The sequence below is a fragment of the Corynebacterium sp. TAE3-ERU30 genome (assembly GCF_019209925.1).
GTDB classification, from domain to species: Bacteria; Actinomycetota; Actinomycetes; order Mycobacteriales; family Mycobacteriaceae; genus Corynebacterium; species Corynebacterium megadyptis.
Window position 1 is genome coordinate 1 of sequence record NZ_JAHUTO010000002.1, and the last position, 57671, is coordinate 57671.

General features: G+C 62.2%; 44 protein-coding genes, 1 tRNA gene and 2 rRNA genes (1 of these 47 running past the window's edge). 12 read left to right on the plus strand and 35 right to left on the minus strand.

Annotated elements, in window-relative coordinates:
• From KR227_RS03075 to infC, 19 genes are all read right to left on the minus strand, one after another.
• Nucleotides 1-1273: ribosomal RNA gene (locus KR227_RS03075) — 23S ribosomal RNA — on the minus strand; the annotation flags it as partial.
• A gap of 320 nt (nt 1274-1593) precedes the next feature.
• A 16S ribosomal RNA gene (locus KR227_RS03080) occupies nt 1594-3124 on the minus strand.
• A 764-nt stretch (nt 3125-3888) separates the two neighbouring features.
• Entirely contained in the window at nt 3889-5172 is a 1284-nt protein-coding gene (gene tyrS / locus KR227_RS03085; protein ID WP_218363688.1) for a tyrosine--tRNA ligase, read from the minus strand.
• 25 nt (nt 5173-5197) lie between these two features.
• A complete protein-coding gene (locus tag KR227_RS03090; RefSeq protein WP_151530246.1) occupies nt 5198-5374 on the minus strand; it encodes a Trm112 family protein in 177 nt (58 codons plus the stop codon).
• A gap of 11 nt (nt 5375-5385) precedes the next feature.
• Nucleotides 5386-6822, minus strand: a complete 1437-nt coding sequence (argH, locus tag KR227_RS03095; RefSeq protein ID WP_218363689.1) for an argininosuccinate lyase — start codon at nt 6820-6822, stop codon at nt 5386-5388.
• 88 nt (nt 6823-6910) lie between these two features.
• A complete protein-coding gene (locus tag KR227_RS03100) occupies nt 6911-8107 on the minus strand; it encodes an argininosuccinate synthase (RefSeq protein ID WP_218363690.1) in 1197 nt (398 codons plus the stop codon).
• A 148-nt stretch (nt 8108-8255) separates the two neighbouring features.
• Nucleotides 8256-8747, minus strand: coding sequence for an arginine repressor (locus tag KR227_RS03105; protein ID WP_151550165.1), 492 nt, complete (start codon nt 8745-8747; stop codon nt 8256-8258).
• A complete protein-coding gene (gene argF, locus KR227_RS03110; RefSeq protein WP_218363691.1) occupies nt 8744-9703 on the minus strand; it encodes an ornithine carbamoyltransferase in 960 nt (319 codons plus the stop codon). The genes KR227_RS03105 and argF overlap by 4 nt, the downstream gene beginning before the upstream one ends.
• Nucleotides 9700-10896 carry an acetylornithine transaminase gene (locus tag KR227_RS03115; protein ID WP_218363692.1) on the minus strand — a complete coding sequence of 399 codons (1197 nt, stop codon included), beginning with the start codon at nt 10894-10896 and terminating at the stop codon, nt 9700-9702. Before KR227_RS03115 ends, argF begins: the two co-directional genes overlap by 4 nt.
• Nucleotides 10897-10903: 7 nt before the next feature.
• Complete coding sequence (argB, locus tag KR227_RS03120; protein WP_151530252.1) at nt 10904-11845, minus strand: acetylglutamate kinase; 942 nt, start codon at nt 11843-11845, stop codon at nt 10904-10906.
• Nucleotides 11846-11935: 90 nt separating this feature from the next.
• The gene (gene argJ, locus KR227_RS03125) at nt 11936-13096 is read right to left on the minus strand and encodes a bifunctional glutamate N-acetyltransferase/amino-acid acetyltransferase ArgJ (protein WP_151550161.1); all 1161 of its coding nucleotides are present in this window, start codon (nt 13094-13096) and stop codon (nt 11936-11938) included.
• A gap of 85 nt (nt 13097-13181) precedes the next feature.
• On the minus strand, nt 13182-14225 hold the full coding sequence (gene argC, locus KR227_RS03130) for an N-acetyl-gamma-glutamyl-phosphate reductase (protein WP_218363693.1): 1044 nt from the start codon (nt 14223-14225) through the stop codon (nt 13182-13184).
• A 199-nt stretch (nt 14226-14424) separates the two neighbouring features.
• Nucleotides 14425-16938 carry a phenylalanine--tRNA ligase subunit beta gene (pheT, locus tag KR227_RS03135; RefSeq protein WP_218363694.1) on the minus strand — a complete coding sequence of 838 codons (2514 nt, stop codon included), beginning with the start codon at nt 16936-16938 and terminating at the stop codon, nt 14425-14427.
• 79 nt (nt 16939-17017) lie between these two features.
• Complete coding sequence (gene pheS / locus KR227_RS03140; protein ID WP_192796224.1) at nt 17018-18094, minus strand: phenylalanine--tRNA ligase subunit alpha; 1077 nt, start codon at nt 18092-18094, stop codon at nt 17018-17020.
• Between the two features lie 153 nt (nt 18095-18247).
• Complete coding sequence (locus KR227_RS03145; RefSeq protein WP_218363695.1) at nt 18248-19060, minus strand: RNA methyltransferase; 813 nt, start codon at nt 19058-19060, stop codon at nt 18248-18250.
• Nucleotides 19061-19100: 40 nt separating this feature from the next.
• On the minus strand, nt 19101-19589 hold the full coding sequence (locus tag KR227_RS10760) for a TM2 domain-containing protein (RefSeq protein WP_255549084.1): 489 nt from the start codon (nt 19587-19589) through the stop codon (nt 19101-19103).
• Between the two features lie 455 nt (nt 19590-20044).
• Nucleotides 20045-20431, minus strand: a complete 387-nt coding sequence (gene rplT, locus KR227_RS03155) for a 50S ribosomal protein L20 (protein WP_151530259.1) — start codon at nt 20429-20431, stop codon at nt 20045-20047.
• A gap of 67 nt (nt 20432-20498) precedes the next feature.
• Nucleotides 20499-20693 (minus strand): 50S ribosomal protein L35, encoded by a 195-nt coding sequence (gene rpmI, locus KR227_RS03160; RefSeq protein WP_018019889.1) that lies wholly within the window; start codon nt 20691-20693, stop codon nt 20499-20501.
• 41 nt (nt 20694-20734) lie between these two features.
• Nucleotides 20735-21256 (minus strand): translation initiation factor IF-3, encoded by a 522-nt coding sequence (infC, locus tag KR227_RS03165; RefSeq protein ID WP_151530260.1) that lies wholly within the window; start codon nt 21254-21256, stop codon nt 20735-20737.
• Between the two features lie 742 nt (nt 21257-21998).
• On the opposite strand from infC, the gene KR227_RS03170 reads away from it, so the two are divergent.
• Nucleotides 21999-24218 (plus strand): DUF2339 domain-containing protein, encoded by a 2220-nt coding sequence (locus tag KR227_RS03170; protein WP_218363696.1) that lies wholly within the window; start codon nt 21999-22001, stop codon nt 24216-24218.
• Between the two features lie 33 nt (nt 24219-24251).
• Here KR227_RS03170 and uvrA read toward each other — a convergent pair whose 3' ends face one another.
• Nucleotides 24252-27110 (minus strand): excinuclease ABC subunit UvrA, encoded by a 2859-nt coding sequence (uvrA, locus tag KR227_RS03175; protein ID WP_218363697.1) that lies wholly within the window; start codon nt 27108-27110, stop codon nt 24252-24254.
• A gap of 191 nt (nt 27111-27301) precedes the next feature.
• Here uvrA and KR227_RS03180 point away from each other — a divergent pair, with 191 nt between their 5' ends.
• The 3 genes from KR227_RS03180 (at nt 27302) to KR227_RS03190 (ending at nt 31564) form a co-directional block, all read left to right on the plus strand.
• A complete protein-coding gene (locus KR227_RS03180; protein ID WP_218363698.1) occupies nt 27302-27904 on the plus strand; it encodes an MBL fold metallo-hydrolase in 603 nt (200 codons plus the stop codon).
• A gap of 172 nt (nt 27905-28076) precedes the next feature.
• Complete coding sequence (locus KR227_RS03185; RefSeq protein WP_218363699.1) at nt 28077-28901, plus strand: DoxX family protein; 825 nt, start codon at nt 28077-28079, stop codon at nt 28899-28901.
• Between the two features lie 290 nt (nt 28902-29191).
• A complete protein-coding gene (locus KR227_RS03190; protein ID WP_218363700.1) occupies nt 29192-31564 on the plus strand; it encodes an AAA family ATPase in 2373 nt (790 codons plus the stop codon).
• Nucleotides 31565-31622: 58 nt separating this feature from the next.
• Here KR227_RS03190 and KR227_RS03195 read toward each other — a convergent pair whose 3' ends face one another.
• The 3 genes from KR227_RS03195 to coaE all read right to left on the minus strand — a co-directional run bounded on the left by KR227_RS03195 (nt 31623) and on the right by coaE (nt 34979).
• A complete protein-coding gene (locus KR227_RS03195) occupies nt 31623-32066 on the minus strand; it encodes a universal stress protein (RefSeq protein ID WP_151530266.1) in 444 nt (147 codons plus the stop codon).
• A 200-nt stretch (nt 32067-32266) separates the two neighbouring features.
• Nucleotides 32267-34369, minus strand: a complete 2103-nt coding sequence (gene uvrB, locus KR227_RS03200; RefSeq protein ID WP_218363701.1) for an excinuclease ABC subunit UvrB — start codon at nt 34367-34369, stop codon at nt 32267-32269.
• Between the two features lie 10 nt (nt 34370-34379).
• Entirely contained in the window at nt 34380-34979 is a 600-nt protein-coding gene (gene coaE, locus KR227_RS03205) for a dephospho-CoA kinase (RefSeq protein ID WP_218363702.1), read from the minus strand.
• Nucleotides 34980-35050: 71 nt separating this feature from the next.
• On the opposite strand from coaE, the gene KR227_RS03210 reads away from it, so the two are divergent.
• The gene (locus KR227_RS03210; RefSeq protein WP_218363703.1) at nt 35051-36016 is read left to right on the plus strand and encodes an L-lactate dehydrogenase; all 966 of its coding nucleotides are present in this window, start codon (nt 35051-35053) and stop codon (nt 36014-36016) included.
• A 153-nt stretch (nt 36017-36169) separates the two neighbouring features.
• On the opposite strand, the gene KR227_RS03215 is transcribed toward KR227_RS03210, so the two are convergent.
• The gene (locus KR227_RS03215; RefSeq protein ID WP_218363704.1) at nt 36170-38236 is read right to left on the minus strand and encodes a glucose PTS transporter subunit IIA; all 2067 of its coding nucleotides are present in this window, start codon (nt 38234-38236) and stop codon (nt 36170-36172) included.
• Between the two features lie 554 nt (nt 38237-38790).
• Nucleotides 38791-40254 (minus strand): 30S ribosomal protein S1, encoded by a 1464-nt coding sequence (gene rpsA, locus KR227_RS03220; RefSeq protein WP_151550145.1) that lies wholly within the window; start codon nt 40252-40254, stop codon nt 38791-38793.
• Between the two features lie 224 nt (nt 40255-40478).
• On the opposite strand from rpsA, the gene KR227_RS03225 reads away from it, so the two are divergent.
• Together KR227_RS03225 and KR227_RS03230 are read left to right on the plus strand one after the other, a co-directional pair.
• Nucleotides 40479-41243, plus strand: a complete 765-nt coding sequence (locus tag KR227_RS03225; RefSeq protein WP_218363705.1) for a class I SAM-dependent methyltransferase — start codon at nt 40479-40481, stop codon at nt 41241-41243.
• A 50-nt stretch (nt 41244-41293) separates the two neighbouring features.
• Entirely contained in the window at nt 41294-42202 is a 909-nt protein-coding gene (locus KR227_RS03230) for an AEC family transporter (protein ID WP_218363706.1), read from the plus strand.
• 23 nt (nt 42203-42225) lie between these two features.
• Here the strand turns inward: KR227_RS03230 and polA are convergent, their stop codons facing one another.
• Together polA and KR227_RS03240 are read right to left on the minus strand one after the other, a co-directional pair.
• Nucleotides 42226-44895 carry a DNA polymerase I gene (polA, locus tag KR227_RS03235; RefSeq protein ID WP_218363707.1) on the minus strand — a complete coding sequence of 890 codons (2670 nt, stop codon included), beginning with the start codon at nt 44893-44895 and terminating at the stop codon, nt 42226-42228.
• A 123-nt stretch (nt 44896-45018) separates the two neighbouring features.
• Nucleotides 45019-45092 (minus strand) — tRNA-Leu (locus KR227_RS03240).
• A gap of 217 nt (nt 45093-45309) precedes the next feature.
• On the opposite strand from KR227_RS03240, the gene KR227_RS03245 reads away from it, so the two are divergent.
• The 4 genes from KR227_RS03245 to KR227_RS03260 all read left to right on the plus strand — a co-directional run bounded on the left by KR227_RS03245 (nt 45310) and on the right by KR227_RS03260 (nt 49036).
• Nucleotides 45310-46215 (plus strand): DUF368 domain-containing protein, encoded by a 906-nt coding sequence (locus tag KR227_RS03245; RefSeq protein WP_218363708.1) that lies wholly within the window; start codon nt 45310-45312, stop codon nt 46213-46215.
• 108 nt (nt 46216-46323) lie between these two features.
• Complete coding sequence (locus KR227_RS03250) at nt 46324-47232, plus strand: ABC transporter substrate-binding protein (RefSeq protein ID WP_218363709.1); 909 nt, start codon at nt 46324-46326, stop codon at nt 47230-47232.
• 82 nt (nt 47233-47314) lie between these two features.
• The gene (locus KR227_RS03255; RefSeq protein WP_218363710.1) at nt 47315-48268 is read left to right on the plus strand and encodes an amino acid ABC transporter permease; all 954 of its coding nucleotides are present in this window, start codon (nt 47315-47317) and stop codon (nt 48266-48268) included.
• A gap of 6 nt (nt 48269-48274) precedes the next feature.
• Nucleotides 48275-49036 carry an amino acid ABC transporter ATP-binding protein gene (locus KR227_RS03260; RefSeq protein ID WP_151550138.1) on the plus strand — a complete coding sequence of 254 codons (762 nt, stop codon included), beginning with the start codon at nt 48275-48277 and terminating at the stop codon, nt 49034-49036.
• Nucleotides 49037-49075: 39 nt separating this feature from the next.
• On the opposite strand, the gene KR227_RS03265 is transcribed toward KR227_RS03260, so the two are convergent.
• From KR227_RS03265 to KR227_RS03300, 8 genes are all read right to left on the minus strand, one after another.
• Complete coding sequence (locus KR227_RS03265) at nt 49076-49819, minus strand: sulfite exporter TauE/SafE family protein (protein WP_218363711.1); 744 nt, start codon at nt 49817-49819, stop codon at nt 49076-49078.
• 104 nt (nt 49820-49923) lie between these two features.
• On the minus strand, nt 49924-50412 hold the full coding sequence (coaD, locus tag KR227_RS03270; RefSeq protein WP_218363712.1) for a pantetheine-phosphate adenylyltransferase: 489 nt from the start codon (nt 50410-50412) through the stop codon (nt 49924-49926).
• A 15-nt stretch (nt 50413-50427) separates the two neighbouring features.
• Nucleotides 50428-51063, minus strand: coding sequence for an RsmD family RNA methyltransferase (locus KR227_RS03275; protein ID WP_218363713.1), 636 nt, complete (start codon nt 51061-51063; stop codon nt 50428-50430).
• Between the two features lie 7 nt (nt 51064-51070).
• The gene (locus tag KR227_RS03280; protein ID WP_218363714.1) at nt 51071-51319 is read right to left on the minus strand and encodes a biotin/lipoyl-containing protein; all 249 of its coding nucleotides are present in this window, start codon (nt 51317-51319) and stop codon (nt 51071-51073) included.
• A gap of 19 nt (nt 51320-51338) precedes the next feature.
• The gene (locus KR227_RS03285) at nt 51339-53501 is read right to left on the minus strand and encodes an ATP-dependent DNA helicase RecG (protein ID WP_218363715.1); all 2163 of its coding nucleotides are present in this window, start codon (nt 53499-53501) and stop codon (nt 51339-51341) included.
• Between the two features lie 3 nt (nt 53502-53504).
• Nucleotides 53505-55091, minus strand: coding sequence for a DAK2 domain-containing protein (locus KR227_RS03290; protein ID WP_218363716.1), 1587 nt, complete (start codon nt 55089-55091; stop codon nt 53505-53507).
• 14 nt (nt 55092-55105) lie between these two features.
• On the minus strand, nt 55106-55810 hold the full coding sequence (locus KR227_RS03295; RefSeq protein ID WP_218363717.1) for a uracil-DNA glycosylase: 705 nt from the start codon (nt 55808-55810) through the stop codon (nt 55106-55108).
• Between the two features lie 72 nt (nt 55811-55882).
• The gene (locus KR227_RS03300) at nt 55883-56893 is read right to left on the minus strand and encodes a thiamine-phosphate kinase (RefSeq protein ID WP_218363718.1); all 1011 of its coding nucleotides are present in this window, start codon (nt 56891-56893) and stop codon (nt 55883-55885) included.
• Between the two features lie 135 nt (nt 56894-57028).
• Here KR227_RS03300 and KR227_RS03305 point away from each other — a divergent pair, with 135 nt between their 5' ends.
• Nucleotides 57029-57671, plus strand: partial view of a DUF3515 domain-containing protein gene (locus tag KR227_RS03305; RefSeq protein ID WP_255549085.1) — the 5' portion only. The gene runs 353 nt beyond the window's last position; only the first 643 of its 996 coding nucleotides appear in the window; its start codon is at nt 57029-57031; the stop codon falls past the right edge of the window.

A 57671-nucleotide genomic window follows, 5' to 3' on the forward strand; every position in this document is an offset into this window, starting at 1 on the left:
TGCTGTCGTGGTTTCGGCGGTGTACTTCAGCCCCACTACATTGTCGGCGCAGAACCACTCGACCAGTGAGCTATTACGCACTCTTTCAAGGATGGCTGCTTCTAAGCCAACCTCCTGGCTGTCTTCGCGATCCCACATCCTTTTCCACTTAGTACACTCTTAGGGGCCTTAACCGACGATCTGGGCTGTTTCCCTCTCGACTACGAAGCTTATCCCCCGCAGTCTCACTGCCACGCTATAACATTCACGGTATTCGGAGTTTGGCTGATGTTGCTAAGATGATAGTCCCGCTCAACCAACCAGTAGCTCTACCCCCGCAAAGAAACACGCAACGCTGCACCTAAATGCATTTCGGGGAGAACCAGCTATCACGGAGTTTGATTAGCCTTTCACCCCTACCCACAACTCATCCCCTCAGTTTTCAACCTAAGTGGGTTCGCGCCTCCACAACCTCTTACAGCTGCTTCACACTGGCCATGGGTAGATCACTCCGCTTCGGGTCCAGGACACGCCACTAAACACACTAGTTAGTATTCGCTTTCGCTACGACTACCCCACACACGGGTTAACCTCGCGACATGCCGCTGACTCGCAGGCTCATTCTTCAAAAGGCACGCCATCACACCCCAAAAAGGATGCTCTGACGGATTGTAGACACACGGTTTCAGGTACTATTTCACTCCCCTCCCGGGGTACTTTTCACCATTCCCTCACGGTACTCATACACTATCGGTCACGCCAAGTATTCAGGCTTACCGGGTGGTCCCGGCAGATTCACAGCAGATTCCACGAGCCCGCTGCTACTCGGGTACACGCACACAACCACTGATGCGCATGTTCGGCTACCGGACTCTCACCGTCTACGGTAGGTGATCCCACACCACTTCGCCTCACACACACCAACAATCGAGATGACACGGCAGTATCACCAACACACATGCCCCACAACCAGCCACACGCAACCCCTGCCGAGTATCACACGCATGACTTTTAGCCATCATCCGCTTTCGTTCGCCACTACTCACAGAATCACTATTGTTTTCTTCTCCTACGGGTACTGAGATGTTTCACTTCCCCGCGTACACCCCCTATGCAGCTATACATTCACCACAAGGAAACACACACCCAAAAAAGCGTGCGCTAGGTTACCCCATTCGGACACCCTCGGATCAACGCTCGATTGACAACTCCCCGAGGACTATCGCGGCCTTCCACGTCCTTCATCGGCTTGACGATGCCCAGGCATCCACCGTGCGCCCTTAATAAAAAACAGACACACAAACAATCAAAAAACACTAAGAACAAACACAATAAAATTGCTCGCGTCCACTATACAGTTCTCAAACAACACACACACCAACCACCCACCACCACAAGGCAGTAGATAACCTGGTGTGCCCACAAGACAACCATGTTGCCTCAGACACCCAACAATGCACCAACTTTGCCTAAAAAATTGCCGACATGCTCGTCAACCACTCACAGCTGTGGCGCGCGTATCCATTCACGATCGCGCATGTTCCATACAGGATTTTCAACTAAAAATAGAAGCGGTGTCACATATAACCATGACACCTAAAATAAACTCCTTAGAAAGGAGGTGATCCAGCCGCACCTTCCGGTACGGCTACCTTGTTACGACTTCGTCCCAATCGCCAATCCCACCTTCGACCACTCCCCACCAAAAAAGGCTTAGGCCATGGGCTTCGGGTGTTATCAACTTTCATGACGTGACGGGCGGTGTGTACAAGGCCCGGGAACGTATTCACCGCAGCATTGCTGATCTGCGATTACTAGCGACTCCGACTTCATGGGGTCGAGTTGCAGACCCCAATCCGAACTAAGACTGACTTTCAAGCGATCCGCTCACCCTCACAGGCTCGCATCGCGTTGTATCAACCATTGTAGCATGTGTGAAGCCCTGGACATAAGGGGCATGATGATTTGACGTCATCCCCACCTTCCTCCGAGTTAACCCCGGCAGTCTCTCATGAGTCCCCACCATAACGCGCTGGCAACATAAGACAAGGGTTGCGCTCGTTGCGGGACTTAACCCAACATCTCACGACACGAGCTGACGACAACCATGCACCACCTGTGAACAAGCCAAAAAGGAAAACGTATCTCTACGCCGATCCTGTCCATGTCAAGCCCAGGTAAGGTTCTTCGCGTTGCATCGAATTAATCCACATGCTCCGCCGCTTGTGCGGGCCCCCGTCAATTCCTTTGAGTTTTAGCCTTGCGGCCGTACTCCCCAGGCGGGGCGCTTAATGCGTTAGCTACGGCACAGAAACCATGAAAAGTCCCCACACCTAGCGCCCACCGTTTACAGCATGGACTACCAGGGTATCTAATCCTGTTCGCTACCCATGCTTTCGCTCCTCAGCGTCAGTAACTGCCCAGTAACCTGCCTTCGCCATCGGTGTTCCTCCTGATATCTGCGCATTTCACCGCTACACCAGGAATTCCAGTTACCCCTACAGCACTCAAGTAATGCCCGTATCGCCTGCACGCCCGAAGTTAAGCCCCGGGATTTCACAGACGACGCGACAAACCACCTACGAGCTCTTTACGCCCAGTAATTCCGGACAACGCTCGCACCCTACGTATTACCGCGGCTGCTGGCACGTAGTTAGCCGGTGCTTCTTCTATACCTACCGTCACCAAAAAGGCTTCGTCGGTACCGAAAGGAGTTTACAACCCGAAGGCCTTCATCCCCCACGCGGCGTCGCTGCATCAGGCTTGCGCCCATTGTGCAATATTCCCCACTGCTGCCTCCCGTAGGAGTCTGGGCCGTGTCTCAGTCCCAATGTGGCCGATCACCCTCTCAGGCCGGCTACCCGTCGACGCCTTGGTAGGCCATTACCCCACCAACAAGCTGATAGGCCGCGAGCTCATCTTGAACCAAAATAAATCTTTCCACCACCGACACTAAACGATGGTCCTATCCGGTATTAGACCCAGTTTCCCAAGCTTATCCCAGAGTCCAAGGCAGATCACCCACGTGTTACTCACCCGTTCGCCACTCGAGTACCCCAGCAAAACTAGGGCCTTTCCGTTCGACTTGCATGTGTTAAGCACGCCGCCAGCGTTCGTCCTGAGCCAGGATCAAACTCTCCACAAAAAACCAACAACACCACAAAGGTGCAATCAGAAAAAGCTACAAGCTCCGTGAAAAGCCCAAAACTAGCAAAAAAACAAAAAACAAGGGGGCAGAATCCGACGAGGAAAACCCACCCCCAAAAAAATCATCAACACACACTGCTAAAAAACAGCACACGCATCAAATCACATGCGACCAAACAAACCCCAATCACAAGGGCACCTGATCCACACACAACCAAACACGCACACCACAACAAAAGCAGCACACATCAACAAAACAAAGCTGGCACACTATCGAGTTCTCAAACAACATCCGCACACCATCAAACACCACACACAAGCAGTGCCATCAAGCAGCGTGTCGAAAGCTTAATACACAAGCGCCGTAACAGTCAAACCAACAACCGAACAACACTCAGTTAAACCTTCACCACCAACAAAACAACCAACACAACCGCACCGGCTGTCTCGCTGACTCCGAAAACACTACACACAACCCCCACCCAACACCAAAACCCCAGCACAACACAAAAAAACAGGCACCGGTACAGCTACGTCATGCACTCCTATTGCCGCCCCTCTGAGGGCCGGACGGTGCTGAGTACTCGCGGCCAGAAAGCACCTACCCCACCACTACCCCTGCCTCCTACATCGGGAGATGGAGGTGAGGCGCTCAGTTGTACCGCTATTGGCGACAGCGCACCTCTCCCCTACATACGCAAAAAACGAGGACCGCGCGGGCTGTTCCCACGTGGTCCTCGCCGTGCAGCGCTACAGATACGGCTATGTCAGCAGGCGCACGCCCGCGAAGTTCTTCTTGCCGCGGCGCAGTACTAACCAGCTGCCGTGCAGCAGGTCCTCGGCGCTGGGCTCCCACTCCGCGTCGGATACCCGCTCATTATTGGCGTAGGCGCCGCCTTCCTTAATGGTGCGGCGAGCAGCGCCCTTTGACTCGGCCAAGCCGGAGGCCACGAGCAGATCGACGATGGTGTGCGGCTCATCGGCCGCGATATCCACGACCTCACCATTGGAGGTTTCGGTGACCGCAGCAGCCAGGGTCTTCTCGTCGAGATCGGTGAGTTCACCGCGGCCGAACAGGGCCTGCGCAGCAAGTTCCACGGCCTTGCGGGCCTCCACGCCGTGCACCAAGTCAGTCATTTCCTGGGCGAGGCGCTTCTGGGCCTCACGCTTGTAGGCGCGCTCGGCTACTTCCTGCTCGTACTCGGCGATTTCTTCCTTGCTGAGGAAGGTGAACCAGCGCATGTAGTCGATGACCACGGAATCGCCGGCGTTGATGAAGTACTGGTACCAGGCGTAGGCGCTGGTGAGCTTCGCGTCCAGCCAGAGCTTGCCGCCACCGGTGGATTTGCCGAACTTCTGGCCATCGGCATCGGTGACCAGCGGCACGGTGAGTCCGTGCACCTTCTTCTGATCCAGGCGGCGGGTGAGATCCACACCGGAGACGATATTGCCCCACTGATCGGAGCCGCCGATCTGCAGCGCACAATCGTAGGTGCGCTGCAGATGCACGAAGTCGTTGGCCTGCAAGAGCATGTAGGAAAACTCGGTGTAGGACATGCCATCGCTGTCCAGGCGACGCTTCACGGTGTCGCGATCGAGCATGGTGTTGAGCGAGAAGTTCTTGCCCAAATCGCGCAGGAATGCGATCACGCTCAGCTGGCCGGTCCAGTCGGCATTGTTAAGCATCAAGGCGGTGCCGTTGTCGCCATCGCCAAAGTCCACGAAGCGCTCCAGCTGGGCCTTAATGGATTCGACGTTCTCCGCGATGGTCTCCTCGGAGAGCATGGACCGCTCCCCCACGTCGCGCGGGTCGCCGATCATGCCGGTGGCGCCGCCGGCGATAGCGATCGGGCGGTGGCCGAACTGCTGGAAGCGCTTGAGCATGATGAGCGGAACGAGGTGGCCGGCATGCAGCGAGGAGCCCGTGGGATCGAAACCGCAATACAGGGTGATCGGGTTCTCGCAGGCCTCGCGCAAGGCATCGAGGTCGGTGGACTGGTTAATCAGGCCGCGCCAGTGCAGCTCATCAATGATGTTGTCAGACATAAAGTCCTCAGGGCTAGAAGATGGATTATTTTTCGGGGAAGTCGCGTGCCTCGTCAGCGAGCAACACAGGGATGCCATCGTCGATGCGATAGGCAATGTGCAAGCGAGGGTTCACCAGCACATCCGCGTCGGCGTCATAGCTCAGCGGTCCCTTGTCTTGGGGGCAGGCAAGCACCTCGAGCAAATCGGGATCAATACTCATGGCATATCATCCTATCGCCCGATGACGGGTGTGGTGGCCCATTGCCGATACTCGGCAGCGAGCGTGTCGACGCGCTCGCGTTGCTCATCGACGCGCACCCCGGCAGTACCACCGCGGGTGGTGCGGGAGGCGACGGCGCCATCGATGGTGAGGACCTCGCGCACCTTCGGGGTCAGCCGCTTATCCACACTGGCCAGCTCCTCATCGCTGAGATCAACAAGGTCCACCCCTCGGGACTCGGCGAGGCGCACGCAGGCGCCGGAGGCCTCGTGGGCCTCACGGAAGGGCACGCCCTCGCGCACCATCCACTCCGCGAGATCGGTAGCGAGGGTGAAACCGGCGGGGGCGAGCTCGCGCATGCGCTGCTCGTTGAAAGTGAGAGTGCCCACCAGCCCAGTCATGGCGGGCAGCAACAACTGCAGCTGCTGCACGGAGTCCACGATGGGTTCCTTGTCTTCCTGCAGGTCGCGGTTATAGGCCAAGGGCATGGCTTTGAGGGTGGCGAGCAGACCGGAGAGATTACCGATCAAGCGGCCGGACTTACCGCGCACCAGCTCGGCGACATCCGGGTTCTTCTTCTGCGGCATGATCGAACTGCCGGTCGACCACGCATCGGCCAAGGTGACATAGTTGAACTCCGGTGTGGACCACGCAATGATCTCCTCGGCGAAGCGGGACATATCCACCGCGATCTGGGCCAGCACGAAGGCCGTCTCCGAGGCGAAATCGCGGGAGGCGGTGGCATCCAATGAGTTATCGGCGGCGGAATCAAAGCCAAGCTCTTCGGCGATGGCCTCGGGGTCCAAGTGCAGCGAGGAGCCGGCGAGAGCACCGGAGCCATAGGGCGAGACGGCGAGGCGCTTATCTAGGTCCTGCAGGCGCTGGACATCGCGCAGCAGCGGGTGGGCGTGCGCGAGCAGCTGGTGTGCGAGCAGCACCGGCTGCGCAGCCTGGAAGTGGGTTTTGCCCGGCATGATTGCGCGGGGGTGCGTGGCTGCTTGGCGCGAGATGGCGTCGACAAGCTCGAGCACGCCGAGGCTGATCTCACGGATAGCGTCGCGGACCCACATGCGAAAGAGCGTGGCCACCTGATCGTTGCGGGAACGGCCGGCGCGCAGCCGCCCGCCCACCTGCGGACCGACGCGATCGATGAGGCCGCGCTCCATGGCGCCATGTACGTCCTCATCGCTGGGGTCCGGTGTGAAGCTGCCATCGGCCACGTCGGCGCCGAGCTGTTCGAGGCCTGCGAGCATGGTGTCATAGTCCTCATCGCTGAGCAGACCCGCCTTGTGCAGCACCCGCGCGTGGGCCTGCGAGGCGAGCACGTCATAGGGGGCGAGGACCCAGTCGAAGTGGGTCGACACGCTCAGCGCAAACATCGCCTCGGAGGGCCCGCCGGAAAAGCGCCCGCCCCACAGCGCACCCTGGTTGGTTCCGTGCTTATCCATGTGAGTTCCTTTAATTGGTTGGTGGTACACAGCCGAGACGCCGACCCGAGGCCGCACAGGCTTCGAATCGGCGCACAGACTCTCTAGTTTAGGCCTCGCGGTCGCGCTTGCAGGCGATCTGGGAGGACAGGCCGTGGAGGTGGACGAAGCCCTTGGCCATGGACTGGTCGAAGGTGTCGCCGGTGTCGTAGGTGGCCAGGTTGAAGTCATAGAGCGAGCTCTCGGAGCGACGACCATTGACCACGATGCTGCCGGCGTGAAGCACGAGGCGGATATCGCCGGTGATGTTCTGCTGGGTGGAGTCGATGAAGGCATCGAGGGAACGCTTCAGCGGGGCGAACCACAGGCCGTCATAGACTTCCTCGGACCAGCGGGCGTCCACGCCACGCTTGTAGCGGGCGAGCTCGCGCTCCAAGCAGACGTCCTCGAGGGCCTCATGGGCCTTGATGAGGATCATGGCCGCGGGTGCCTCGTAGACCTCACGGGACTTGATGCCCACCAGGCGGTCCTCCACCATGTCCAGCCGGCCGACGCCCTGGGCGCCGCCGCGACGGTTGAGCTCCTCGATGGCCTCGAGCACGCTCACCTTGCGGCCATCGATGGCCACGGGCACGCCGTTCTCGAAGGAGATGATGACCTCGTCGGGGGCGTTGCCGAGGGTGGGCTCTTCGGTGTAGGCGTAGAGATCCTTTGTCGGCGGGTTCCACAGATCCTCGAGGAAGCCCGTCTCCACGGCACGACCCCATGCATTCTGGTCGATGGAGAAGGGAGACTTCTTGGACTGCTCGATCGGCAGGTTGATCTCCTCGGCGAAAGCAATGGCCTTATCTCGGGTCCATGCGTAGTCACGGGCCGGGGCGATCACCTTCAGGTCCGGGTTGAGGTCGGCGAAGCCCACCTCGAAACGCACCTGGTCATTGCCCTTACCGGTGCAGCCGTGGGCGACGTGGGTACCGCCGTGCTCCTCAGCAGCCTGCACCAGGTGCTGCACGATCAGCGGCCGAGAGATAGCAGACACCAGCGGGTACTGCTTCATGTACATGCCATTGGCCTTGATGGTGGGCAGGCAGTAGTCCTCGGCGAACTCGTCCTTGGCGTCGATCACGATGGATTCCACGGCGCCGCAGTCCAGGGCGCGCTGCCGCACGGACTCCATATCCTCGCCGCCCTGACCCAGGTCGATCGATACGGCGATCACTTCCCCGCCGGTCATCTTGGCCAGGTACGGAATAGCAACAGAGGTATCGAGGCCGCCGGAATAGGCAAGCACAACGCGGTTAGTCATAATCAGTCATTCTCCTTGGTGGTAGTCACCACAATGGTGTGTTTTCAGTGTAAGTATCTAGTTCTCGCTGCTGCGGAACATTCACAGTGTAGTCTGCTGCTGCCCGATGATGAGGGTGCACGCGCGCACTCTGATCATCGCGGGAGGCTTAGCTGTTCTCGCGGCTGGTTTTGCGGAAGCGCTCGGCCAATTCCGCGCCGGTGAGCGGCTCCCTAGCCAGAACGAAAACCGTGTCATCGCCGGCGATCGTGCCTACTACCTCGTGCATCCCTACTCGGTCGATGAAACTCGCCAGGTATTGAGCGGCCCCGGGCGGGGTGCGCAGCACGGTGATATTGGCGCTGTGATCGACAGAGACGAGCAATTCTTCCAGCATCCGACGCAGTTTCTCTCGTGGCCCTCGCAGCTCATTGCTGGCGGCGGGTTCTTGGTATCCCACGGCATAGAAGGCACGGCCACCGTCGGGGCGCACCTTCTTCGCTCCCAGCTCATCGAGGTCGCGGGACAAGGTGGCTTGGGTGATATCGATGCCCTCGTCGAGCAAAAGCTCGGAGAGTTGCACCTGGCTGGAGACGCGGCTGTCGTTGAGGATCTCGAGGATCCGCGCCTGCCGGGCGGTTCTGGATACGGGCTGGCTCACGCGCTACCGCCTTCCTGGTGTTCCATCAGCCACACCATCAGTGCCTTTTGGGCGTGAAGTCGATTCTCCGCCTCATCAAAGACCACCGACTGCGGGCCATCAATCACCTCGGCGGTGACCTCACTGCCGCGATAGGCCGGCAAACAGTGCAGGAAGATGGCATCGTCCTTAGCCTGCGCCATCACCTCGGCATTGACCTGATAGGGCTGGAAGGGCGTGGTGCGGTCGATACCGTCTTCTTCCATGCCCATCGATACCCAGGTATCGGTGATCACCACGTCGGCGCCGGCGACATCGGCCACATCGGCGCTGACGGCAACGGTGGCTCCCGTGCGCTCGCCGATAGCGCGGCCACGCTCGACGAAACGCTGCTCCGGCTGGAAACCCTCGGGGGCGATGATGGTGATGTCCATGCCCGCGGTGGCGCAGCCGAGAATATAGGAGTTAGCCATGTTATTCGCGCCATCGCCGAGATACACCGCTTTCCTTCCGTGGAGTCCCTCCGGGCCCGCTTCGGGGCAGAGATGCTCCACGCAGGTCAGCAGATCGGCGAGGATCTGACAGGGGTGCAGGTCATCGCTTAGGGCGTTGATGATCGGCACCGTGGCCGTGGTTGCCATCTGCTCGAGGTTCTCGTGGGCATAGGTGCGCCAGGCGATGAGCGAGACGAAACGCGATAGCACCGCGCCGGTGTCTTCGAAGGTCTCGCCCTTGCCCATCTGGCTGCTGCCAGTGTTCACCACGATGGGGCTGCCCTGGAGCTCCGCGATGCCGGCGTGGAAGGAAAAACGGGTGCGCGTCGAGGTCTTGTCCAGCAGCAGCGCTACGGTCTGCGGCCCAGCGAAGGTGCTTTTCGCATAGCGATCCTTCTTGAGCTCTAGGGCTAGACGCAGCACCTCCGCCTGTTCGGCGGGGCTGAGGTCATCATCGGCGAGGAAATGTCGCACTGTGGTCATTGCTGTTCTACCTCTTTACAGGTCTCGGCGAGACGGACGATCGCGGTGTCAATATCGGATTCGGTGATCACCAGCGGCGGGGTCAGACGCAGCACGTCATCGCCGCAGGCGTTGAGGATCAGGCCGTGGCGATAGCCGGCCTCTACCACCTTCTTCGCCACAGGCTTGTGTAGTACCAGCCCCAGCATGAGGCCGCGACCTCGCACGTGATCCACCAGCTCTAGCTTGTCGACGCCGTCCGCGAGGCGCTCTCCCTTCTGCCGCACGCTCGCGAGGAAGGCGGGATCAGCAACAGTGTCCACCACGACGCGGCCAGCGGCGCAGACGATCGGATTACCGCCGAAGGTCGTGCCATGGGAGCCGGGCCCAAAGAGCTCAGCGGCACGCCCAGTGGCCATGCATGCCCCGAGCGGCAGCCCGCCGCCCAGGCCCTTGGCCATGGTGATCACATCGGGGATCACTCCCGCTTCGTGCTCGAAGGCCCAGAAGTCGCCGGTACGAGCAATGCCGGTCTGTACCTCGTCGACGATCATGAGGATCCCGTGGCGATCGCATAGCTCGCGCACATCCCGTAGGAATCCCTTCGGCGCGGGCACCACGCCGGTTTCGCCCTGGATGGGTTCGAGCATGATGGCCGCCACGTCCTCGGGCGCGCGAGCAACCATCTCGCTTAGCGCGTCGATATCGCCATAGGGGTAGTACTCCACCCCTGCCGGCAAAGGCTCAAATGGGGCGCGCTTATCGGGCTGGCCGGTCAGCGCCAGCGAGCCCATGGTGCGGCCATGAAAACCATGCACCGCAGTGAGCACACGCGAGCGCTTGGTCAAGCGCGCAAGCTTGAATGCGGCCTCATTGGCTTCCCCTCCGGAGTTGCAGAAGAACACCCGGGCGCTCTTCCCGGCCGCCTCGTCGAGACGGGACAGCTGGGCTTTGAGCTGCTGCGCCAACTCCACGGTGGGGGCCGAAGCAAAGAGGTTCGAGACATGCCCGAGGGTCTGGGTTTGCTGCGAGACGGCGTCGACAAGCGCTGGATGTGCATGTCCCAGCGCATTGACGGCGATGCCGGCGAGCATATCGATGTAGGTGTTGCCAGCGGCATCGCGCACATGGGCGCCCTCACCGGAGGTCAGTTCCACCGCGGGCGTGCCGTAGGTGTTCATCAGCGCGCCGGACCAAGATTCAAGAGCAGTCATGACTGGTTTAGGCGTCCTTTCTAAAAATAGTGGACTCGGGATAGTCCTCGGTGTCATAGGAATCCGGCAGCACCATGGTGCCAATACCGCCCTCGGTGAGCAGCTCCAGCAGCACGGAGTGGGCAATGCGGCCATCCACCACGTGGGCGGCATTGATGCCCTGATCGACTGCCCGCAGGCAGGATTCCATCTTCGGGATCATGCCCTCGTGCAGCTGCGGCAGGATCTTCGACAATTCCGAGGAGGTGATCTTCGATACCAGCGAGGACTTATCGGGCCAGTCGGTATAGAGACCCTCGACATTGGTGAGGATGAGCAGACGCTCCGCGCCAATAGCGCTGGCCAGAGCGCCGGCGGCGGTATCCGCGTTGATGTTGTAGACCTCGCCGTCAAGCCCTGGGGCGATGGTAGAGACCACGGGGATACGGCCGGCATCAATGATGTCCATCAAGGCTTCAGGATTGACATCGACGATATCTCCCACGAGTCCGATATCGAGATGCTCGCCACCGACATCGACATAGCGCTTGGTAGCGGTGAACAAGCCAGCATCCTCGCCGGAGGTTCCCACCGCATACGGGCCATGAGAGTTAATCAATCCCACGAGATCGCGGCCGACCTGACCAAAGAGCACCATGCGGACGATCTCCATCACCTCAGAAGTGGTGACACGGAAACCTCCCTTGAACTCCCCCTCCAGGCCCACGCGGCTCAGCATCTTCGAAATCTGCGGACCGCCGCCGTGCACCACGACGGGCTTGGCGCCCACGGTGCGCAAAAAGACCATGTCTGCGGCGAAGGCAGCCTTGAGCTCCTCGTCCACCATGGCGTTGCCGCCGTACTTGACCACCACGATCTTGTCGCGGAAGTGCTGCAGCCAGGGCAGCGCCTCAGCAAGCACATTGGCCCGGACTTCGTTGTCCAGATTCCTCGTTAGGTCGTTCGTCATCTCTTCTTCTCTCGCAGCGATACCGCCGTGCGGCGGGGGTCGCTAGATTATGTGCCCGAATGGAACACGCTGCACGTCGTGGGCGGCTATTTAGCTGGAGTAGGCGCTATTGATTTCGACATAAGCATGGGACAGATCGGTGGTACGCACCATGGCGTACCCCTCACCGCCCATGCCCAGATCCACGCGGACATCGATATCCGCGCCGGACAGATCCACCTCGCGGGCGTCCGGGGTGCCGCCGGTATCAATGCACACGGGGTGATCGTTGAAGTACACGGAGATGTGCTCCGGATCCATGTCCGCATCGGCCATGCCGACCGCGGCGAGCACCCGGCCCCAGTTGGGATCGGAGCCAAACATCGCGCACTTGAAGAGGTTATCGCGGCCCAAGGTACGGGCGGCGTTGAGCGCCTGAGCATCCGAGGTGGCGCCGGTGACCTCGATCTTGACCCGCTTGGTCACGCCCTCGGCATCAGCCTGCATGGCATCGGCCAGATCAGCGCATACCGCGAGCACCGCGGCATCCAGCTCCTCCTGGGTGGGCTCGATGCCCGAAGCACCCGAGGCCAAGAGGAATACGGTGTCATTCGTGGAGGTCGAGCCGTCAATATCGAGGGTGTCGAAGGTGACGGCGGTGGCCTTGTGGATCGCCTCATCGGCCATGGCGGCGGTGATCTTCGCATCGGTGGTCAGGCACGCCAGCATGGTGGCCAGCGAGGGCGCAATCATGCCCACGCCCTTGCCCATACCGGCCATGCACCAGCCTTCGCCACTGAAGAAGCTCTGCTTATCGGTGGTGTCGGTGGTCAGAATGGCCTGGGCGGCGGCAGCGCCGTGATCACCGAGATCACTCACCAGGGCGCGCACGCCAGCGCGGGCTTTATCCATGGGCAAAGGCTCACCGATCAGCCCGGTCGAACACGCCGCCACGTCCGTGGGACTGCACTCCAGAGCTGCGGCGACCTGCGCGGTGAGCTCCGCCGCGTCCTTGTCGCCCTGGACACCATTGCAGGCATTCGCGTTACCGGAGTTATACAGCACCGCGGTGAGCTGGCCATCAGCCACGGCCGTGCGCGATAGCTTCACCGGAGAGGCCACAATGCGATTGCGGGTAAAAGCGCCGGCGGCCACGAATTCCGGGCCTTGATTAACCACAAGTGCCATATCCGACTTGCCCGAGGGCTTAATGCCTGCAGTCGTTGCTGCAGCCACAAAGCCGGCGGGAGTGGTGATGCTCTGAGTGCTCATGGGCGAAAATCCTTGACGTTATGTGAGGGAATAAGAACAACAGTGGAAGGCCGAACGCTGGGCAGAGGGGATAATCCCCGCGCCCTTAGGGGGCCACACCCACCAAGGGTAGACCCAGCGTTTCCTCCCAGCCGAGAGCCAGGTTCATGCACTGGACCGCGGCACCGGCGGTGCCCTTGGTGAGGTTATCGATCGCGGAGGTCACCAGTAGTCGGCCGGAGAGTTCATCCAGCTCCACCTGCACCTGGCAGCTATTCGCCCCCACCACATTCTGGGTCTGGGGCTGCTGGCCGGCGGGCAGCAGCTGCACGAAGGGCTCCTCGGCGTAGAACTGCTCATACACGGCGCGGGCGGAGGCCGCGCTCACCCCGGGACGAACCGGGGCGGTTGCGGTGGTGAGGATGCCGCGCGGCAGCGGGGCCAGCACCGGGGTGAAGCTGAGGGTGATCTCGCTGTCGGTGAACTCCGCGAGGTTCTGAATCATCTCGGGGGTGTGGCGGTGCTGACCGGCGGTGTTATAGGCCTTGAGTGAACCCATGGTTTCCGATCCCAGCAGCGGCACCGCCGCCTTCTTGCCGGCGCCAGAGACACCCGTGATGGAGGTGATCGCAATATCGGGCTCGATGAGTCCTGCCGCTACTGCGGGCATCAGCGCCAAGGTGGCGCCGGTGGGAAAGCAGCCCGGCACGGCGATGCGGGTGGCACCGCGCAGCTGCTCGCGGTGGCCAGGCATCTCAGGAATGCCATAGGGCCAGCTGCCTGCGTGCTCTGATGCGTAGTAGCGCGTCCACGCCTCTGGATCGCGGAGGCGGAAATCGGCCGCGCAGTCGATCACGATGGCCTCTTCCCCGACCTGGCGGGCGATCTCGGCGGAAAAACCGTGCGGCAATCCGAGGAAAACCACATCATGGCCGGCTAGGTTCTCGGCGGTGGTCTCCTCAATGACGCGCTCGTGCAGCGGCAGCAGCTGGGGCATCAACTCTGCCACGCTCTGGCCAGCCGTGGAATTCGCCGTGAGGGCACCAATGCGCAGCTCTCCGCTGAGATAGGCGGGATGAGCGAGCAGCAGGCGCAGGATCTCGGATCCGGCATAACCTGTGGCTCCAGCGACGGCAACAGAAATAGTCATAGAAGCTAAGTATATCTTTTATGCAGTAGTTTGCAAACTATGCATTGCGTCGGCGTGGTGGGTGGAGGCCGGTGATCGCGGCGGCGGGAGACGGCGGAGTGCACGACACACAAAAGCGGAGAACCCCTCATGGGGTCCTCCGCTACTACGCATCAGAGCGTATCGGGGTGTGCAGGGCGTGAGCCCCGCAGGTGCGCTGCTAGGCGCGGATGGTGGCGTCGAGCTTTTCCTTGGCTAGATCCACGGCTGCCATGCGTGCGGCGTTGCACTCCTCGTCGGTGAGGGTGCGATCCGCGGCGCGGAAACGCAGCGCGAAGGCGAGGGACTTCTTGTTCTCGCCGAGGGCCTCGGAGCGGTAGATATCGAAGAGTTCGACATGCTCGAGTAGCTCTCCCGCGCCCTGGGCCACCACGGTGCGTACGGTCTCTGCGGGGATATCCTCATCCACCACGAGTGCCACATCCTGCAGCAGCGCCGGGTAGGCAGAGAGGACGGGCGCGGGGAAGTTTTCCTCCAGCGGCAAGGCGGTGACATCCAGCTCCATGGCGCAGGTACGTGGCGGCAGCCCGGTGTCCTTGCACACCTGCGGGTGCAGCTCGCCGGCATAGCCGACGACGGTGTTGTCCACGCGCAGCTCGGCGCAGCGGCCGGGGTGCCAGGGCAGCTGTTCGGCATTCGCCAATTCCAGCTCCACGCCCGCGGCAGCGGCGACGATGCGCGCGGATTCGATGGCATCCGCATAGGTGTAGGCACGGCCGGCACCCCACGGGCCCTCGGCCACCTTGTTGCCACAAGCGACCGTGGCCACGTGCAGTGGCTGATAGGGCAAGGAGGTGAGCAGCTGCTCGATCTCTTCTGCGCTGGGGCGCTGGGCCGTAGAGGGCATAGGAGAGCTGTCGGCGCGGTGGAAGGACACCTGCTCTTGGCCGAACAACGCCACGCTGGCGTGGCCCCGAGCAACATTGCGCTTTACGGCATCGAGCATCGCCGGCAGCAGGGTGGTACCGAGTACGGAGTGATCCGATTCGAGCGGGTTTTGTACGTGCACGACGTTGCGGCGCTCATCCTCGGAGTCCAATCCCCACTGATCGAGGATTGCAGTTTCCATGAAGGGGGTGGGAAGAATCTCCGCGTAGCCGGAATAGGCCAAGGCATGGCCGATGGCGCGGCGGCGGCGCTGCGCGGGGCTCAAACCCCTACCGGCAGGAGCGGTGGGCACGATCGAGGGAATCGATTCCAGGCCCTCGAGGCGCAGAATCTCCTCCACGAGGTCGACATCCATGGTGATATCGGGGCGCCAGCTCGGCGGGGTGATGGCCAGGGTGGTGTTTTGTCGCGCCACCTGGCAGCCCACCTCCTCCAAGCGTGCCACCACCACGGACTCTTCGTAGTGCACACCGGCATAGCGGGAGGGGAAATCCACATCCATCATCACGGTCACGGGCTCGTGCTCGGCGACCTCCACGAGGGTGCGCTCTTCAGCGACCTCTCCCCCACCCAGGCGGGCAAGCAGGCTGGCGGCAACGTCGAGGGCCACCTCCACCAGCTGCGGATCGACGCCGCGCTCGAAGCGTCGAGAAGCCTCAGAGCTCAGCTTGTGTCGGCGGGAGGTGCGCGCCACCGTGATCTGATCCCAGATGGCGGCTTCGAGATAGATATCCGTCGAGTTCTCGTTCACCTCGGAGGAGCTTCCGCCCATCACGCCGGCCAGGGACTGCACGCCGTTGTCATCACAGATGACCACATCCTCGGGGTGCAGCTCGCGCTCCACGTGATCGAGCGTGGTCAGCGTCTCGCCCTCGGTGGCGCGGCGGACCACGAGGTTGCCGCTAATCAGCGAGGCATCGAAAGCGTGCATCGGAGTGCCGAGCAGCAGCATCACATAGTTCGTCACATCGGTGGCGAGGTTTACCGGGCGCTGACCGCACAGCATCAGCTCGCGCTGCATCCAGAAGGGCGTGGGCACGGCAGGGTCGATGCCCGTGACCTTACGCAGCCCGAAGCGCCGCGCCTTGGTGTCCTCGTGCACATCCACGTCGAGCAGCGAGCCGGCAACCTCGGGAACGGCGACCTCAATATCGGCCACCGCGGGAGTCTGCGCGGGGTCCACAAAGGGCATGTTCAGGCTCGAGGCGATCTCCCGCGACAGGCCACGGGCGGAAAGCGCATAGCCGCGATCCGGGGTGATATTCACTTCGAAGACGGTGTCATCTAAGCCGAGCACCGGGCGGGCGTCCGCACCCGGCTCTGCCACGCCCTCCGGCAGGGTGATGATGCCCGGGTTCTGCTTATCGGTCAGCCCCAGCTCCATAGCGGAGCAGATCATGCCGGCGGAGGTGTGGTCATAGGTAGTGCGTGCGGAAATCTCGAAACCACCGGGCAGCACGGTACCCGGCAGGGAGACCACTACATAGGAGCCCTCGGAGAAGTTTCGGGCGCCGCAAACAATCTCTTGGAGCTCGCCGGTGCCATTGGCCTCGCCAACATTGACATGGCAGAAGCGGATGGGCTTTTTAAAACCGGTGAGTTCTTCAATGCTGTCCACCCGGCCGATCACGAGCGGGCCGGTGATCTCCGGCAGCGGCGCATAGCCCTCGGTTTCGAAGCCGACCCGCACGAAGGCGGCGTCGAGCTGCTCGGAGTCGATGCTGAAATCGGGCTGCTCGGCATAGGCGCGGAGGAGTCGGGTGATCCAGTTCTGAGAAATGAACATTGTGTCTTAGCTCTTTTTCCTTCTTAACTCTGCTGCGTACATCACGGTGCGGCACAGCACTGCGCCGCTCGCGTGATTTCTATGCCTGCACTCCGAAGGGCAAGGTGAAGCGCACATCGCCCTCGACCATATCGCGCATATCGGAGAGTCCATTGCGGAATTGCAGGGTGCGCTCCAGCCCCATGCCGAAGGCGAATCCGGTGTATTCCTTCGGATCAATACCGGCGGCGATCAGCACATTCGGGTTCACCATGCCGCAACCGCCCCACTCGATCCAGCCGGCGCCGCCCTTCTTATTCGGGAACCACACGTCCACCTCTGCCGAGGGCTCGGTGAAGGGGAAGTAATTGGTGCGCATACGAGTGCGGGTCTCCGGGCCGAAGAGGGTCTTAGCCAAATGATCGAGCGTGCCCCGCAGGTGCGCCATGGTCAGGCCCTTATCCACGGCCAACCCCTCCACTTGGTGGAATACCGGGGTGTGGGTGGCGTCGAGCTCATCAGTGCGGAACACCCGCCCTGGGCAAGCGATATACAGCGGCAGATCGCGCGACAAAAGGGTGCGCACCTGCACCGGCGAGGTATGGGTGCGCAGCACTTGGCGCGAGCCTTCCGGAGCAATATGGAAGGTGTCCTGCAGGGTGCGCGCGGGGTGGTCCGGGAGGAAGTTCAGGGCATCGAAGTTGAAGTACTCGGCCTCCACCTCGGGACCCTCGGCGATTTCCCAGCCCATGCCGATGAAAATATCGGCGATATTCTCGCTCAGCGTGGTGATCGGGTGCAGCGCCCCCTTTTGACTGCGGGTGGTGGGCACCGTGACATCGACGCGCTCGGATTCCAGTACCTCGCGGTTGTGCTTCTCCTCCAACACGGTATGCGTCTGCGCATAGTGCTTTTCGACGCGACCACGCGCCATATTCACCAGGCGCCCCAGCTCTTTGCGCTGCTCCTTAGGCACCTGGCCGAGGCTGCGGCGGGCCTGGGGAATGGGGGCTTGATCACCTAGGTGTGCCTTGCGGGCCGCCTGCAGCTCCTCCAGCGAGGAGGCGGTATCAAAAGCGTCGATGGCCTCGGTGGCGGCCTTGTTTAAGCTCTCTTCGGTCAGTTGAATCTCAGACACCGTCTCTTCGTCCGAACCTTTCTGCGCGGCAGTACACATTCTGTGGGCATTGTAGTGGGTAGCAGTTTACTGCTCTGCCTGTTGCCTGCACAGCACAGGGGGTGGAACAGCACCCGCCGTATCGACTCATGCGCCCGCGCCTAGGTTCGCGCCCTCACCGGCGCAGGACGCCGGATCGGGAGCATGAGCTCGCTAGGAGTTCAGGGCCTTCGAGGACTCGTACATGCAGATCGCTGCGGCGGTGGCGAGGTTCAAGGACTCTGCGCGGCCCCGCAGCGGGATGCGGATGCGCACATCGGCCTGCTCGATCAGCTTCTCGTGCAAGCCATGCGCCTCATTACCAAAGAGCCAGGCGGTGGGCTGTGCGAGAACCTCTTGGGCATCATCCAAGCTGGTCTCGCCTTCGGCGGTGGTGGCCACGATCTGTAGCCCCTTCTCCCGGACGGCGTCGAGAACCTTCGGGATATTGGGTTCGCGGGTCACGGGCACGTTAAACAGCGAACCGGCCGAGGAGCGCACCACCTTTGGGTTGAGCGGGTCTACGGTGTCCCCAGCGAAGAGCACATGATCGGCGCCGGTCGCATCGGCGACACGGATCAGTGTTCCCGCATTACCCGGCTCTGAGGTGTCCACGGGAATACTCACCAACGTAGGCGCGGGCGCCTCGGAAAAGGCATCGACGCGGGTGACGATCGGGGTGCACACAGCAATGATCCCCGTGCCCGAGACGGTGTCTGCCAGCTTTTTGGCAGCACGGTCGGTCACGGGGTGGACGTATACGCCCAAGGATGCGGCGGTATTGACGATGCCGGCGTGGCGGGCGTTCGCGGATTCCGTCACGAAAATATCGGTGGCTACTCCGCGGCGCACTGCCGCTTCCACCGCGTTTTCGCCTTCCGCGAGGAATCGCTGGGCCTTTTTGCGCCCAGCTGGGCGGAGCAATTTGGCGGCGGCCACCACGCGCGGGGTGCGTTCGGTAAAGGCATCGCTGAAGTCTAGGTGCATGGCCCTAGGCTAGCAGCACCGCCGCGGTTGCTCACTGGCGCTAGCTCAGCGGCACTCCATTAGCGTCGCGGTCATAGCCGCCCATGCCTGCCAGGATCATGATGAACTCGACAAAAGCCCAGATTCCCACGGCGATAAGGACGAATGCGCCGATGATCAACAGCAGACCCAGGTAGCCGAAGATGGTGCACACCAGCTGGGCTGCGCCGCGGCCATTCCGGCCGAGGTAGAAGTTGTGCACGCCGAAGGTTCCGAGGAAGAACGCGAGCACCGCGGCGAGAATTTTGGACTTTTGCTGCACCGGTGCCATGGTCTGGGGATAGTTCCCAGCCATGCCGTACTGCTGTGCCGGAACCTGCTGGCCGTACTGCTGTGCCGGAACCTGCTGGCCATAGCCCTGGGGGTTCTGGCCATAGCCCTGGGGAGTCTGGCCGTAGCCCTGGGGATTCTGCGCGTGGTTCGGGAAATCATAAACGGGACGGTTCTTCTCCACGGGCAAACCGTCCTTGTCGTACTCGATTTCAGCCATGGCCTTCGTTAAGCCACCTTTCTCTTACCTTTAGTTCTGTTCACCGGCACCTAGCTCGAGGCGTCCACTGGGTGGTGCGCACCGGCTCGGTCCGTGCCGATGATTCGTTCAATCTAACCATGTCGCCTCGGCCTTCGCAGCCATGACCACGAAAGTGAGGGTAATCTGGGCGAACGGCGTCGATAAGCATTGCCAACACTCGACACGATCGCGCCGGATACTATGCCTATATGCGTTGTTATCCTGCACAATCAACGCGTAACTCACACTAGACAACGCCCCGGACACCTGCCGGCGTGGCATCGCTTATGCGTTCGACACGTGGTGCGGAGATAGTGTCCTTGGTGCTCGGTCGGGCCCATAACGCAGACAACCACCCAGCACCAGAGATGGTGCGGGGTGGATAGTGCTGCGGTCGCTGCCCTTCTACAAGGCAGCACCTGCTGCTTGAGCGATTAGGCAGCGTTCTTCGGGGCGTTGACGTCCTCCGGAAGAGCGGCCTTGGCTGCGTCGCAGATAGCGGAGAATGCAGCGAAGTCGTTCACGGCGAGCTCAGCAAGAATCTTGCGGTCAACCTCAATGTTGGCCAGGCGCAGGCCCTGGATCAGACGGTTGTAGGTGATGTCGTTCAGGCGCGCTGCCGCGTTGATACGAGTGATCCACAGGCGACGGAACTCACGCTTCTTGGTGCGACGATCGCGGTAAGCGTAGGTCATGGAGTGCAGCCACTGTTCCTTGGCCTTACGGTAGAGGCGGGAACGCTGGCCGCGGTAGCCCTTAGCGGAATTCAGAATCTTGCGACGCTTCTTCTTAGCGTTTACTGAGCGCTTGACACGTGCCACAGTGATACTTCCTTAACTGATCAATTAAAAGTGTTGGTGAATGAAGGGATGCGGGTGGGTGAGGCTCTTAAGCCTTGCCCAGCATGCGCTTGACGCGCTTGACGTCCGACTTGGCAACGTCGGTGGTGCCCTTCAGACGGCGGGTACGAGTGGAAGGCTTACCCTCCAACAGGTGGCGGCGGCCGGCCTGCTCGCGACGGAGCTTGCCCTTGCCGGTGATCTTCACGCGCTTAGCCATACCCTTGTGGGTCTTCTGCTTCATAAGTCTTCTTCCTTAGAACCCTGTAAAAAGTTTCTGTCTAGTTACTTCTTGCCCTTGCGTACAGGGCCGAGAACCATGGTCATGTTGCGGCCGTCCTGCTTGGGACGGGCCTCGACGATTCCGATGCCGTCGACGTCTTCTGCAAGACGCTCCAGCAGACGGAAACCCAGTTCCGGTCGCGACTGCTCGCGGCCGCGGAACATGATCGTCACCTTGACCTTGGAACCCTTTTCCAAGAATCGAACGACGTTATTCTTTTTAGTTTCGTAGTCGTGGTCGTCGATCTTCGGACGGAACTTCTGCTCCTTGACCACCGTCTGCTGCTGGTTACGGCGGGACTCACGGGCCTTTTGGGCCAGTTCGTACTTGTACTTGCCGTAATCCATGATCTTGCACACCGGCGGCTTGGCCTTAGGTGCAACCTCAACGAGGTCGAGGTCTGCGTCGTAGGCAAGCTTACGAGCGTCCTCAATACGGACGATTCCTACTTGTTCACCACCGGGGCCAACAAGTCGGACCTCCGGTACTCGGATTCGCTCATTAATGCGAGCTTCAGCGCTGATGGGGACTCCTCAGATCGACGAAAATAACGTGACTCTTGTTCTTTCACGCCCCGCCTTAGCCGGCGCGGCGCGTAACTGACCGCTTAATCGATATCTCGCGCAATGATCCCCGAACCTTCCCGCACCTGCGGTGTGACAACACACGCGGAGCGGAAATAAGAAAACTCCCGTCCTTCTCGGCAGTATCCTGCGAGAAGAGCGGGAGATCCACTCAACACACCTCACTGGCGAACACACAGTGCTCGCCCGCTGTGGCGTGATGCAAACCCTGATCCTCGCATATGCGGGCCTCGGGTGGGAGGGATCTCCACTTTGATTAATCCACAACAGCCGTAATACACGACTGTAAGCGGTAGTGCTCCACACCTTAACAGCTCACTGCGCCGAGAACAAATCCCCTCCGCGTACGACTCCGCCCAGCGCTGCGCCGGCACACTCCAGCGGCGGGAAGACACCCACCCAGATACCCCGTTCGAGGAGCACCCGTAGAGCAGTCTAGCTGGACTTCGTGCACATGTAGTACACCCTTGATTGTCTCGCCGAGCGACGGTTTCACGGCTGGCTTAATCTAGGTTTTATGGAAGAAAATTCTTATCCTTCTCCTCGTCCTCAGCAGCCACCCCACGGGCAACCACCTCAGGAGCAACCTCCGAATAAGCCGCCGTCACAGTCGCAGACAACGGATAGTGAGCGAGAACAGCTCTACCTAGCCTTAGACCAGTTATCTCGCGCCGCTAACTCCATGCAGCAGGCAGTCTCGGTTATTCGGAGCTCGCTTGACTCTGGGGCGGAGTATCGCCCGCGCTCTCTTCTCGGTGGCCAGCCCCCTGCGGGTGCACCACAGAACTGGAATCAGCCGAGCCCGCAGGCACAGACCGCGCCTAGTCCGCAGCCTTATGGCTATGGCTATCCGCAGCCTGGCGGGCAGCCGCCCTATCCCCCGCCACCACCGGGATACGGCTCCCCAGTACCGGCGGGCTATCCGGCGCAGGGCCAGGGACCGCGGCAGGGCGCGCCCATGGGCCCGCACCCAGGCCACACGCCTTATAGCAGCGGCCAGCCGGAGCACACAGCACGGAGACAGTGGTGGCGCGATGAGGTATCAACGCTGCGCGTCATCGCCGCCGGCGGCGGTATCCTCACCCTGTTCGGCGTCGGCTTTTTGGTTAATATCGCGATCTCGAATGGCTGGTTTGGCCCTGGGGCGCGGGTGGCGACGGCATATCTCCTAGCCGCAGTGATGCTTTTTATCGCTGTGCGCCACTATCGCAGCACCAGCACCGCCACAGGCGCCGTCACGGCGCTGGTGGCGACCTCCGCTGGCACCGCCTGTGTGACCACCCTGGCGCTCTACTCGCCTTTGGGCTGGATGCCCAGCTACCTCGCGGCAGTTCTGATTCTCTTGCTCAGCGCAGCATATGTGTGGTTGAGCCACTGGATGCGTACCGAACTCGCCGTGGTTCTTTTGTCCACGGTCTCTGCTCTATGTCTCATTTTCCTCGCCTCCGAGGGGGTCTCCTCCGGCGACAGTATCTTCGTGCCCGTCCTCCTGCTTGCCGTGATGGTCTACGGCGTCGCCTGGCTGCGCGGGTGGTCGAAGGCGCGCGTCGCCAGCGCGCTGATAGGCATGTTCGGCATCTACGCAGACCTCAACGCCGTGCTGCTGTTGATGGACGAGCGCGGGTTCGGACCCGGTGTTCTTCTGCTCTATACGGCGGCCGCCTACGCGTGGCTATGCCTCGCGGGTATTCACGCCGCCCGCCACCTCGCACAAACCGCAACCCAGCAGGGAGAACGCGCGGACGCCGCAGCCGCCGAGCAGCTTCGCCGCTCTGTACTCTCGCATCTGCTCGTGGTGCTCCTCGTGGGTCTCACTATTGCGGGCAACTCCCCCGCCCTCTATCCCCTTCTGCTCATTCTCCCCGTGGCCATCGTGAGCGGCTACGCGGCATACACAGCACACGGCCTCGGCAGCATAACGACGAACACCGGCGATCTCGGCGGCGGCTGGGGGCTGCTGGCTCCGCTGCCTCCCGCCCCGCGGCAGCATGCTCAGGGTCATCGCAGAAGCTATTCGCTCAACGAAGCCGCGCTGCTCTTCGCCCGCGGCTACTATGCCCTATTCCAGCTCCTGCTGCCGCTGGCAGCGGTAGTGGCCTGGTTCGCCGCTGATTTCTCCGCTGCTCATGCTGAATTGTTTGGTCTGGTCTTTCTCGCCGTATCCATGATCTTGGTGTGGGCAGCCGTCCGCGTCGCCACGCTAGTGCCGATGTCTGCTTCCGGCAGGGCGCAGCTATGGGTGGGGTGGCTCATCGCCATCCAGCTGATCATGCTGTCTCAGACACTGACCGTGATGACCCTCCTGGGCACTGCTTATACTCGCCTCGGCGAGCAGCCGCCGCTGTTCGTCGTGCTCACCACACTCGGGGTGCTGGGCGCCTTCCATGTGCCCTCACTTCTGCGGGGGCTATCGACACGGTCTTATGTGCTGGGCGGGGTGCTGACGCTTTCTCTATCGCTCACGCTCATTGTTCTCGCCGTCACCCGCGCCACCGCGACGCTTGCCCCAAGCATGATCTCTGCCGCATTCTTCACCTCGCATGCCGTGGCATCGGTGTGCTGGATGGTGGCATCGGCACTCATCATTCTGGGCAAGACCCCCATCGCCCGCGACTATGAGTTTCCCGTCGGGCTATTGCTGGCCCTTGCCGCTACGGTCAAGGTGGTCTTCTTTGATCTCACCACTCTCGACTCTGTGGCACGCACGATCACCTTCCTCGGCTGCGGCCTCGTTCTCCTCGTGGTGGCGATCATTCGCTCCCGCACGATCAGCCCCTCCGCAACTGATACGACGGGCACGGTCGCGGCGCCGCACCAGGCCCAGGGCCCTGCCGCAGCGCAGCCAGCGATGGCCGCAACGGATACCCGTCCCCAGCATCCCGATCCAGGCGCGGGCCGCTAGGGGTATTCCAACTATGGCGGCGCTGGCTGCGGCTTAGACCGTGGCCAGCAAGGGCTGGAGGAATTGACCGGTATAGGAGCCGGAGACCTGGGCGACATCCTCGGGTGTGCCTTCGGCTACCACCTGGCCGCCGCCGTCGCCGCCTTCGGGCCCCATGTCAATAATCCAGTCGGCAGCCTTGATCACATCGAGGTTGTGCTCGATGATCACCACCGAGTTGCCCTTATCCACTAGGCCTTGGATCACCAGCATGAGCTTGCGGATGTCCTCGAAGTGCAGGCCGGTGGTGGGCTCGTCGAGGATATAGATGGTGCGGCCATTGGAGCGCTTCTGCAGCTCTGCGGCGAGTTTCACGCGCTGCGCCTCGCCACCCGAGAGCGTGGTGGCCGATTGACCCAGCCGCACATAGCCCAAGCCCACCTCAGTGAGCGTATTGAGATAGCGGTGGATCGAGGTGATCGGCTGGAAAAACTCCGCCGCCTCTGCAATGGGCATGTCCAATACCTCGGAGATGTTTTTGCCCTTGTAGCGCACCTCGAGGGTTTCGCGATTGTAGCGCGCCCCGTGGCACACCTCGCAGGGCACATAGACATCCGGCAGGAAGTTCATCTCGATCTTCAAGGTGCCATCACCCTTGCAGGCCTCGCAACGACCGCCCTTGACGTTGAAGGAGAAGCGCCCCGCCTTATAGCCGCGCACCTTGGACTCGCTGGTCTCGGCGAAGAGAGTACGAATCTTATCGAATACACCGGTATAGGTCGCCGGGTTCGAGCGCGGGGTGCGACCAATCGGAGACTGATCCACCTGCACCAACTTATCGAGGTGCTCGATGCCTTCCACGCGCTTGGCTCGCCCGGGCACGAGCCGAGCGCGGTTGAGCTCATTGCTCAATACCTTGGACACGATCTGGTTAATCAGCGTGGATTTACCCGATCCGGAGACACCAGTGACACAGGTAAGCACCCCGAGCGGGATGGTCACATCCACGTTCTTCAGGTTATTTTCCCGCGCACCTACCACCTTGAGGCAGCGTTCTGGGTCAATCGGGCGGCGGTGTTCCGGCACTCCCAGCACCCTCGCCCCGGAGAGATAATCGCCGGTTAGAGAATCGGCGGCGTTGAGTATTCCCGCCGGCTCACCTTGGTAGACGATCTCGCCGCCGTATTCACCGGCGCGCGGTCCGATATCCACCAGCCAGTCAGCCGCCTTGATGGTGTCTTCGTCATGCTCGACCACGATGAGGGTGTTGCCGAGATCGCGCAGCCGCTCCAAGGTGGCGATCAGGCGCTGGTTATCGCGCTGGTGCAAACCAATGGAGGGCTCGTCCAGCACGTAGAGCACTCCCGCCAAGCCCGATCCGATCTGGGTGGCCAGGCGAATACGCTGCGCCTCCCCGCCGGAGAGTGTGCCGGCAGCGCGGTCGAGGGTGAGATAGTTCAGCCCCACATCCAGCAGGAAGCGCAGGCGTGCTTGTACCTCTCGCAGCACTGCGCCTGCGATCATTTCCTCGCGTTTATTCAGGGTGAGATTGTCGAGGAAGGCGCGGGCATCCTCGACCGATAGCGCCGATACCCCAGCAATGGATTGCTCGCCGTGGCCCTCCGAGGCGAGACGCACGGAGAGGATTTCGGGCTTGAGCCGCGAGCCCTGGCACGCGGGGCAGGGCACCTCGCGCATATAGCCGCGGAAGCGTTCCTTCTGGTGCTCAGAATCGGTTTGCTCGATCTTGCGCTCCACGAATGCGATCGCGCCCTCGAAGGGGGCGGTCCAGTCGCGGCGGCGACCGTATCGATTCTTATAGCGCACCCGCACCTCGGTACTCGAGCCGTGCACGAGTGCCTTTTGCTGCTTCTTCGTCAGCGAGGAATAGGGGGCGTGCGCATCGAAATCCATTGCCTCTGCCAGCGCCTCGACGAGCTTGACAAAGTATTTCTTATTCGGCGAGGAGTGCCAGGGGGCGATCGCATCCACCACCTTGGCATCGACATCCGGGATCAGCAGCTCCGGATCCACGACTAGGCGGGAACCGAGACCATCGCAGCGCTCACAGGCGCCATAGGGAGAGTTAAAGGAAAAGGCGCGCGGTTCCATCTCATCGAGATGAAAGTCGTGGCCGTTGGGGCAGGCCATCTTTTCGGAGAAACGACGAACTCGGTGCGGGTCGGCGTCGTCAAGCCCCACAAAATCAAGGACCACTACCCCCTCGGCCAAGTTCAGCGCCGTCTCGATGGAGTCGGTGAGGCGCTGCTTCTGCGATTCCTTCACCTGCAAACGATCAACCACCACATCAATATCGTGCTTGATCTGCTTCTCCAGCTTGGGCGGCGAGGATAGCTGGTGCATCTCGCCATCGACCATCACGCGGGCATAGCCCTGGGCAGCGAGATCCGCGAAAAGATCCACAAACTCGCCCTTGCGGGTGCGCACCACCGGCGCCAACACCTGGAACTTGGTGCCCTGCTCCATCTCCAGCACCTGATCCACGATCTGCTGCGGCGTTTGGCGGTCGATCACCGCATCGCATTCCGGGCAGTGCGGCGTGCCCGCGCGGGCATAGAGCAGGCGGAGATAGTCGAAGACCTCGGTAATCGTGCCCACCGTGGAGCGCGGGTTGCGGTTGGTGGACTTCTGATCGATCGACACGGCCGGCGAGAGTCCCTCGATCATCTCCACATCGGGCTTGTCCATCTGCCCCAAAAACATGCGCGCATAGGACGAGAGCGACTCCACGTAGCGACGCTGCCCCTCGGCGAAGATGGTGTCGAAGGCAAGCGAGGACTTGCCCGACCCAGACAAACCCGTGAAGACCACGAGCTTGTCGCGCGGGATATCAATATCTACCCCTTTGAGGTTGTGCTCGCGGGCTCCGCGGACAATGAGGCGTTCAGCCACAGGCTTTCCACTACCTTTCCTAGTGCACGACATCGGTGTTGATGCTGGGCATCGTCTCACTTCAACGCCGCTGATACACAATTCATTCCCGTGGAGGAGATACGGTCGTCTGCCCCACCGCCCCACGGCATAGTCGAGTGTTCCCCACCGCGTCCGACCACCGTCTCTGTGTCTCATCTAGTGTAGTACGCATGAGTGCCGAACTAATTTTGGATTCCCTCTCTGTATCCGAGATGGATAACAACTGCTACCTTGTGGTCGCTGGCGATGAGGCGATGCTTATCGACGCCGCCTCGAACCCAGACGCCCTCATGGAGCTCGCCGCCAAGCACAAGGCCACGATCACCACGGTGGTCACCACCCACCGCCATGGCGATCACGTGGGTGCGCTCCCAGAGATCCTGCAGCGCACCGGCGCCCGCCACATCTCTTCGAGTCTGGATGCGCCCGCGCTGCCGTGTGATGTGGACGAGGAGCTGGATCATGGCGATACCCTCAGCTTCGCCGGCCACGAGATCCCCGTGTTCATCCTCCGCGGTCACACCCCGGGCGGTCTCTGCTTGGAATTGACCATCGACGGCGAAACGCACCTCATCGTCGGTGACAGCCTCTTCCCCGGCGGCGTGGGAAAGACCAACTCTAAAGAGGATTTCGCCCGCCTGATCACCGACGTCAAGGAACGCGTCTTTGATGTCTACCCGCCCGAGGCGCACGTTCGTCCCGGCCATGGAGATTCCACCACGGTGGGGGCCGAAGCACCCCATCTCGACGAGTGGTGCGAGCGCGGCTGGTAGGCACCACAACGCTTATCGACGCAGCGTGCCAGATATTCCTCCACCTACCTGAGAACACGGCGCGCCTCGTCCTTATCTCCTTTTCGTCTAGGATGGTGTGAGGTAAAACTTCAGTTCGAGTCCGACACGGGCTAGGAACTACCAGAAAACATATAAGGAGCTGGAAGAACGAATGATCCGTAAGATCGCTCGCCCCATGGTGGCCACCGTCTACATCGCTGACGGTGTGGACACCATCACTAATACCGAGAAGCATGTCGAGGGCACCAAGACCATCCTCGACCGTCTGCGCTCGGTGCTGCCCAATGACTACAGCCGCAAGCTGCCGGAGGCTCCGGAGACCGTGGCCAAGGCCATTGGCGTGACCAAGACCAGCGCCGGCACCCTGCTGGCTTTGGGCAAGGCTCCGCGCCTGGCAGCCGGCACCCTGGCGCTGCTGTCTGTTCCCACTATTCTCGCTCGCCACGCTTTCTGGGAGACCCAGAACGAGGACGAGAAGGCCGCTCGCCGCAGTGGCTTTATGACTGACGTGGCTCTGTTGGGCGGGCTGTTCATCGCCTCCGCCGACACCGCCGGCAAGCCGGGACTGAAGTGGCGCGCTAACCGTGCCGCTAAGGATGCCAACAAGACCATCCAGTCCGCTCTTCCGGGCAAGTCTGACACGGAAAAGTTCAAGGAGAACGTGGCCGAGCAGGCCTCCGCCGTCAACTCCGCCACCAAGGACTTCCTCTCCAGCACCTCCGAGAAGGTCTCCGGCTACGCCGACGAGGCTAAGTCTTATGTGGACGACAACAAGGACGACTGGTTGAATCTGGCCAAGTCCAACACCAAGACCGCTAAGAAGAAGCTGGTCAAGGCTGCCGACCAGGCCCAGAAGCGTGCCGAGAAGGCCCGCAAGGATGCCTCCAAGAACGCTCCGAAGCTGCAGAAGCGCGCCGACAAGGCCCTGCGCAAGGCACAGAAGAGCTTGGACAAGAAGGTCAAGGACTTCGCCTAAGCCAGATCGGCACTGAGTATCAGTGCCACCATATCCAGCGACGCCCCAGTTGTGTCCCCGTGCGGGGGCCGCTGGGGCGTTATGCGTATCGCGAGCGAGGCGGGGTACGGTTCAGCGCTGCGAGGTACCGGGTGGGAACAAACTCGATGCCTCGGCTGTTGGCTCTACTACGATGCTGTAGCTCATGCTGCCAGCCGCTGGCGTCGCCCCGCGGTAGTACCTGGCGCTTATGATCGTCATTTCTCGTATCCTGCATTCGATGTGTGTGACGTGATCAGAAAGGATCTCTCTTGCCGCATAGTCCGCACGGCCCTCTCCCCGACTCCGACGCTGCCCGCGATAACGCGGCGACCGCTGATGTGATCGCTACCGAGCAGCGCTATGTTGATGGTCTTTTCGATCATCTCGACGAGGACATTCGGGCCGCCCGCGAGCGCCTAGCGGCCGTGTCGCTGCGCCCCGAGGGAGTGGATCCGGACACCGATGATCTCATTCGCCGCGAAGCCGAGTACCACAGCCTCAATGAGAAGCTGGATCGTGCTGCGCTCGCTCAACTCGGTTTAGTCTTTGGCCGCATTGACGTCGATGACCCCGATCCTGATGATCCCATCGAGCTCGATGGGCAGCGCGTGGATCGCCGCTATATCGGGCGCATGGGGGTTCAAGACGCCGCCGATAATTACCGATCGTTGCTCTTGGATTGGCGCGCCCCCATGGCACGCCCCTTCTATCTGGCCACCACCGTCAACCCAGCGGGGGTGCACCGTCGACGCCATATCCGCACCCGCGGGCGTACCGTCACCGCTGTCGATGAAGAACGGCTCCTCGGCCAGTCCCCAGCCACATCGGGTGGAGACGCTCCCGCCGATATCGCTGGGGAGGCCGCTCTGGCGCACGCGCTCAATGCTGCCCGCTCTGGGCACATGAACACCATCGTGGAGACGATCCAGCGGGAACAAGACACCATCATCCGCGATAACAACCGCGGCGTGATGGTGGTCGATGGCGGCCCTGGCACCGGCAAGACCGCGGTGGCGTTGCACCGTGTGGCCTATCTGCTCTATACGTGGCGCGAACAACTGGCCAAGACCGGCGTGCTCATTGTGGGGCCGAACCGTCGCTTCTTGGACTATATTTCTCGGGTGTTGCCGGAGCTCGGCGAAACTGGCGTGGTTCTCTCCACCATTGGTGAGCTCTATCCTCTGGTCACTCCCACCGGCCAGGACACCCTGTTGGCTAAGGAGATCAAGGGCTCCTCGGAGATGGCCTATATTCTGCGCGAGGCGGTCAAGGCCTATCAGCAGGTGCCCGCTGAGGAGATCCCTCTCACCGTGGATGGGGTATCGCTGCGGATCAGCCCGGCCATGGTGAAAAAGGCGCGCACCCGCGCCCGACGCTCGCGCAAGCCGCATAACCGCGCCCAGCCAATTTTTGCCGATAGACTGCTCGAGCTGCTGGCCGAGCACATGGCCGAGGTGATCGGCGCCGATCCCTTGGGGCAGGAGAATCTGCTTTCTGCCGCGGATATCGCCCAATTGCACGATGATCTCAGTGAGGAGGCGCAGGTTATCGAGATCATCGACACTCTCTGGCCGCGGCTGAGCCCCCAGCAGGTACTCGCCGAGCTCACCTGCGACCACGATCGTCTCACCGCAGTGGCCGCCGACTATGACGAGGCCACCATCGAAGGATTGTTCCGGCCGGGCTATGATCCGAACGCCCTCGACGATGCGGTGATCGCGTGGACCCCAGCCGATGCCGCACTCCTGGATGAGCTCTCGCTGATCATCGGTATCGACAACCCCGAGGAGTCGGCGGAGCAGGCCGAGCAGCGGTGGCGCCAACAAATTGACGACGCCCAAGATGCGCTGGATATTCTCATCGGCTCCGCCAACTCGGACTTGGACGATGAGTTCGATGCCGAGGTGCTCTCCGCCCACGACGTGATCGATGCCGAGACTCTCGCGCAGCGACAGCAGGTGCGTGATAATCGCTCCACGGCGGAAAAGGCCCGTGCTGATCACACTTGGGCCTTTGGCCACGTGGTGGTGGACGAAGCCCAGGAGCTCTCCGAGATGGAGTGGCGGATGGTGTTTCGCCGGGTGCCGAGCCGGTGGATGACCATTGTGGGCGATACCGCCCAAACTGGCTCCCCCGCTGGCGCGGATAGTTGGGCGGAGACCTTCGCCGAGTTCGTCGGCTCGCGGGTACGCCACCACGAATTGACTGTGAATTACCGTACTCCGGCGACGATCATGGAGCTGGCGCAGACACTCTTGCCGCTCATTGCCCCAGAGCAACAGCCCGCGCAGTCGGTGCGTGATGTCGATGGCGCAGTCACGCAGCTTCCCAAGGAAACCTCTGTGCCCCGCATTGTGGAGGCACTCAAGGAGGAGCATCCAGAGCGGATGGTGGCCGTCGTCGCCGCCCCGGAGGTTCTCGACACGCGGGCCGACCTGCAGGATATGGATGAGGCCCGCAGCGTCGATGAGGTGAAGGGATTAGAGTTTGACCACGTTATCGTGGTCGAGCCGGAGGCCATCGCAGCAGCCTCGGCACGGGGGCTGAATGATCTTTATGTGGCGTTGAGTCGCGCTACCCAGACGGTGACGGTGGTGGGCGCGAGCATCGCCGACGTTGCTGCGGCCTATGCAGAGCTCTGATGCGTAGTAGACAAAGCACCCGCCCGAAGGGGCGGGTGCTTCTTAGGTGGTGGAGCGCTTAGCTGACGGTGTGAACGATCATCACATCGCAGTCAGACTGGCGGGCCACATCGGCGGGCACGGAGCCCAGCAGGCGGCCGGTGAGGGAGTTGATGCCACGGTTGCCGACGATGAGCAGATCTGCCTTGTACTCGTTAACGATGCCCATTAGTGCTTGCACCGGGGTGCCGGCCTTCAGCGCGGTCTCGATCTTGGTGGCACCGACCTTCTTGGCCACCTCGGCGGCGCTGTCGAGGTTCTTCTGTGCCGGGTCATTACCGAGAACGGTGACGGAGTCCTGGCGGAGAGTCTTGGAGGCTTCCTCCGTGCTCTCGTAGTAGGCGGAACCGATGACCAAGGTGGCGTCGAACGCCGCGGCAATGGAGGCAGCACGCTCGACGGCCAGTAGCGAAGACTTGGAGCCGTCGGTACCCACGACGATGGTCTGGTAGTTTTCGTTCATCGACAAAGAACCCCTTTAACACATACCTAGGTTGTATTTGCTGTTGGACTTTAGGTTACCACCGACGTGTCCGCATCGGCCCCAAGGTGAGCGTCGTGGTGCCGCTTGCCGGGATGGTGCAGAGAAGAAAGGGCGGCGTCGATAAGCGGCGCAGCACTTAGGCGCAGCGCATAGCCGCGGCACCGAACTGCGGTGCCAGACTAGATGCCGGCCTCGGTGATACCGCGTAGTTCTTTCTTCAGATCGCGGATCTCATCGCGCAAACGGCCCGCCAGCTCGAATTTGAGTTCCTTGGCGGCGGCAGACATCTCCGCGGTGAGCGAGTCAATGAGGCTGCGCAGCTCCTCTTGCGGCATGGAGGAGATATCGCGTTTATCCACCAGCGCGGCGTCGGCGGCCGCATCGGGGCGCGCCTCGCCCTCTTCGGCGTTGTCATAGACCTGGTCAAGGATATCGGCGATTTTCTTGCGCAGCGGCTGCGGGTCGATGCCGTGTTCGCGGTTATAGGCGAGTTGCTTCTCGCGGCGCCGCTCGGTTTCGTCGATCGCTGCCGCCATGGATTCGGTCACCTTATCGGCGTACATGTGCACCTCGCCAGAGACATTGCGGGCGGCGCGGCCGATGGTCTGGATCAGCGAGGTGGTCGAGCGCAAGAAGCCTTCCTTGTCCGCGTCGAGGATCGCCACCAGCGACACCTCCGGCAGATCCAGGCCCTCGCGCAAGAGGTTGATGCCGACCAATACGTCATAGTTGCCGGTGCGCAGTTGGCGCAGCAGCTCCACGCGCTGCAGCGTGTCGATATCGGAGTGCAGATAGCGCACCCGCACCCCATTTTCCAGCAGATAATCGGTGAGGTCCTCGGCCATCTTCTTGGTCAGGGTGGTCACCAGCACGCGCTCGTTTTTCTCGGTGCGCAGGCGAATCTCGTGGATGAGATCGTCGATCTGTCCCTCGGTCGGTTTCACCACCACCTTCGGATCCACCAGCCCGGTGGGGCGAATAATCTGCTCCACGAACTCGCCGCCGGTAGCGGCAAGCTCATAGGGGCCGGGGGTGGCGGACATGTAGACGCATTGGCCCTTGCGGGCGTCGAATTCATCCCAGGTAAGCGGGCGGTTATCCAGCGCCGAGGGCAGGCGGAAACCGAAGTCCACGAGGTTGCGTTTGCGCGACATATCACCTTCGAACATGCCGCCGATCTGGGGCACGGTCACGTGGGACTCGTCGATGATGGTGAGGAAGTCTTCGGGGAAATAGTCGATCAGGGTGGCCGGAGCCGAGCCTGCGGGCCGGCCATCGACATGCCGGGAATAGTTCTCGATGCCGGAGCAAAAGCCCACCTGCTGGATCATCTCCAGATCGTATTCCGTGCGCATCCGCAGCCGCTGCGCTTCGAGCAGTTTGCCGCGATTCTCGAGGTCCTCGAGGCGCTCTGCCAGCTCGGCCTTAATGTCTTCCACCGCCTTGGCCATGCGTTCCTCGCTGGCCACATAGTGGGTGGCGGGGAAAATGCGCAGCTCTTCTACCTGGCGGATCGGATCGCCGGTGACGGGGTGAATGTAGTAGAGGGAATCAATCTCATCGCCAAAGAACTCCACCCGCACCGCGAGCTCCTCATAGGCGGGAATGATATCCACCACATCGCCCTTGACGCGGAACGCGCCGCGCACAAAGGCCACGTCGTTGCGATCGTATTGGATGTCTACCAGCAGCCGCAGGAAGCGATCCCGCTCCACCTCTTCGCCCACGCGCAGCACCACCGAGCGATCCAGATAGGATTGCGGGGTTCCGAGACCATAAATGCAGGAGACGGAACTAACGACCACAACGTCGCGTCGCGAGAGCAGCGCCGAGGTGGCGGAGTGGCGCAGGCGCTCCACATCGTCATTGATGGAGGAGTCCTTTTCGATATAGGTATCGGTCTGCGCCACATAGGCTTCCGGCTGGTAGTAGTCGTAGTAGGAGACGAAGTATTCCACCGCGTTATTCGGCAACAGCTGCCGCAGCTCATTGGCCAGCTGGGCGGCAAGCGTCTTATTCGGCGCCATCACCAAAGTGGGGCGCTGCACCTGCTCGATCAGCCACGCCGCCGTGGCCGATTTACCGGTGCCGGTAGCGCCCATGAGCACCACGTCCCGCTCGTTGTTATTGATCCGAGCAGTGAGTTCCTCGATCGCCCGCGGCTGGTCGCCGGCCGGTTGATACTCCGAGATCACCTCGAATTTCCCGTTCGAGCGTTCCACTTCGCCTACGGGGCGAAACTCGGACTCGGACAACACTGGGTGCTCTGCTGCAAAAGCCATAGCCTCGAGACTACCCGCCCGTGTTGGCCCGCTCCCAGAGCTGCTCAACCTGGGCGGCTAACTCGTCTACGGTCCCGGAATTATCCAGCACCACATCAGCCGCCGCGCAGCGCTCCTGCTCCCCCATCTGCCGCGCAATACGATGACGCGCATCCTCTTCATCCAGCCCTCGCTTATCGACGAGGCGCTGCAGGCGCAGCTCCTCCGGGGCGGAGACCACCGCAGTGATGTCCACCGCGCGATCGAGTCCGAGCTCGATGAGCAGCGCCGAATCGTGCACGATCACCTCTGCCCCGCTCTCCGCTGCTTCGGCGAAGAGTTCGCGGGTGCGCTCGGCGATGCGCGGATGAGTGATGGCGTTGAGGCGCTCGGTTCGCTTTTCATCCACGAAGGCCCGCTGCGCCAGAACTCTTCTGCGTAGTACCCCAGAATCGTCCACAATATCCTCGCCAAACTCGGCCGCGAGTTCCGCGAGTGCCGGCTGTCCGGGTTCGACGATCTCTCGTGCGATGAGGTCTGCGTCGATAATGAATGCCCCCTTTTCCTTGAGGATCGCCGTCGCTGTGGACTTGCCGGAGCCGATGCCGCCTGTGATGCCAATGATCGTCATGGTGTCTTAGTCTACGGGCGTAAGCTTGAACCGGTACATACTACGGTCGAGAGAAAGACGAGGTCACACATATGGTGTCGCCACATAAGCTCGTGGTGATCGGAGTTGGGCACGTGGGAAGCTATGTGCTCGCTGATGCGATGAAAATGGGACTTTTCGGCGAGATCGTGACGATCGACATCGCCGAAGGGGTGGCCCACGGCGAGGCCCTAGATCAGCATCACGCTACCGCCCTGAGTTCCATGACCTCCACGGCGGTGCGTGCTGGAGACTATAGCGACTGCGCCGACGCGGATGTCATTATCTGCGCCGCCGGCCCCTCCATCATTCCTTCCGCGGAGAACAGCACTCCTGATCGTGCCGAGCTCGCCTCCATTAACGCGGCGGTGATCCGCGATGTGATGAAACAGGTGGTGGACCACACCCGCGATGCGGTGGTCATTATGATCACCAATCCCTTGGACACCACTCTTTACGTGGCGGAGAATGAGTTCGACTACCCCGCCGGCAAGATCTTCGGTACAGGCACCATGCTTGACTCGGCGCGACTACGCAGAATAGTTGCGGACAAGCTCGGAGTGTCCCCGCTGAGCGTCAGCGGCTACATGATGGGCGAGCACGGCCTGTCCGCTTTCCCTGTGCTCTCGCATCTGAGCGTGGGCGGATTGTCCGTCGCCGAGCTGGAGCAGACCTTTACTGGGGTGCACCTCGATCCGGAGCGTCTCGCCGAGGACACCGTCCAGGCCGCCTACGAGGTATTGAACTCCAAGGGCTGGACCAATGCCGGTGTGGCGCAGTCCGCGGTACTCATGGCGCGGCACGTTGTGCTCGATGAAAAGGTGATCGTGCCGGCCTGCACCACCGCCCGTGGCGAGTATGGTTTCGATGGCGATGTGGCGTTCTCCATGCCCACCCTGCTGGGGCGCGGCGGTGCCGAGCGACGCTTCGCTGTCTCGCTCAACGATTGGGAAGAGGCCGCCCTGGAGCGCTCGGTGGCGGCGATCCGCACCGCGATCAGCGCCGCCCAGGCCACCTAGGACTTGCCCCACGAGGGGCGGCGAGGGGCGTGTTCTCCCCCATCAAGACACACGACAAGGGGCGCTGCGTGATCGCAGCGCCCCTTGTTTTTGTGCTCCTCGCCGCCCGCGAGGCGGGCTGAGGCGAGAGGAGCAGAGGTTTAAGCCCGAGGCTTATTTATCTTCCACGTCGAGGAAGACAGTGCCGTGGGTGATGGTGCCATAATCGGCAACGACGTTGATAGCGCCCTGCTTCTTGTGGTTGGTCACCAGCACCGGGGTGATCGGCGAGTAACCGGCGGCCTCGATGGCGGCGCGGTCGAACTTCAGCAGCGGAGTGCCGGCCTCGACCACATCACCCTTCTTCACGAGAACCTCAAAGCCCTCGCCCTTCATATTCACGGTGTCCAGGCCCACGTGGATGAGCATCTGCAGCCCATTGTCCAGCTTCAGGCCCACGGCGTGACCGGTGGGGAAGGTCATAACGACCTTGCCGTCGCCCGGGGCGTATACGGTGTCACCGGACGGATCGATGGACGCACCCTTGCCTACAGCACCCATGGCAAAAGCCTCATCGGGAGTGTCGGCCAGCGGCACCAGCGTGCCGTCCAGGGGAGCCTCGACCTTCTTCTCGGTCTTAACTGCGGTGGCGGTGCCAGCAGCAGCTGCACCAGCGGCAGGAGCGGCGGCAGCCGGAGCGGCCTCCGCTGCACCAGTAGCCGGAGCGGACGCCTCGGCGGCCTCGGCGGCCTCGTCCTCGGCGATGCGGGCGCGCACCTCATCCTTTTCTTCCTTCGAGCGGTAGTCGAAGAAGACCACGAGGAAGAAGGAGGTGAAGAAGGCGACAGCCAAACCGATGGCATAACCCAAGGTGGGGGTCATGACCGGGATGGTGAGCAGCGAGGTGAACACGAAGGTCTGAGCCTTAATGCCGAACAGGCCCATTACGACACCGCCGGCGAAACAGCCAGGAAGTAGTCGCAGGTAGGTCTTCTTGAAGCGCAGCACGATGCCGTACAGGCTGGGCTCGGAGATACCACCAAGCAGGCCGGCGGCAAGACCACCGGTGGCAACCTGACGCATCTGGCGGTTGCGCTCACGCACAGAGACCACCAGCACACCGGCGACGAGGCCGAAGCAGGCGAAGTTCCATGCACCCATGGGGCCCTGGATGACGTCGAAGCCGAAGGTGGCAATGTTCTGCAGCATGACGGCGTTGAGCGGCCAGTGCAGTCCCAGCGGCACCAGGAAGGGGTACAGCAGCGGGATGATGATAGCGAGGATGAACGGCGAGAACTCGTAGGTGTTCATGAACAGTCGAGCGATACCGTCACCGATGAAGATACCGAAGGGGCCCACCACGAAGGCGGTCAGCGGAATCATGACCAACAGGGAGATGAAGGGCACGAACACCATCTGCACGGCTTCGGGGAGGACCTTCTTCAGGCCCTTTTCCACCCAGAACAGACCGATGGCGGCCAGCAGCGGCGGGAAGACTTGTCCACCGTAGTTATTGAGCACGAGGGTCAGGCCGGCGACATCGATCTTGTAGATATCGATACCCTCGGTCGCACCCTGCTCCACGACGGTGTGGATATTATCCTTCAGCCCGATGAACTCGGGAGTGAGCAAGGCGGCCGGAATTGCGGCGCCCACCCATTCATTTGCTCCGAGCTTCTTGGCTGCGGAGGCACCCACCATGATCGGCAGGAAGTAGAACACCGAGCGCCACATAGCGTGCATGAGCACGTAGACGCCGGACTGCTCCGCCAGCGGTTCATCGAATGCCTGGATGCCTGCGGTGTCGAGCAGCACCAAGATGGTGATGATCAGCGAGGCACCGAGCAGAGCCCACAGAATGGGACGGAAGGTATCGGAGAGGAATTCGAAGGCGAAGTCCACCCAGCCGAACTTGCCGCGAACACCGGCGTATTCCTTCTTCGCGGACTTCCTGGAGGCACCGCCTTCGCCGCCGGCGATGTGTTCCATGCCGGGCAGCTTGATGATGTCGTTGTAGTAGTTAGCTACGCCGCCACCCATGATCACTTGCAGACCATTGGATCCCTGCGGCACAACGCCCATCACTTCGGGAATATTGTCGAGAGCGTCTTGATCCGCCAATGAGCGGTCGCCTAGTTGCATACGCAGGCGAGTAGCACAGTGCGTAAACGAGTCAATGTTTTCAGGTCCGCCGAGATTGGCCAGTATGGCCTCAGCGGCTGACGCATTCTTAGTCGCCATTGCGTCTACCTTTCGTAGAGAGTTTATGAGAAAAGACTTAGGCCCACCCTACTTGGTAATCCGAAAAAGACTCGCGCCGCAGTTCGTCACACCAGCAGCATCAGTGGGCATATATGAGCCACCAATAGAAATTGTGGGTTTCTGTCCGATTCGCCACCATCGTGTGTGGCATCACGATAATTATAGGACACAAATCCACTCACACATAGCGCCGCTACTATGCCGTAAGTCACATTTACTTAGTGCTGCCTAATGACAATGAGAATAATAAACACCCAGTTAAAACGCCCTAGTGCTGGTTTTCACGGCTCCTGCCGCCCCGCGCTGCGGCGTCTCCCACGCCACAGTAATGCCCTGTGTACGGGCATTTTATTAGTGCCCGAATAAACATTTTTCTTCCTATCGACCCCACACGAAGCCACACTGCATGGGTGTGCTACGGGGCTGTAGAAAAACTTCATACTCTCCTGCGTAGTGGCACAAAAAAGTGCCCTACCCCCAGGGGTAGGGCACTTCCTTATCGATGACGCGTGTAGCGGTCACCGAGTGGAGGCTTAGTTGCCTTCCAGCTTCTCCTTCAGAGCAGCGAGCTGCTCATCGGAAGCGAGGGAACCACCGGTGGTGGCTGCGGCCTCGGCTACGCCAGCGTCAGCGCTGGAGTAGTTGGAGGCTGCACCCTGCTGCTCGCCGGCCTCGGCAGCAGCCTCGGCTGCGGCGCGGTGACGCTCGATCTGCTGGGTGTGCAGCTGGAAGCGACGCTCGGACTCTGCGTAGCGAGCCTCCCATTCCTGGCGCTGCTCGTCGAAGCCCTCGAGCCACTCGTTGGTCTCCGGGTCGAAGCCCTCCGGGAAGATGTAGTTGCCGTTCTCGTCGTAGGAGTCGGCCATACCGTACTTGGAGGGGTCGAACTCCTCGGAGTAGTCGTCATCAGCCTGCTTCAGGGACAGGGAGATGCGGCGACGCTCGAGGTCGATGTCGATGACCTTGACCATGAGGTCTTCGCCAACGTTGACAACCTGATCCGGCACCTCGACGTGGCGCTGAGCCAGCTCGGAGATGTGGACGAGGCCCTCGATGCCCTCTTCGACGCGCACGAACGCACCGAAGGGAACCAGCTTGGTGACCTTGCCAGGCACGATCTGGCCCACAGCGTGGGTGCGGGCGAAGACGCGCCACGGATCTTCCTGGGTGGCCTTCAGGGACAGGGACACGCGCTCGCGGTCGAGATCGACGTCGAGAACCTCAACGGTGACCTCGTCGCCCACGGTGACAACCTCAGACGGGTGGTCGATGTGCTTCCAGGACAGCTCGGAAACGTGAACCAGGCCGTCGACACCGCCGAGATCGACGAAGGCGCCGAAGTTGACGATGGAGGAGACGACACCCTTGCGCACCTGACCCTTTTGGAGCTGGTGCAGGAACTCGGAGCGAAGCTCGGACTGGGACTGCTCGAGCCATGCGCGGCGGGACAGGACCACGTTGTTGCGGTTCTTGTCCAGCTCGATGATCTTGGCCTCGATCTCCTGGCCGATGTACGGCTCGAGATCGCGGACGCGACGCATCTCAACGAGGGATGCGGGCAGGAAGCCGCGCAGCCCGATGTCAAGGATCAGGCCACCCTTGACAACCTCGATAACGGTACCGGTGACGGGCTCGTCGTTGGCCTGGAGCTGCTCGATGGCGCTCCATGCACGCTCGTACTGAGCGCGCTTCTTGGACAGGATCAGACGGCCTTCCTTGTCCTCCTTGGTGAGAACAAGTGCGTCGATCTCGTCTCCGACCTCGACAACCTCTTCCGGATCGACATCGTGCTTGATGGACAGCTCACGGGAGGGGATAACGCCCTCGGTCTTGTATCCGATGTCGAGCAGAACCTCGTCGCGATCGACCTTGACCACGGTTCCCTCAACGATGTCACCATCGTTGAAGTACTTGATGGTGGCGTCGACGGCTGCGAGGAAGTCCTCAGCGGAGCCGATATCGTTGACGGCTACCTGAGGGGTGTTGTTGGTGGGCATATGTTAGTTGCTCCGAAAAATGTTGAAATAGGAATCTCGAATGGACAGGAAACGTATCTCTTGACGAGTAGATCGTGCGCCGTATTTGACGCTCTGACCAGCTTGTTCAATCTCACGCGCCCCATTTTCAGCCGTCCTATTACACCTGAAAACCGTGGACGCGTTGCGACACGCCTCCAACACTCTACTGCACGTTTTCACTTCCGGCAAATAGAGTTACCTGCATGAACTCTCGTTTCACACCCGCCACATTTTCCGCAGCGAACCGATCGTGGTGGGACCACGACGCCGCCAATTATCACGCCCAACATCCCGAGTATCTCTCCTCTTTCTATTGGTGCCCAGAGATGCTGCACGAAGAGCAGGCGCAGCTGTTGGGTGATGTCTCCGACACCACGGTGCTAGAGCTCGGCTGCGGCTCCGCCCCCTGCAGCCGCTGGCTCGCCGAGCGCTTCCCCACCGCCCGCATCATCGGCGTCGATATCTCCGAGCAGATGTTGCGGCGCGCGGCGATTGACGACGCCACCCTCCACCTGCTCCACGCCGATGCCCTCGCATTACCGCTGCGCCCTGGGAGTGTGGACACCGTCTTCTCGGTCTTTGGCGCCCTGCCTTTCATCGAGGATCTCTCCGCCGCCTTCGCCGAGGTCTCTCGGGTGCTGCGCCCCGGTGGGCGCTTCGTGTTCTCCGTCAATCACCCGATGCGCTGGATTTTCGCCGATGATCCCAGCGCCGAGGGCCTTCACGTGGCGTATTCCTATTTTGACGATGCCTATACGGAGGCGGATGATCAGGGCGTGCTTTCTTATGCTGAAGGCCACCACACGGTCTCCGACTACGCTAATGGTCTGGTAGCCGCCGGTCTCAGTATTCGTCACATGATCGAACCCGAGTGGCCAGAGGACCTCGAGACCACTTGGGGGCAATGGTCGCCGCTGCGGGGACGCATCTTCCCGGGCACGCTCATCATTTCCGCGCGCAAGGACTAAGAACGCACTCCCGACCGGCCACCCTATAAGAAAGGACACTCGCGGGCCTCATGGGCGGCATTCTCACCAGCTACGGCATTATTCTCGGCCTGATCGCCGTGGGTTTCGCCGTGGGCTCTACACGGGTCATTGCGTCCGAGGAGCAGCGCACAGTACTCGACCGACTCGCCTTCTATGCCGCGCTGCCGGCCCTGTTGTTCACGGTCTTCGCCCGCTCCACACCGGAGCAGATGTTTACTCCCGTGGTGGTGGCGACCTCGGCGGCGGCGGTGATCACCGCGGCTGTATTCGTGGCTATCGCCTGGGCAGGTGGCTGTCGGCAGCGGGCAGACCTGACGATCGGGGCGGCGTCGTCAAGCTATATGAACTCCAATAACATCGGGCTGCCGGTGAGTCTCTACGTGCTCGGCAGCGCGGCCTATGCGGCGCCGGTGGTGCTATTTCAGGTGCTGATCTATGCGCCGATTATTCTGGCGCTGATCGATCGCTCCTCCTCATTAGTGGTCGCGGTGCGCCATGCGCTGCTCAGCCCGGTGGTGCTGGGCGCAGCCGCGGGGCTGGTGGTGGCGTGGAGTGATCTGACAGTGCCCGATATGGTGTTTCGCCCCATCGAGGTGCTGGGCGGGGCGGCCATTCCGCTGATGCTCATGAGCTTCGGCGCCTCGCTGACCACCGCCACCCCGCTGCGGGATCCACAGGCGCGCACACTGACTTTCTGGGCGGTGGGGCTGAAACAGCTGGGCATGCCGCTGGCCGCGCTCGGTGTGGGCATACTGCTGGGGCTGGATCACCAGCAGCTCTTTGCGGCCATGATTCTCGCGGCGCTACCGACCGCCCAGAATGTGTATAACTACGCATCCAACTATGGCCGCGATACTCGCGTGCCGCGCGATACTGGGCTGATCACCACCTTCACCGCATTACCGGCGATGATGGTGATAGCCGCATTCTTCGGTTAAACGCTGCTGCGTAGTAGCAGCGTCTAGTGCGCGGCGGCGTCCCAATTAACGCCGGCCCCAACGGAAACCTCCAGCGGCACAGACAAGCGCACAGCCTTGTCCATCTCTTCTTGCAGGATCTCCACGACGGTGTCCTTTTCCCCTGGGGCGACCTCCACCACGAGTTCATCGTGCACCTGCAACAGCAGCCGCGAGCGGAGCTTTTTATCCTGCATCACCTGGTACACGCGCAGCATGGCGATCTTGATGATGTCGGCGGCTGTGCCCTGGATGGGCGCATTCAGGGCCGCGCGCTCAGCGTTTTCGCGGGCGACACGATTGGTGGAACTCAGCTCCGGCAGGTAGCGGCGCCGGCCGAAGAGGGTGGCCGTGTAGCTATCATTACGGGCCTGCACAACGACGTCGTCGAGATAACGCTTCACCCCGCCGAAGCGCTCGAAGTAGGTGGACATGATCTCTTTGGCCTCCCCGGGCGAGATGTCCAGCTGCTGGGAGAGCCCATAGGCGGACAGCCCGTAGACCAGGCCATAGGACATGGCCTTGACGCGGCGGCGGATTTCCGGGGTGACCTCGTCGACGGGCACACCGAATACGCGGGAGCCGACGAAGTTGTGCAGGTCCTCGCCGCGGCGATAGGCCTCGATGAGCCCGGGATCCTCGGAAAGATGCGCCATCACGCGCATCTCGATCTGGGAATAGTCGGCGGTGACGAGGCATTCGTGGTCGCCGTCGACGACGAAGGCGGAACGGATATGGCGGCCCACCACGGTGCGCACGGGGATGTTCTGCAGGTTCGGCTCGGTAGAGGACAAACGCCCCGTCGAGGTCACCGTCTGGTTGAAGGTGGTGTGGATGCGCCCATCCGGCTGCACGGACTTGATCAGCCCGTCCAGGGTGGTCTTCATCTTCTGATATTCGCGATGGGCCAAGAGGTGATCGAGGAAAGGATGCGGGTGGGTGCGGGCAAGGTTCTCGATTTCCTTGGCTGCGGTGGAATAGCCCGTCTTGGTTTTCTTCGTCTTGGGCATCTCGAGGGTCTCAAACAGCACCACCTGTAGCTGCTTCGGGCTGGAGAGATTCAAGCTCTCGTCGCCGGCGATCTCCCGGGCGGCCTGCACCTCCGCATCAACGTGTTCGATGAAGGAATCACGCTGCCGCTCTAGGCTGTCGATATCCACGGCGATACCGGTGTGTTCCACCTCGCCGAGCACGCTCACCAGGGGCAGCTCGAGATCCCGGTAGAGCTCGAAACTATCGATCTGCTGCAGCTGCGTAGTAAGTTCCTCGGCCAGCTCGATAATCGCCACGCCCTCCGCTGCCAGCAGCTCGGATTGCGCGTCGTCGAGCAAGCTCATCTGGCCGCTGTCCTCGGCCTGCTCGAGCTGCCGCTGCAGATGGCGCTGGTAGATATCGTTGAGCGCATAGGTGCGCTGGCCAGGCCGCAACAGATAGGCGGCGATAGCCACATCGTGGGCGATGCCGCCCAGGATCAGGCCGCGGCCGCGCACCATGTGATAGACGGCCTTGGCGTCGTGCAGCAGCTTGGGGCTATCCGATTCCAGCCACGCGGCGAGCGCCTGCTCGTCCTCCGGATCCAGCTCGGCCACCTCAGCGATGACCGCACTACCCGTCGCATCCACCAGTGCAATGCTCTGCAGATCCCCGCGGCCGGCGGCAGCCGTGCCGCGCGCCGCCACAGCGAGCGGTTGCTGCTGGCGCTCCTGCATCCACTGCGCCAAGGAGCTGGGCTTATCGACGCTCACCTCCAGGCGCTGCTCCTCTTCTACGACAGCCGCATCCCCATCGCTGGGCAGCGCGCGGAGCACCCGTTCGCGCAGATTCGAGCCGAATTCCAGCTCATCGAAGCGCTCGGCCACATCGGCGGCGTCGGCCGGGCGCAGTTTCAGCTGCTCGGGAGTGATATCGAGGGAGAGATCAGTGACCATCCCGGTGAGTTCGCGGTTGAGCTGCACCTGGTCCAAGCGGGCACGCAGGTTATCCCCGCGCTTGCCGCCGATATCGTCGGCATGCTCCACCACACCCTTCAGGCTGCCGTATTTCACGATCCACTGGGCGGCGGTCTTTTCCCCCACCAGCGGAATATTGGGCAGATTATCGGAGGGATCGCCACGCAGGGCCGCGAAGTCGGGATATTGGGTGGGGGTGAGACCGTATTTCTCTTCCACCGCCGCAGGCGTGAAGCGCTTGAGGTCGCTGACGCCCTTCATGGGATAGAGCACCGTGGTCTGCTCATTGACCAATTGCAGATAGTCGCGGTCGCCGGTGACGAGCAGAATCTCATAGCCCTCGGGCTCTGCCGCCTTGGTGAGGGTGCCCACGATGTCATCGGCCTCGTAGTTCTCCATCTCCACGGTGACGATATTGCAGGCCTCGAGCACCTGCTTGATCAGCCCGACTTGCCCCTTGAACTCCTCCGGGGTGGCCTCGCGCTGGGCCTTGTACTCGGGAAAGAGCTCGGTACGGAAGGTGGTGCGGCCCACATCAAAGGCCACGCCCACGTGGGTGGGCTGCTCCTCTTTCAGCAGAGAGGAGAACATGGACATAAATCCGTACACCGCGTTCGTGTGCTGGCCGCCGGAGGTGGAGAAATTCTCCGTTGGAAGGGCATAGAAAGCGCGAAAGGCCATGGAGTGGCCGTCGATAAGCATCAGGCGTGGCGTCGGATCAGTCATAGTGTCTCAGTGTAGACAGCTCGCGGGATGCCGATGTAGCGCGGTCATGGCTAGCCGCGGCGGGCAGAGAAAAAACCAGCGGAGGCGCCCCCTCAAGTGGGTTGCTGCCTCCGCTGGTCACTGTGCCCCAGGTGAGACTCGAACTCACACTGGACGGGTTTTGAATCCGTTGCCTCTGCCAATTGGGCTACTGGGGCGCGAGAAATCATTATAGAGCACCCCATGAAGGAAGGATAAATCACCTGCCTAGGGCTTCACTATGGCCGTTCCCACACCTTCGCGGCGGCCACGAGTGTCGTTTCGGTGCGCCCATTGCTGCTGTCGTATAGTCGCTACAGCACAGCACCGCGGCGGCAATGGGCCTGTGCCCCAGCCCCGCAGCCAAGACGAGAAAAGAGAGTCGCTGCACACACCATGAGAATCAATCCTGTCGAAATCCTCAACAACGCCTTCCGCGGTGCCCTCATTGCGCTGGCGGAGCTGGTCCCCGGGGTCTCTGGCGGCACGATCGCCCTCGTCGTCGGCGTCTACGAGCGCGCCATCGCCGCCGGTGATGGAATCCTGGCCGCCTGCAAGGCACTGCTGAGCGACCGCAAAGAGGCCGCTGCCCGCTTCAAAAACCTCGACTGGGCGTTGCTGATCCCGCTGGTCGGGGCGATGGCGATCACTATCTTGCTCATGGCTGGGGTGATGGCGAGCTTCGTGGAGAACCAGCCGGAAATCGCCCGTGGTCTCTTCCTCGGCATGGTTGCTGCCTCCATCGTGGTGCCGCTGCGCATGGTGGACGCCGCCGCTTTGCGCCGCAAGCGCATCCCAGCGATCATCGCTTTTACTCTTGCCGCGATCGTCACCTTCATCGCCACCGGTGCCTCCTCGGCGCCGCAGAGCAACCCGGCGCTTCCGGTGTACTTCTTTGCCGCCATGGTCGCAGTGTGCGCCCTCGTGCTGCCCGGTGTCTCCGGCTCCTTCCTGTTGCTGGCGCTCGGGCTCTACCAGCCTGTTCTCAACGCGGTGCATGAGCGCGACCTAACGGTCATGGGCGTGTTCTTCCTCGGCGCCGTCACCGGTATCGCCCTGTTTATCAAGCTGCTCAACTACCTGCTCACCGCTCATCGCACCCTCACCCTCATCACCATGAGTGGACTCTTGCTGGGCTCTCTGCGGGCCCTGTGGCCGTGGCAGAATGACGCCGCCGAGGCCATGGCACCGGATGGAAATATGCTCATCGTGTTTGCCTTCACCCTCCTCGGGGCACTGATCGTTCTCGGCTTGGTATGGATGGAAACATTCACCGCACGCAAGGCTCCCGCCGCCATCTAGGCCGTACTCACCGCGCCGCGACGTCGTGAAGCTGCTGCTCACTATGCAGCACACCGACTCAGGCGCGGTTTTTTCCTGTCTCCACAAGTATGCGCTAGGGTGAATATCATGCATAAGTTTTCAGCGCAGCTTCTTCGTCGCCTCACCGCCGGCATCCTCGCGGTGAGTGTGGCCTGCAGCGCGAGCGCGTGCGTGGTCAATGAAGAAAATGGGCACCCAGAAGGCTGGCAGGACATTCAGCCCGAGCCCAATCCGGATGTGGTTGCTCTCGTTCCCCCAGAGATCGCCGATAAAGGCGTGATCACCATGGCCACCAATCCGCCCTTCGCCCCCGCGGAGTTCAAGGACTCCCACGGCACCATCATTGGTTTCGATATTGATCTCGCGCGTGCCGCGGCCGCCACGATGGGGCTGAAGCTCGATGTTCGCCAGCAGGACTTCAACATGATTCTGCCCGCCATCTCCTCGGGCACCATCGACTTCGGCGCCTCGGGCATGACCGATAACGAAGAACGCCGCCGCAAATACGACTTCGTGGACTATCTCACCGCCGGCATTCAATGGGCCGCGCCGCCGGATAGCGGCGTGGATCCCGATAACGCCTGCGGACTCACGGTGGCCGTGCAGCGCGGCACCGTCTCAGAATCGGATGATGTTCCCGCCCGCTCCGAGGCCTGCGTCGCCGCCGGCAAGGAACCGATCACGATCTTGGCCTATGATGACTCCGACTCGGCGGCGCTTGCCGCGGTACTGGGCCGCGCCGATGCCTACTCGGCGGACTCCCCCATCAGCGCCTGGGCGGTGGAACGCTCCGAAGGAAAGATCGAATTGATCGGAGACATCACCGACGCCGCCCACTATGGCTGGCCCGTGGACAAGGGCTCTCCCCTCGCCCCAGCCCTTGCCGCCGCCTTGCAATCGCTCATCGACTCCGGCGACTACGAGGCCATCATGACCCAATGGGGCATTTCCTCCGGGCTGGCCGATGGCGCCGCCATCAATGGCGAGGACATCTAATCCGGCGGGGCGCCGCATCCCGCGGGCACGCCGCCTGCCACCTCTTGAACTCTTCGAGCACGTTAGACATTAGGACTATCTCATGACTCATCCCTCCACCGGCGCGAGCTCTGCTGCCGCCGACGCCGCCCCCATCGTGGCCAAGCCGCTGCGCCACCCCGGGCGGTGGGTATTCGCCGCCATCTTGCTGCTGCTGACCGTGTGGTTCTTTATCTCTGCGGCGCGCAACGAGGCCTATGGCTGGGACACCTACGCCCAATACATTCTCGATCGCCGCATCGCTATCGCCGCCCTGCACACCCTCGCCATCACCGTGCTCGCGATGATCATTGGCGTGGTGCTGGGCGCCCTCTTAGCGGTTTTGCGCATGTCGCCCAACCCGATCATGCGTGGTGTCTCCTCGATCTACTTGTGGATCTTCCGCGGCACTCCCGTCTACGTGCAGCTGGTGTTCTGGGGGCTGCTGAGCTCGATCTACTCCTCGATAGGGGTGGCGGGCTTTGAACTCAGTCTGGAAGAAGCCCTGCGCAACACGTTTTTCCTCGCCGTGATCGGCCTGGGGCTCAACGAGTCCGCCTATATGGCCGAGATCGTGCGCGCCGGTATTCAATCCGTGCCCGAGGGCCAGACCGAGGCCTCGAAGGCGCTGGGCATGAGCTGGTGGCAAACCATGCGCCGCACCGTGCTCCCCCAGGCAATGCGCATCATCATTCCCCCGACGGGCAATGAGCTGATCTCCATGCTCAAAACCACCTCGCTGGTGGTGGCCATCCCCTACGCCGGGGAGCTCTATGGCCGCGCCACCGACATCGCCAACGCGATCTTCGAACCAGTCCCGCTGCTGCTGGTAGCAGCCACCTGGTATCTGCTGGTCACCTCCATACTCATGGTGATCCAGCACTATGTGGAACAGCACTTTGATAAGGGCTCCAGCCGCGAACTCACCGCCCGCCAACTAGCAGCGCTGGCCGACGCCGAGGGCGTTCCGCCGAATAATGTCACCATCAGTAACTCGACCACCCCGAAAAGGAAGTAATTACTCATGACACTCATGGTTGACGCCCAGAAGGTTGTGAAGAACTTCGGGCAGCTGAAGGTTCTCAAAGGCATCGACATGCAGGTGGAAAAAGGCAGCGTCACCTGCCTCATCGGCCCCTCCGGTTCCGGTAAATCCACCATGCTGCGCTGCCTGAACCACTTAGAGCGCATCACCGCGGGGCGGCTCTACGTCGATGGCGAGCTCATCGGCTACAAGCAGCGCGGCAACACGCTCTATGAAATCTCGGAGAAGGAAGCCGCCCAGCAGCGCGCCGATATCGGCATGGTGTTCCAGAACTTCAACCTCTTCCCCCACCGCACCGCCTTAGAAAACATCATGGAGGCACCCATGGTGGTCAAGGGGGTCTCGGCCGCCGCAGCCAAGAAGCGCGCCCAGCAGCTGCTCGAGGAAGTCGGTCTCGGACACAAAGCCGAGGCCTATCCCCTGCAGCTTTCCGGCGGCCAGCAGCAGCGCGTGGCCATCGCCCGCGCCGTGGCCATGGACCCGAAGCTCATGCTCTTCGACGAGCCCACCTCCGCCCTCGACCCCGAACTAGTCGGCGAGGTCCTCGGCGTGATGCGCCGCCTCGCCGAACAAGGAATGACCATGGTCGTGGTCACCCACGAGATCAACTTCGCCCGCGAGGTCGCCGATCAAGTGGTGTTCATGGCCGATGGTGTGGTGGTGGAATCCGGCACGCCCGAGCAGGTGATTGATCACCCCACCCAGGAGCGCACCAAAGAGTTCCTCTCCTCCATCCTCTAGTGCTACTACGCATCAGAGTTCGTGCGCGGCGCGCAGCCGCTAGGCGAGGCTGAGTACTCCGCGAATCAGCGCAGACAGCCCACCGGCCGTGGCCAGAATGAGTGCCAGCCGGTGGGCTTTATCGCGCGGAATCAATGCGGCACAGCGCACCCCGAGATAAATACCGAGCAGCATCGCCACCACTCCCACCGGCCAGATCTGTACCGGGGTACTCGACAAGCTGCCGGCTCCGAGCACGAGCTTCATAATGAGCGAGACCAAGCCGGAGACAATAAAGATCGGCTGCAAGGTGGCGGCATAGCTGCGCTGCTCCCAGCGGCTGGCTGCGGCATAGACGGTGATGGCCGGCCCCGCGACCCCCGCGATGGTATTCATAAAACCGCCCACCACACCGGAAATCGCGGCGGGCAGCGCCCCAGAACACTGCGGCACCCAGCGTTTGCCATAGGTTACTACGCACAACGCCACCAGCAGCAGCGTGCCAACCAGAATCATCAGCCACGCCGCGGAGACGGCCCGAATCAGCAGCGCCGCGGGAATAGAACCGAGCACCAACACCGAGCTGATGATGCTGAACATGCGCCAATCCACCCACTGCCGCACCGTGCCGGTGGTGATCGCCGCATTGACCACGGCCAGCACATTGAGCACCATGATGCCTTCGATCGGCCCGAGCAGCACGCTCAGCACCGGCGCGGCAATCAGCCCCAGCCCCATGCCGGACACGCGCTGCAGCAAGGAGCCGAGCACCACAATAAAGAAAACTATGAACGCACTGAGCATTCATTTAACGTAGCGGAGCAGAGCCGTGCGCGCTGCCATGAGGTGTGTGCTGCAGGCGCTTATCGACGTCGCCCCGCCGCCCTAGCAGCCACAGCCACAAGCACCTACTCTTGGGCGAGTTTCTCCGCCATGGCTGCCGCCACCGGTTGCGGCAGCATGCTGGACACATCGCCGCCATAGCGGGCCACCTCCTTGCACAGCGTGGAGGAGATGTGGCCATAGTGCTGCTCGGTGAGCAGGAAGAAGGTATCGATCCCGCTGAGCCGTTTATTCATCTGCGCCATGGGCAGCTCATATTCATAGTCGAGGGAGCTACGCAGCCCCTTGACGATGACGTCGATGCCTTCTTTTTGGGTGTAATCCACCAGCAGTCCGGTCCAGGTGTCCACGCGGACATTGGGCAGATGCGTAGTAGCTTCCTGCACCAACTGGGCACGCTCCTCGACGCTAAACATGCCCTGCTTATGCGGATTGTGAGTGATGAGCACGACGACCTCGTCGAAGGTGGCGGCGCTGCGGGTGATGATATCGAGGTGGCCCAGGGTGACGGGGTCGAAGGAGCCGGGGCACACACTGCGGGTGGGGGTGGGCATGGAGGCGTGGTCTTTCTAGGTGGTGCTGGTCGCAGCAGACTCTGCCGCATCGGCGCTGGTATCGGCGCTGGTATCGACGGCGCTGGCGTCAAAGACAGCCATGTCCATCCGGGCGATGCCATAGGTGCGTTTTTTCAGTTTCTGCCCGGTCGGGGTGAAGCAGGCCGGCCACGCGGTCTCGGGAGAGTCGATATGGCGCTCCACCACCACGGCGGCGCCATCGCGCAGCGTCGGAATGAGGGCGCGCACCATCTCGGCGACGGCCTCATCGGCGAGATCATAGGGCGGGTCGGCGAGCACCATGTCGAAGTAGTCGCGCGGGGCCGAGGCCAGATAGCTGGAGGCGGCGCGCTCCTCGATGTGGATATCGGCGTGCGGGATCATGTCCGCGTTGCGCCGAATCACGGCGGCCGCGGGTGGGTGATTTTCCACGAAGACGGCGCCGCGGGCACCGCGGGAGACGGCCTCGAGGCCAAGGGCACCGGAGCCGGCGAAGAGATCCAGCACCATCTTGTTCTCAAATCCGAAGCGCACCTGGAGGGAGGAGAACAATCCTTCCTTGGCGCGGTCGCTGGTGGGGCGCGTGCCCTTGGCGGGCACCGCGAGCTTTCGGCCGCGAGCCCAGCCGGAGATGATACGAGGGGAACCCATGATGTCGTTAAGCCTCCTTGGTGGCGGGGTCAGATGCGGTGGAGGTGGCGTCGAGAAGCTCGAGCAATTCATCGCCACCGAGACAATCACCGAAATTCTCGATAGCGAGTGCGCCCACTACCCCAGGACCTGGGGCGTGCACCGCGGTTTCGAGCTTCACGGCCTCGATGATGGCGAGCTCATCGCCGGTGCGGACCTGCTGGCCCGGCGTCACCGTGAAACGCACGATGCCAGCAAAGGGGGCGAAAATCTTCATGCCCCACAGCTTAACAACGCTAGGACTTCTCGATGAATTCTTGCGTATCCTCCTCGACCTCACTCACCAGCTCGCGGGCCCAGTCGGGATCGGTACGCACATAATCCATGGCATCGGCATAGGCCTGCTCGATAATGTCCCCATCGTCGATCAAGCTCAAAAGCTTGACTCTCCGGTGTCCGCCGGACTGGTCGGTGCCGAGCACATCGCCTTCTTGGCGGGTGCGGAGATCCAACTCTGCGAGCGCAAAGCCATCGGTGGTCTCCGCGACGCGACGCAGACGTTCAGCCGAAGGGCTCTCGGCGGGCTGCGCGGTATGGAACAGGCACAGCGCAGCGTGCGCGCCACGGCCGACGCGACCGCGCAGCTGGTGCAGCTGGGAGACACCGAATTTATCGGCTTCGCGCACATACATCACCGTGGCATTGGGCACGTCGATGCCGACTTCGATAACCGTGGTGGAGACCAGCACATCGATGCCGCCGGCGGCGAAGTCGCGCATCACATGATCCTTGGTGGCCGACTCCATTTTTCCGTGCAGCATGCCCACCTCCAGTTCGGGGAAGATCTGGCTGGAGAGCTGCTCATGCATCTCATAGACCCCGCCCTCGCCGTCGATGCGCGGACACACCACGAAGCATTGCCGGCCCTGCTGTACCTCCTCACGGATGCGCTCCCACGCCCGGTTCACCCAAGCGGGCTTGGACTCGGGCACCACCGAGGAGGTGATCGGGCGGCGACCGCCCGGGAGTTCCCGCAGCATGGAGATCGCGAGATCACCGAAGCTCGTCATGGCGATAGTGCGCGGAATGGGGGTGGCCGTCATCACCAGCATGTGCGCCTGCAGGCCATCGCCGCGGGCCAGCCGCAGCTTATCGCGCTGCTCCACACCGAAGCGATGCTGCTCATCGACCACCACGAGCCCGAGGTCGAAGAACTCCACGCCTTCCTGCAAAAGCGCGTGGGTTCCGACCACAATATCGGCCTCGCCCGAGACGATATCGAGCAGCGCTTGGCGCTTGGTGGCCGTCGGCGCCGACCCAGTGAGGCAGGTGATGTGGACTCCGCCTACCCCGCCCATGCCGGCCGCATCCAGCAGCGCCTGCAAAGAGCGGGTGTGCTGCACCGCGAGTACCTCCGTGGGGGCGAGCAAGACGGCTTGGCGGCCGGCATCGACCACCTGCAGCATGCCGAGCAAGGCCAGCACGGTTTTACCGGAGCCCACCTCGCCGAGCAGCAGCCTACTCATCGGCTGGGTTCGGCCGAGATCCTCGCTGATCTCGCGGTGAACCGCCTGCTGGCCGGAAGTGAGACTAAAGGGGAGGCGAGCTACAAGCTGGGCGGCGCGCGACCCCGTAGCGTCGGCGTTGTCCGCAGCAGGACAACTCGGCGCAACTTTCTCCGCATTGTCCACGGTGCGTAGTGCCATCACTAGCGCCAAGGTGAGCGCCTCGTTATATTTCAGCCGCTGGATAAACGGCAGCGGCCCCCGGCTATCGGGTTGGTGAATACCGCGCAGCGCCGCATCAAGGCTGGGCAGCCCGTGCGGGGCAGGCTCGCCGAGGGGATCGGGAATGTGCTCGAGCGTGCCCAGCACGCGATCGACGGCGGCCATGAAACGCCACGAGGTCACGCCTTTGCGCATGGGATAGACCGGCAGGTAGTCCATGGTGGCGAAAAGCTGCTGGATGGCCTCGCCATCGCCATAGGATTTCAGGTCATTCATGTTGCTCACCGGCACCTCGCCGGAGTCCGGGTCCGGCAGCGTGTGGAAGCTGGGATGGCTCAGCTGCGGCCGGCCGCGGTAATACTTCACTTTGCCGGTGAAAATCGCGCGAGTGCCCACTTCGAGGGTGCGGTCGAGCCAGTGGGAGTTAAAGAAGCTGATACCAATGAGTGTGCGCCCATCGGAGACGGTGATGCGGGTCAGCCGCTTCGGCTTCTTCCCCTGCTCGGACGCCAGATAGCGGGAATTGGCCTGCACCACGGTGCCGACGCAGGTCACCACATCGCCTTCTTCCACCGATTCCGCCAGCACATCCGAGCCATAGCGCGACCATGCCCGCGGATAATGCTCCAGCAGGTCGGTGACGGTATACAGCCCCAGTTTCTCCCGAATGACGCGGGCTTCTTTCGCCGGCAGCAGCGAGGATAGTCGCCGCTCGTCCTTCCAGCCCAGCACGGTCTATTCCACCCCGATCTCCGCTGCGTAGTTCATCCCCCGCGCCGGATAGACGCTGAGCTCAATATCGCGCTGCGCCAGCACCTCCTCCTGCAGCAGCGCACTCAGCTGCTCCACACCACTGGCATCGCTGAGCAACACGGTCACGAGTTCGGACTCCGGCCGCAGCAGCCGTTCGCAGGCCGCAGCCACCGCCGCATCCAGGGTGCTGGCGCAGGCGAGTTCTTCGCTTGTCGACGCCGCCCCCGAGCCAGTATGCGCCACGTACTGGTCCTGCTCTGCACTGATATAGCTGGTACGCATCGCGGAGGCGGCCTCGGACATCGCATAGCAGTCCACCACGAGCGGTTGGCGCGGATCGTGCACGGCGATAGCCGCCAACCCCGACACCAGCTGGCTGGTAGGCACCAATTGGATAAACACCCCGCTGGCATGGGCGGCTAGTTCGGTAGAGACCAATTCCCGCTTGGAGAGCATCCCATTGGGCAGCACCGAGACTTCCTTCGCGCCGACTGTAGAGATGGCCTCGCCGATCTTTTTCACCGTGTCCTCCCCCGCGCTCGCTGGCGCCACCACGGTGGCCCCAGACGCCTCATAGAGCTCGGCGAGTTCGCCGTGCGGGCACAGGGCGATGATGATGCGCCGCTGCTGATCCACACGAGCAGATTCCGGCTCCGGTTCGGGCAGGGCCTCGAGATGCAGCTGGGAGACCTCGCCGGCATAGCTATAGGCGGTCTCGATGACGGTGCCGGGCTGCTCGGAGTGAATGTGTATCCGGCCCTGATAGTCCCCGGCGCGGGCGAGCACCAGGCTATCGCCGAGTGGCTGCAGGGCGGCGTAGAGCTCGTCGATGTCCTCGCCCTCGTAGTAGAACATCACCTCGAGGTAGGTGCTACTACGCATCTGCGTAGCGGTACCGCGGTGCGGGGTGATGGCGGAGAGATCCTGCACCGGCACCGTCGGGTCGATCTGCTGGGCGAGCGTCTCGAGGAGCACCACGAGTCCGGCTCCCCCAGCGTCGACGACTCCCGCCTCGCGGAGGACATCGAGCTGCGAGGGCGTGGCATCGAGGGCGCGCTGGGCGGCAGCGGTGGCAGCCAGCACCACCTCTGCCAGATCATTCGAGCCGGTGGCATCGGCGGCCACGGCGGCCGCCCGCAGCACGGTCAATACCGTTCCTTCTACCGGCTCGTTGATGGCCTCATTGACCATGGCCAGCGCGGTGTTGAGGGAGGTGCGCACCATAGTGCCGTCGATGCCGCCGCCGGCTGCGGCCAGTGCCACCGCGCGGAGCACTTGGCTGAGCACCATTCCGGAGTTTCCCCGCGCCCCGCGCACGGAACCCTGGGCGAGGGCTGTGGCGACGTCGTTGACGTCGAGTGGCTGCGGGGAGGCGTCGATAAGCGTCTCGAGATGCGCCAGTGCGGCTTCCATCGTGTGCGCCATATTGGAGCCGGTGTCCGAGTCCGGCACGGGGAACACGTTCAGCGCATTGATCTCCGCCCGGCGCGCCGCGAGCTGCGTGGCGGCGGCGCGTGCCCACGAGTGGAGTTCTGTGGGGCCGAGCGTGGTGGGGGCTGCTGAAGTCATAGTGACACTACAGTCTAGTGTTTCGGCTGGGATGCGTGGGTGGGGTGTGCATCGAGGCTCCAGTCTATGGGCGTGGCACCGAGCTTGCTGAGGATGTCATTGGTGCGGGAGAAGGGCTGGGAGCCGAAAAACCCGCGGGAGGCGGACAGCGGTGAGGGGTGCGGCGAGCAGATACACGGGGTGTCGCCGAGGAAGCGTTGGGTGTTTTGGGCGTCGCGTCCCCACAAGATCGCCACCAGCGGGGTGTCGCGTTCGGCGAGGGCTGTAATAGCGCATTCGGTGACCTCTTCCCAGCCGTGTCCGCGGTGGGAGCCGGCCCGGCCTGGGCTGACGGTGAGTACGCGGTTAAAGAGTGCAACACCTTGTTCGCACCAGGCGCTCAAGTCGCCGTGTTCGGGCGGGGTGATGCCCAGATCGGAGTGGAGTTCGGTGTAGATGTTGTTCAGGCTGCGCGGTAGGGGGCGCACATCGGGTTGGACGGAAAAGGACAGCCCCATGGCATGGCCGGGAGTGGGATAGGGGTCTTGGCCGACGATGAGCACCTTGATCTCGTCGAAGGGATAGCTGAAGGCGCGCAGCACGTCGCTGCCGGCGGGTAGGTAGCCGCGCCCGGCGGCGTTTTCGGCGCGGAGAAACTCTCCCAGCTGGTGGATGGTATCGGCGACGGGGGCGAGCACGGGCGCCCAACTGTCGTGCACGGGCAAGTCGGTGGTGGTCATGGCGGTGCCTTTAGCGTCGTGGTGGATGCGGTTAGCGTCGTGGTGGATGCGGTGTGGATGGGCCGGGCTGGCTTAGGGGCTGTGCCGGTCCGCGGGTCTGCTGGAAAAGGTACTCCAGCCATCGGCAAAGCGGGCGGTCTCGCCATCAACGGTGACGGGATAGGGGGCGCGGCCGCGCACGACTTCGCCGATGACGCGGAATCCGCTCGGTGCTTGGCCGGCGGTGGTGGCGATGATGGCGTGGTCCTCTCCCCCGCCGAGTACCCATTCCCAGGGGTCGCGTTCGAGGAGTTCGGCGGCACGGCGCATAGCGGCGCTCGGCGCGATGGCGGCGCCGAAGAGGTTGATGCCGACGCCCGAGTGATAGGCGATGGCGTGGCAGTCGGTGTAGAGGCTATCGGAGGTATCGGTCATCGCGGTGGCCCCCGTGGCGCGGGCGATCACCCCGCGTTTGGGTTGCAGTTCTGGGGTGCAGTGCGAGCGCACGAGGTGGCGGAACTCCTCCGGAATGTCCTCGGGGCCGAGTTCGGAGAGCAGGGCGAGCCCGGCGGCGGATTCCCCGAGGGCTCCCGAGGCCACAACTTTTTGCCCGACGCGCGCCTTGGACAGCGTGGTGGCGGGCAGATTGCCGCCGAGCTGCCCGGTAGCGGTGATGGAGATAATGAGTTCCTCGGATTCCACCAGATCGCCGCCGACGAGTTCGGCGTTGTGCTTGGCGGCTTCCTCGGCGATACCGTGGGCGAGTTCTTCTACGAAGCTCACCGGGGTGGCGGCGGGGGCGCCGAGTGCCAGCAGCGCGGCGACGGGACGCGCCCCCATGGCTTCGATATCGGCGAAGTTCGCCACGATCGCTTTGCGACCAATATCGTGGGCGCTGGACCAGTCGAGCCGAAAATGCCGGTTGCCCACCAGCATGTCGGTGGTGACCACGGTGCGGGTATTGGGCACGGGGTGGCCGAGCACTGCGGCGTCATCGCCATTGCGGGCCGAGGGCGCGGCGCGCAGGATCGCCGCGATCGCGCCTTTTTCTCCTAGGTCGGCGAGTGTCGGCCCGCCGTAGCGGGTGGGAAAGGTCACGGGCATCGTGTTATGCCACCGTCCTCGTTGTGTGGGTGTTCATCCGTGGCGCCACCTGCACATGCCCGGCGGGCGTGCGGGCGCCGCATTTGATGCTATCCGATGCTCCGCCACAACGGGCTGCGGGTAGAGTTTGTGGCTATGAGCAGCTCCCGTACTGAGACTCCCGCCTCTGATATTCCTCGGCGTCCCATCATTATCGCGCTGGTGCTATCTATTCTTCTCACCATTGCGGTGCTCCTCGGCACTAAATGGCTTTTCGGCGATGGCCGCGATCCCGTAGCGCTGTCTGAATTGCCCTCTGAGCAGGCCGATTCAGCGGAATGCTCGGCGCTTATCGACGCTCTCCCGGAGTCGCTCAACGGCCTGAAAGAGGCGCGTCTGGTGGAACCGGTACCGGCCGGGGCCTTCGCGTGGTCGGGCACCGATAATCAGCGCATCACCTTGCGCTGCGGTGTGCAGCCCCCTGCCCAGTACACCACCTTGGCCCGCACCGAGGATATTGATGGCCGCGAGTGGTTGCGGGTCAAAGACGCCACCACCGGCTCGACCATGCAAACCTGGTATCTCGTGGGCGCTACCCCCACGGTGGCGGTGACCGCCGATGCGCAATCCTTGGGTGATGCCCCCAACCCGGTGGCGGATCTCGACGATGCCTTAGCGCCGATTCAGGGCGAGCGCTTGTCCCCTGCTGCCGCCCCCTTGGCGCAGCTGGACTCCCCCGATGCCGAGAATCCCAGCTGCGCGGCCTATGAGCAGGCGCTGCCGAGCGTGCTAGAGACCT

What these genes read in the sequence shown, in the direction of transcription:
- KR227_RS03255 (WP_218363710.1), top strand. Translation starts at nt 47,315, where the DNA reads ATGACTCATCCCTCCACCGGCGCGAGCTCTGCTGCCGCCGACGCCGCC.
- KR227_RS03180 (WP_218363698.1), top strand. Translation starts at nt 27,302, where the DNA reads ATGAGTGCCGAACTAATTTTGGATTCCCTCTCTGTATCCGAGATGGAT.
- argF (WP_218363691.1), bottom strand. Translation starts at nt 9,703, where the DNA reads ATGACCACAGTGCGACATTTCCTCGCCGATGATGACCTCAGCCCCGCC.
- argC (WP_218363693.1), bottom strand. Translation starts at nt 14,225, where the DNA reads ATGACTATTTCTGTTGCCGTCGCTGGAGCCACAGGTTATGCCGGATCC.
- KR227_RS03230 (WP_218363706.1), top strand. Translation starts at nt 41,294, where the DNA reads ATGGGCGGCATTCTCACCAGCTACGGCATTATTCTCGGCCTGATCGCC.
- coaE (WP_218363702.1), bottom strand. Translation starts at nt 34,979, where the DNA reads ATGACGATCATTGGCATCACAGGCGGCATCGGCTCCGGCAAGTCCACA.
- KR227_RS03225 (WP_218363705.1), top strand. Translation starts at nt 40,479, where the DNA reads ATGAACTCTCGTTTCACACCCGCCACATTTTCCGCAGCGAACCGATCG.
- coaD (WP_218363712.1), bottom strand. Translation starts at nt 50,412, where the DNA reads ATGCCCACCCCCACCCGCAGTGTGTGCCCCGGCTCCTTCGACCCCGTC.
- KR227_RS03170 (WP_218363696.1), top strand. Translation starts at nt 21,999, where the DNA reads ATGCAGCAGGCAGTCTCGGTTATTCGGAGCTCGCTTGACTCTGGGGCG.
- pheT (WP_218363694.1), bottom strand. Translation starts at nt 16,938, where the DNA reads ATGTTCATTTCTCAGAACTGGATCACCCGACTCCTCCGCGCCTATGCC.
- KR227_RS03300 (WP_218363718.1), bottom strand. Translation starts at nt 56,893, where the DNA reads ATGCCCGTGACCTTTCCCACCCGCTACGGCGGGCCGACACTCGCCGAC.
- KR227_RS10760 (WP_255549084.1), bottom strand. Translation starts at nt 19,589, where the DNA reads ATGGCTGAAATCGAGTACGACAAGGACGGTTTGCCCGTGGAGAAGAAC.
- KR227_RS03100 (WP_218363690.1), bottom strand. Translation starts at nt 8,107, where the DNA reads ATGACTAACCGCGTTGTGCTTGCCTATTCCGGCGGCCTCGATACCTCT.
- polA (WP_218363707.1), bottom strand. Translation starts at nt 44,895, where the DNA reads ATGACTGATCCGACGCCACGCCTGATGCTTATCGACGGCCACTCCATG.
- KR227_RS03280 (WP_218363714.1), bottom strand. Translation starts at nt 51,319, where the DNA reads ATGAAGATTTTCGCCCCCTTTGCTGGCATCGTGCGTTTCACGGTGACG.
- KR227_RS03250 (WP_218363709.1), top strand. Translation starts at nt 46,324, where the DNA reads ATGCATAAGTTTTCAGCGCAGCTTCTTCGTCGCCTCACCGCCGGCATC.
- uvrB (WP_218363701.1), bottom strand. Translation starts at nt 34,369, where the DNA reads ATGGCTTTTGCAGCAGAGCACCCAGTGTTGTCCGAGTCCGAGTTTCGC.
- KR227_RS03115 (WP_218363692.1), bottom strand. Translation starts at nt 10,896, where the DNA reads ATGACTGCTCTTGAATCTTGGTCCGGCGCGCTGATGAACACCTACGGC.
- KR227_RS03245 (WP_218363708.1), top strand. Translation starts at nt 45,310, where the DNA reads ATGAGAATCAATCCTGTCGAAATCCTCAACAACGCCTTCCGCGGTGCC.
- pheS (WP_192796224.1), bottom strand. Translation starts at nt 18,094, where the DNA reads ATGTGTACTGCCGCGCAGAAAGGTTCGGACGAAGAGACGGTGTCTGAG.
- rpsA (WP_151550145.1), bottom strand. Translation starts at nt 40,254, where the DNA reads ATGCCCACCAACAACACCCCTCAGGTAGCCGTCAACGATATCGGCTCC.
- tyrS (WP_218363688.1), bottom strand. Translation starts at nt 5,172, where the DNA reads ATGTCTGACAACATCATTGATGAGCTGCACTGGCGCGGCCTGATTAAC.
- argH (WP_218363689.1), bottom strand. Translation starts at nt 6,822, where the DNA reads ATGGATAAGCACGGAACCAACCAGGGTGCGCTGTGGGGCGGGCGCTTT.
- KR227_RS03260 (WP_151550138.1), top strand. Translation starts at nt 48,275, where the DNA reads ATGACACTCATGGTTGACGCCCAGAAGGTTGTGAAGAACTTCGGGCAG.
- KR227_RS03210 (WP_218363703.1), top strand. Translation starts at nt 35,051, where the DNA reads ATGGTGTCGCCACATAAGCTCGTGGTGATCGGAGTTGGGCACGTGGGA.
- KR227_RS03290 (WP_218363716.1), bottom strand. Translation starts at nt 55,091, where the DNA reads ATGACTTCAGCAGCCCCCACCACGCTCGGCCCCACAGAACTCCACTCG.
- KR227_RS03090 (WP_151530246.1), bottom strand. Translation starts at nt 5,374, where the DNA reads ATGAGTATTGATCCCGATTTGCTCGAGGTGCTTGCCTGCCCCCAAGAC.
- KR227_RS03295 (WP_218363717.1), bottom strand. Translation starts at nt 55,810, where the DNA reads ATGACCACCACCGACTTGCCCGTGCACGACAGTTGGGCGCCCGTGCTC.
- KR227_RS03215 (WP_218363704.1), bottom strand. Translation starts at nt 38,236, where the DNA reads ATGGCGACTAAGAATGCGTCAGCCGCTGAGGCCATACTGGCCAATCTC.
- KR227_RS03185 (WP_218363699.1), top strand. Translation starts at nt 28,077, where the DNA reads ATGATCCGTAAGATCGCTCGCCCCATGGTGGCCACCGTCTACATCGCT.
- argB (WP_151530252.1), bottom strand. Translation starts at nt 11,845, where the DNA reads ATGACGAACGACCTAACGAGGAATCTGGACAACGAAGTCCGGGCCAAT.
- KR227_RS03265 (WP_218363711.1), bottom strand. Translation starts at nt 49,819, where the DNA reads ATGCTCAGTGCGTTCATAGTTTTCTTTATTGTGGTGCTCGGCTCCTTG.
- KR227_RS03275 (WP_218363713.1), bottom strand. Translation starts at nt 51,063, where the DNA reads ATGGGTTCCCCTCGTATCATCTCCGGCTGGGCTCGCGGCCGAAAGCTC.
- rpmI (WP_018019889.1), bottom strand. Translation starts at nt 20,693, where the DNA reads ATGAAGCAGAAGACCCACAAGGGTATGGCTAAGCGCGTGAAGATCACC.
- KR227_RS03145 (WP_218363695.1), bottom strand. Translation starts at nt 19,060, where the DNA reads ATGCACCTAGACTTCAGCGATGCCTTTACCGAACGCACCCCGCGCGTG.
- argJ (WP_151550161.1), bottom strand. Translation starts at nt 13,096, where the DNA reads ATGAGCACTCAGAGCATCACCACTCCCGCCGGCTTTGTGGCTGCAGCA.
- KR227_RS03195 (WP_151530266.1), bottom strand. Translation starts at nt 32,066, where the DNA reads ATGAACGAAAACTACCAGACCATCGTCGTGGGTACCGACGGCTCCAAG.